Source organism: Acinetobacter oleivorans DR1 (assembly GCF_000196795.1).
Lineage (GTDB): Bacteria > Pseudomonadota > Gammaproteobacteria > Pseudomonadales > Moraxellaceae > Acinetobacter > Acinetobacter oleivorans.
The window spans coordinates 3,458,437-3,516,107 of sequence record NC_014259.1 but is presented as its reverse complement, the minus strand read 5'-3'; the positions used below and the strand labels follow the sequence as shown (position 1 = coordinate 3,516,107).

The window sequence follows — 57,671 nt, the reverse complement described above, 5'->3', positions numbered from 1 at the left end:
TCGCGGTGAAATGCTCCTTCGTATAGGGCATCACTCCTTAAGGATTTTTTTATGCCAATTATCACATTGCCAAATGGCGATCAAAAAAGTTTTGATCACGCTGTATCTGTTATGGAAGTTGCCCAAAGTATCGGGCCTGGTCTAGCAAAAAATACTGTTGCTGGCCGTGTAAATGATCGCTTAGTTGATGCATGTGACTTAATTACCGAAGATTCGACCTTACAAATTATCACTCCAAAAGATGAAGAAGGTCTTGAAATTATTCGCCATTCTTGTGCACACCTTGTAGGACATGCTGTTAAACAGCTATTCCCTGAAGCCAAGATGGTGATTGGTCCAGTCATTGAAGAAGGTTTTTACTACGACATCTGGATGCCTCGTCCGTTTACATTAGACGATATGGCAGCGATCGAAGAGCGCATGAAAAAGCTCATCGATCAAGATTACGATGTCGTTAAAAAAATGACACCACGTGATGAAGTAATTGCTGAATTTACTGCACGTGGCGAAGAATACAAATTACGCTTGATTGCAGACATGCCTGAAGAAACACAAATGGGCTTGTACTACCATCAAGATTATTTGGATATGTGCCGTGGTCCACACGTACCAAACACCAAATTCTTAAAATCATTCAAGCTGACAAAAATCTCTGGCGCTTACTGGCGCGGTGATGCGAAGAATGAACAGCTTCAACGTATTTATGGTACAGCATGGGCTGATAAGAAACAGCTTGCTGCCTATATTAAACGTATTGAAGAAGCTGAAAAGCGCGACCACCGTAAAATTGGTAAAGCCTTAGACTTGTTCCATATGCAAGAAGAAGCACCGGGTATGGTGTTCTGGCATCCAAATGGTTGGACAATTTATCAAGTTCTTGAACAATACATGCGTAAAGTTCAGCAAGACAATGGTTACCTTGAGATTAAAACTCCACAAATCGTAGACTTTACGCTTTGGGAAAAATCTGGTCATGCGGCAAACTACGCTGATAACATGTTTACGACTCATTCTGAAAGTCGTAATTATGCGGTTAAGCCAATGAACTGCCCATGTCACGTGCAAGTTTTCAACCAAGGTTTGAAGTCTTACCGTGATTTACCAATTCGTTTAGCCGAGTTCGGTTCTTGCCATCGTAACGAACCATCTGGTTCTTTACACGGTATTATGCGTGTACGCGGTTTTACACAAGATGATGCACATATCTTCTGTACTAAAGAACAAATTGGTCAAGAAGTGGCAGATTTTATCAAGCTCACTTTAGATGTTTATAAAGATTTTGGCTTTGAAGAAGTGCAAATGAAATTGTCTACACGTCCAGAAAAACGTGTGGGTGATGATGCACTTTGGGATATGGCTGAGAAATCTTTAGCAGATGCTTTAGATGCAGCGGGTCTTGAGTGGGAATTACAGCCAGGTGAAGGTGCGTTCTACGGTCCGAAAATTGAATTCTCATTGAAAGACTGTCTCGGACGTGTATGGCAATGTGGTACTATTCAGTGTGACTTCAACTTACCAGAGCGTTTAGATGCGTCTTACGTAACTGAAGACAATGATCGTGATCAGCCTGTTATGTTGCATCGTGCAATTCTTGGCAGTTTTGAACGTTTTATTGGTATACTAATTGAACACTACGCTGGTTTCATGCCACCTTGGTTGTCGCCGTTACAAGCATGTGTTATGAATATTACTGACTCTCAGGCTGAGGCTTGTGAGAAAGTCGTAGCAAAACTCAAAGAAAATGGTCTTCGTGCTATTTCTGACTTGAGAAACGAAAAAATCGGATTTAAGATTCGTGAGCGTACTTTAGAGCGTATTCCTTACCTGTTAGTTCTTGGTGATCGAGAAGTTGAAGAAGGTACAGTGAATGTACGTACCCGCTCAGGAAAAAATTTAGGTACTATGTCAGTAGATGCATTCATTGACTTAGTGAAGTCTGCCGTCGCCGAACGCGGCCGGTATATTGTGGAGTAAGAAAGATTAAACAGCCTGACCGTAACCAACAACAAGGTGCAAAAAGCAACCGTCCAGCAATTAACGATGAGATCCGTGCAAAAGAAGTACGCCTCGTCGGTGCTGAAGGTGAGCAAAAAGGAATTGTTTCATTAAGTGAAGCACTGCGTGCTGCTGAAGAGGTTGAACTTGATCTTGTTGAGATCGTTGCAAACGCCGAGCCGCCTGTTTGTAAAATTATGGATTACAACAAGCACTTGTTTGACCTTAAGCAGAAGCAAAAAGATGCGAAGAAAAAACAGCATCAAGTGCAAGTGAAGGAAATCAAACTGCGCCCTGCAACTGATGTTGGTGATTATCAAGTTAAGCTTCGTGCTATTTTGAAATTCCTTGAAGAAGGAAACAAAGTGAAGATCACTTTACGTTTCCGTGGTCGTGAAATGGCTCATCAACAACTTGGCTTAGCTCAATTGCAAAAAATTGAAGCAGACGTGGCTGAGTATGGGGTTGTGGAACAAGCACCAAAAATGGAAGGCCGTCAAATGGGTATGTTACTTGGACCGAAAAAGAAAAAGTAATACTCAAAAAAAGCACTGCAAAAGCAGTGCTTTTTTTTACTCTAATATTAATAAAAAATATCACTTAACTTTTCTTTATTCAGTTTTATTTAAGACAACTGCTATATTTTTTTTAAGAAATTCAATTCACGAATTTTATGTGTTTTTTAGTGTTGGAAATCTCATCGTTTCTCTTAAAACATGATATAACGCAAGACGCAGTCATGATAACGATGAATAGGAAAATAGAATGATTGATCTATATTATTGGGGCACTCCCAATGGACATAAAATCACAATTGCCTTAGAAGAAATGGGACTGGATTACACCCTTTACCCAATTAATATTTTAGAAAATGATCAATTTCAACCAGATTTCCTGAGAATTTCTCCAAATAACAAAATTCCTGCGATTGTTGATCAAAATGGACCTCGTGGTGAGCCGATATCTATATTTGAATCGGGTGCTATCTTGCAATATTTAGGACGAAAAACTGGATTATTTTATCCAGATGATGAACAAGAGCGAGTTGAGGTTGAGCAGTGGCTCATGTGGCAAATGGGCGGGTTAGGGCCTATGCTTGGGCAAAATCATCATTTTAATCGTTTCGCCCCAGAAAAAATTCCCTATGCCATAGATCGCTATGTAAATGAAACTAAACGTTTATATGGTGTACTTAATAAACAATTAATTGGTCAGAAGTTTGTTGCTGGTGAATATTCAATTGCTGATATGGCAATTTTACCTTGGATCTTGCGTTATGAATGGCAAGGTATTCAACTTGAAGACTATCCATATGTACAAGAATATATTGTGCGCTTAACAGCACGTCCAGCAGTTCAGAAAGCACTATCAATTAAAGTGGCTTAATTTCTTGCCTAGATTTAATAAATGCTTAAAGCAAAAAGTCATTTGGTGTAATTGATTATGCTGAGTTACTTTTTGCTTTTTATCAGTGCTTTTGGTGCTGCCACATTATTACCTCTACAGTCTGAAGCGGTATTGGTAACCTTATTGTTAAAGGAACAATATTCAGCTTTGCTTTTAATCAGTACTGCTACTTTGGGTAATGTATTGGGTTCTTGTGTCAATTGGTGGTTAGGCCTAAAGATAGAGCAGTTTAAACATCGAAAGTGGTTTCCAGTTTCTGAAAAGCGTTTAGAACAAGCCCAGCGCTTTTATCATAAGTATGGCTTTTACTCTTTACTTTTAAGTTGGGCGCCTATTATTGGTGATCCAATTACTTTAGTTGCTGGACTCTTCAAAGAAAATTTTTGGCGCTTCCTTGGTATTGTTATTATTGCTAAAGCAGGGCGCTATTTGTTTATTTACTGGGTGGTGATGGGTTTTATTTAAAATAAAAAGCATCCGAAGATGCTTTGATTTATAACTATTTAAATTAATCTTCTGAGCTTCTGGTGATATCAACTTTAAATAGATCGTTCGTTTTGATCCAACAGAAAGTCACAACAACCAGCGTCATGCAGCCTCCAAAAATTGTAGCGGTAATCGTGCCTAAATATTTAGCCGCTAAACCTGACTCAAATGCACCAAGCTCATTACTTGATGAAACGAACATCCCGTTTACAGCAGCAACGCGACCACGCATATTTTCTGGTGGGAAAATTTGCAAAATGGTTTGTCTTACAACCACAGAAATACTGTCACAAGCGCCTGTCATAGCCAGCGCAAAAAGAGATAACCACATATTGTTTGAGAAGGCGAATAGAATAGTAAATATTCCAAAACCTGCTACAGCAAGTAACATGTTACGCCATGCGTGCTGAGTTGGCGGAAAGCGAGTCAAAGCAATCATGGTAATAAGTGCGCCAATAGAGGGAGCAGCTCGCAAATATCCAAGCCCTTCCGGACCGACTTTTAATATATCTTCTGCGAAAATTGGTAATAACGCGATAACGCCGCCAAATAAAACAGAAGCTAAATCAAGAGAAATCGCCCAAAGAACAATTTTGGTTTTCCAGATAAAACGGAAACCGTCTCCTAAGCTTTCTAAAATATTGTCCGTTTCAATTTTAGGGAAATCACGTTTATGCAATAAGTTAATTAAAATAAAGCAAATACCAAGCAAAACAGCAACGCTAAATAGGCTGGTTTCTCTGCCTAAATAAGCAAGCATAAAACCACCCAGCATTGGTCCAATAATTACACCACTTTGCCAGCCAATGGTTGTCCAAGTCGCACCATTTGCATAAAGTTCGCGTGGAATTAAAAATGGTTTTAAAGATGTTGCAGAAGGATTGTAGAAACCGCGGATTGTTCCTAAGCCAAAAATAACAGCATAAATGCCCCAAGAAAGGAAGCTAACACTGATATGCCCTAAACCATGTAAGTGGAAAAGTAACCATAAAACTAGGGGAAGGGGAACTGAGAAAAATAAACAGATTTTCATAATAATCTGTTTATTAAACCTATCTGCAAAATAGCCTCCCCAAAGAGAAAGGGCAATAAAAGGAATGGCTTCAGCAAGTCCGATTAAACCTAAAGTCAGTGGGTCTTTGGTGATTTGATACAATGAATAGGCAACAATAATTTCTTGAATCAAAATTGCGAGCGTTAGGCAAAACTGATTGATCGTAACGATAGAGAAGTCTCGATACCGTAATGCAGCGAAAGCATCATTTTGTATATTCATATTCTTTTGAATTTAAGAGATTGCACTTATTATAGGCGATGATTTTGTGGATTTTCTCGTAATTTGATAATTGATTATAGAAAATATCGTTTATATAAAATAGACAATTTACTATCAAAAAATGAGCATTTTACTTTTGTTTTAAGTTGGGATGCTTTAGAATATCGGCTCCCTTACCTGCAGGTCGTTTTTGCAATGGTGCAAACGTTCCGAACAGGTGTTCAAAAGAGGTTGTTATGCCTAAGATGAAAACTCGCCGCGGTGCTGCTAAACGCTTCAAAGCGACTGCACACGGTTTCAAGCGCAAACAAGCATTTAAGCGCCACATTTTGACCAAAAAATCTGCTAAACGTATCCGTCAATTACGCGGCTGTGTAATGGTTCATGTTTCTGACGTGAACTCAGTTCGTCGTATGTGCCCATACATCTAAGGAGATTATAAATGGCTCGTGTAAAACGTGGTGTAGTGGCTCATCGTCGTCACAAAAAAATTCTTGCTCGCGCTAAAGGTTACTATGGTGCTCGTTCACGCGTTTACCGCGTAGCGTTCCAAGCGGTAATCAAAGCTGGTCAATACGCTTATCGTGACCGCCGTCAAAAGAAACGTCAATTCCGTGCTCTATGGATTGCGCGTATCAATGCTGGTGCTCGTCAAAACGGTTTGTCTTACAGCCGTATGATCGATGGCTTGAAAAAAGCTCAAGTGATCATCGACCGTCGCGTATTAGCTGACATCGCTATGCATGATGCAGTAGCATTTGCTGCTTTAGCTGAAAAAGCTAAAGGCGCATTAGCTGCATAAGCTTAGAGATTCAAAAAGAGGCCGCTTTTTAGCGGTCTTTTTTATTTTTAGTGGTTCTATTTTAAAAAAGAAAATAATCAGAGATAAATGATGAAAGACGAAAAATTTCTAAAGGACTTAATTCAAAAAGTACAGCAAGGCCACCAGTTTAAGTACTTATGTTTCTGGGGGCATACTCCTAAACAAGCTGATCTTGTTGATAAAAGCTGTTTTAGCCAGTGGTTTCCTGCGCAATTTAAAGTAGAAGGTGATGAATACTTTACTGCTGAGCACTATATGATGGCGAAAAAAGCAAAGTTATTTAATGATGAAGAAATTTTTGCACAGATTTTGCAGGTTAAACATCCGAATGAGGCGAAACAGCTAGGTCGTAAAGTACGTAGTTATGACGAACAGATATGGCAAGAAAATAGATTTGACATAGTGGTGCAGGCGAACTTTGCTAAATTCTCTCAACATCATAAATTGAAAGAATTCTTATTCGCCACAAAAGACCGTATTTTGGTTGAAGCATCTCCAGTCGATAAAATTTGGGGAATTGGTATGGCGCAAGACCATCCACATATTCAAGATCCATCTCAATGGCAAGGCTTAAATTTGTTGGGTTTTGTTTTAATGCATGTTCGAGAGCGGCTTTTAGCTGAATAAGTTTTTATGAAACAAATTGGTGCTTCACTTTAAAAGTAGTGACAGGAGGAGAACGAATTGCAATCACTAAATGAAAGAGAAATTCGTATAGCTACTTTTAAGGATGCATTATCTATTGCAGAAGTACATGTGCAGTGTTGGAAAGAAACCTATACAGGTATGCTTAAGCAGGAAATATTAGACAAGCTTAACGTGCTAGATAAGGAACAGTTATGGAAAGAAATCACTAAAAGCCCTGATCATAAGTTATTTATCTATACTGAAAATGGAATAGTGAAAGGCTTTCTCGATGGTTATTTAAATCCAGAAAATAATATTGCTGAAATTCTCGCTTTTTATCTTTTAAGAGAAGTTCAAAAACAAGGCATAGGCCGTGAGTTATTCCAAAAGTTCTATCAATGGGCTTTAAATCAAGGTTATGCTTTTATTCGTTTAGACGTTTTTAATAAAAATCCAAGCCGTTTTTTCTATGAAAAAATGGGAGCCAGAATAATTGGCGAAACCGAACTACCGGAGTTCGGCTTCGAAATAACAGAGTTACTTATCAATGGAAACTCTAATCTAAGTTAAAGCCCAAAATAATAAGCCAGAGCACAAATAATAATCGTTAGAATAATCAGCTTAATAACGCCTGAACCAGTGCCTTTATGTTGGTGAGATTTCAAATGTTGTGGATTTTCATTTGATTGCTCGAACGGAGAGGCTTTAACTACAGGTACAATCTGAGCTGTTTGGTAGTGATTTGCAGCCTTAACAATAAGTTTGGCAAACAAATCATCAGTTTTTTGCGTAAAATTTCTTAAATTAATGAGTTGTTCTTGGTCTAGCTCTTCTCCTAATGGATCATTTGCAAGGCGTTTCTTTTGTTCTAAATAATTAGCCAATGCTTGAGTACGAGATAAAAGTTGATGAGCATAATCTGCAGGATAATTCTCTGGAATTAAAGCAAGTCTTGGTTCTTGGCTCGTAATGTTTGTACCATCAAAATGAGCTTTTTGAAATTCTGGCTCCTCAAACCCTGCTGCATATTTACTACGAAATAATTCACTCTCCATAAAGTCAGCTATTTCTTGCCATGGTGGGTTTTTTAAATCAGCTTCAATTTTTTTTGATAATTTTTCATTGAGTTCAAAACGCCAGAAAGTTTCTAAACGAAGCTCACAGGTTTGTGAAGCAGGAGCTTCAAACTCATTATCATTGTTATACCATTCAGCAAGTTCATGGCCGAAAATCCATGCAAATTTCTTATCATTTTGATGGCTAACGATAAAATGAGTATAAGGTAAAAGCTCAACGTTGCTGTTTGGATTTTGCTCTTCATTTAGAAGGCTTGATAAATGTAAACTGAGCTGAGTGGTGCCTTGTTTTTTTAGCGCTTCTAGCCAAACTTGAAAGTGTTGAGCGAGTAAATGCTGAGAAGCTAAGTCACGAAACTGAAAACTATGGTGGTCAAAAATATGATGTTGTCGCCATTGGGTAAAGCTTAAATTCTGACGGAGGTATTCATTACCATACGTCACAAGCGTAAGTTGTTGTTTCCAAATTTGATTGAGCGCCATAATAGTTGATCTCATTGACGATGCTATTATCTTATACGTTTTATCTTTTTGTTGCCTAATACATTTTTCATGATGGATAAACTTCATCAATCTGATGAAAAACTGTTAGAATGCAGTGTTTTATTATATTTTTTTAATTTGTTGCTTTGAGAGTTAATATGTCACTGGAAGCCCTGACCACAGAAGCGCTTGCTGCCATTGCAGCAGCTCAAGACCTTGTTGCACTTGATCAGGTGCGTGTGCAATTTACAGGGAAAAAAAGCCAGCTTGCAGAACAATCGAAAGCATTAGGGAAAATGGACCCTGAAGAACGCAAAGTACAAGGTGCTGCGATTCATGCTGTTCGAGAAACAATTAATACTGCTTTAACAGAACGTCAAGCAGCATTACAACAGGCAGCACTTGAGCAAAAGCTAGCAAGCGAAACGATTGATATTACTTTGCCGGGCCGCGGTCAACGCGTTGGTACAGTTCACCCTGTTACTCAAGTACAAGAAAGAATTTGTCAGTTCTTCACTAAAGCTGGTTTTACAGTTGCGACTGGTCCAGAAGTTGAAGATGACTATCACAATTTTGAAGCATTAAATATTCCCGGTCACCATCCAGCGCGTGCTATGCACGATACTTTCTATTTTGATGCCACTCATTTACTGCGTACGCACACGTCTGGTGTGCAAATTCGTACCATGGAAACAAGTGAGCCACCAATTCGTATCGTATGTCCAGGCCGTGTTTATCGTTGTGACTCTGATCAGACGCATTCGCCAATGTTCCATCAGATCGAAGGTCTATACGTTGCTGAGAACACCAGCTTTGCTGAATTAAAAGGTTTACTCATTAACCTGCTGAATGAGTTCTTTGAAAAAGATTTAAAGGTACGTTTCCGTCCATCATATTTCCCGTTTACTGAGCCAAGTGCAGAAGTAGATATTATGGATGAACGTGGCCGCTGGTTAGAGGTTTTAGGCTGTGGCATGGTACATCCAAATGTATTAAGTGCTGCGGGTATTGATCCTGATAAATACAAAGGCTTTGCTTTTGGTTTAGGGGTAGAGCGCTTTGCTATGTTGCGTTATGGCATTAATGACTTGCGTATGTTCTATCAAAATGATGTGCGTTTCTTACGCCAATTTGCCTAACAGTTTTTCAGGATTAAAAAAGGTTTATAAAGATGAAGATTAGCGAAAATTGGCTACGTACATGGGTTAATCCGGCAATTGATAGTGATACATTGTCTGATCAGTTGACGATGCTTGGTCTTGAAGTTGATGAATTGGCACCTGTTGCTAAACCATTTACTGGTGTTGTAATTGGTGAAGTGCTCACTGTTGAGCAGCACCCTGATGCAGACCGTCTACGTGTTACAACAGTGAATATTGGTTCAGGTGAGCCTTTACAAATTGTATGTGGCGCACCGAACGTTCGTGCTGGAATGAAAGCACCTGTGGCAACCATTGGGGCTGTATTACCTGGCGATTTTAAAATCAAAAAAGGTAAACTTCGTGGAGTTGAGTCACAAGGCATGCTTTGTGGTGCTTCTGAGATTGATCTTGAAGATAAAATCGATGGTTTGCTCGAATTGCCAGCTGATGCTCCAGTAGGAGTAAATATCCGTGAATACCTCAAACTTGATGATAATGTCATTGATATCAGCATTACGCCAAACCGTGGTGACTGTTTTAGTATTCGTGGTATTGCTCGTGAAATTGCAGTTATTAATAAGCTACAAATGAATGAGCCTGTAATTAACTCGGTTGATGCCACCATTGCTGATGAGAAAAAAGTAGTTATTAGTACTGAAGGTGCTCCGCGTTATCTAGGGCGTGTAGTTAAAAACGTTAATGTAAAAGCTGCTACTCCTGATTGGATGGAAAAGGCTTTATCACGTTCAGGAATCCGTACTCATAGTATTTTGGTTGATGTGACCAACTATGTCTTAATGGAATTGGGTCAACCAATGCACGCATTCGATTTGTCTAAAATCGAAGGGACTGTACATGTCCGTCAAGCAACACAACAAGAAAAATTACAACTTCTGAATGATCAAGAAGTTGAGTTGCAAGAAGATATAATGGTGATTGCTGATGATCAAAAAGCTCTAGCAATTGCGGGAATTATGGGTGGTTTATCATCAAGTGTAACTGATGATACGACTGATATTTTCCTAGAAAGTGCTTTCTTCGCGCCACTCGCGATTGCTGGTCGTGCTCGTCGTTTTGGTTTACATACTGACTCTTCGCAGCGTTATGAACGTGGTGTAGATTTCGAATTACCTTTAATTGCGATGAATCGTGCTTCTCAGCTTATTCAAGAGTTAGCAGGCGGTGAGTTTGGTCCAATTACTGTAGCTGAAAAAATTGATCTACTTCCTAAGCGTGAAGCAATTGAACTGAAACAAACTCAGGTAGACCAATTGTTGGGATATCAAGTTGCGGGTGAGTTCATTGCAGATGCTTTAACTCGACTAGGATGTAAGGTAACAGTTAAGGCTGAGGGTGAATGGAGTGTAGTACCTCCATCACATCGCTATGATATGGCTATTTATCAAGATTTAATTGAAGAAGTAGCGCGTATTGATGGTTATGACAATATCCAGATCAGCTTACCAAGCATGGATGTTAAATTTGCTAAATATCAAGATCGTTTTGAACTCGCTGAGCTGCGTCAAACGATCGTGACTTTAGGTTATCAAGAAGCAATTAGCTTTAGCTTTGCTGATGCAAAACTTGAAAAGCAATTAAATCCAGAAGTTCAGCCACTGATGCTAGCAAATCCAATTTCAAGTGATTTGGCTGCAATGCGTAGTACTTTACTTTCTAGCTTAATTCCTTGTGTGCAATATAATCTCAACCGTCAGCAAAGTCGTGTTCGTTTCTTTGAATTTGGACTGCGTTTTGATTATCAAAATGCTAAGAGCATTGAAGATTTAAAACAGATGCCTACGTTGGCTCTGGTTGCAGTGGGTTCACAAGAACCAGAATCATGGCATGTTAAGCCTCAACCAATGGATTTCTTTGATTTCAAAGGTGAGGTGGAGGAAGTTTTAGCTGCTGGTCGTGTTAAGGCTGAATATGTACGTTCTGAGCGTGATTGGTTACACCCAGGGCAATCAGCTGAGATTTTAGTTGATGGTAAATCAATTGGTTACTTAGGTCGCTTGCATCCCTCTCTAGAAAATGAGCTTGATTTAAGCACGACGTGGGTTGCTGAACTTGATCAAACAGCTGTTTTGCAATCTTATGTATCTAATTTTACAGAATTATCACGTTTTCCTTCGGTTAGACGTGATATTGCGCTTTTAATCTCTGATAATATAAATGTTAGAGATATTCAGCAGTTAATCGAACAAACTGGTGGAGAGCTTTTAGACTCTACATGGTTATTCGATGTGTATACGGGTCAGGGTGTCGAAGATGGTAAGCGCTCATTAGCGTTTGCACTTTTGTGGCAACATCCTTCACGTACGCTTGAAGATGCTGAAATTAAATCTGGTATGGACAATATAATCCAAGTGTTAGAAAACACTTATCAAGCGACATTGAGGGCCTCATGACAGCATTAACTAAAGCAGACATGGCTGATCATTTAAGTGAGTTAACCAGCTTAAATCGCCGTGAAGCAAAACAAATGGTCGAGTTGTTCTTCGACGAAATTAGCCAAGCACTTATTGCAGGGGAGCAGGTTAAGCTTTCTGGTTTTGGTAATTTTGAGTTAAGAGATAAACGCGAACGTCCAGGACGTAATCCTAAAACAGGTGAAGAAATTCCAATTTCTGCACGTAGGGTTGTGACCTTCAGAGCAGGTCAAAAGTTTAGACAACGCGTTGGAAATGAGCAGATCGATTGATCTGCTTTTTTTTTACTTATATTTAGATGGCTTTATTCAACTACGATGTGATATCAATTTATCTAGATAGTTTAAGCGGAATGATTTTTGGAATATAAAATTTAGGCGTAAAAAAAGAGGACAGAATGTCCTCTTTTTATCTAATCTTTATAGATTAGTGTGCAGCAGAAGCAGCAGCAACGTCAGAAGCAGAAGCAGCAACGTCAGAAGCAGCAGCAGCAACGTCAGAAGCAGCAGCATCAACAGCTACAGCAGCTTCAGAAGCAGCAGCAGTAGCTTCAGAAGCAGCAGCTACAGCTTCAGAAGCAGCAGCAGGAGCTTCTTCTTTCTTAGAACAACCAACGAAAGCTAAAGTAGCAGCTACAGCAGCAGCAACAGCAAATTTTTTGAATAACATGGCATCACTCTCACAAAAAAGATTTGAGATTAAAAAAACCTAAGTTGGACTGTTTTGCTTTTATTATTCCTAAAACGTAGCTAGGTAACAACGCATGGAGCAGTCTAACTGGTCTGCCGCTATGCTATCACTGCAAATGCTGAAATACTACTGTCGTCTGTCAAAAAAACGTATGAAAAACAGAAAAACAGTCTGTTTTTTAACAGAAAAAAACAATCAATTGGCTCGAGTGTATTGGAAAAGGTGGAGGTAAGCTACTAAAAAACTTATTTTTTTTAATTCAAAAATAATTATTATCAAAAACTTATAAGTAAATTTACATAAAAAACTGCAAAATGTATTTTTGTGTAAAGCTTGTCAACCAAATAAAAAGCCACTCAAAAGAGTGGCTTTTTATTGAAGATTAATCGATTAAGTTGAAGCTTTACGCTTCATTTGATCGAAGAAATCATCATTTGTTTTGGTTTCTTTCATACGATCAAGTAAGAATTCCATTGCCGCTAATTCATCCATAGGATGTAGAAGCTTACGGAGGATCCATACTTTACGTAAGTTATCATCATCCATTAAACGCTCTTCACGACGAGTACCAGATTTCTTAATATTCATGGCAGGGAAGACGCGTTTTTCAGCAATACGGCGATCAAGTGTAATCTCTTGGTTACCTGTACCTTTGAATTCTTCATAAATTACGTCATCCATTTTACTGCCTGTTTCAATCAAAGCAGTTGAAATGATCGTAAGAGATCCGCCTTCTTCAATATTACGTGCAGCACCGAAGAAACGTTTAGGGCGCTCTAATGCATGAGCATCTACACCACCAGTTAATACTTTACCTGATGATGGGATAACGGTGTTGTAAGCACGTGCAAGACGGGTAATAGAGTCAAGAAGAATCACAACGTCTTTTTTATGTTCAACAAGACGTTTTGCTTTTTCAATTACCATTTCTGCAACTTGTACGTGGCGAGCAGGAGCTTCGTCGAATGTTGAAGCAATGACTTCACCGCGAACAGTACGTTCCATTTCAGTTACTTCTTCTGGACGCTCGTCAATTAATAGAACAATCAAGAATACTTCAGGATTGTTTCTAACAATCGATTGAGCAATATTTTGGAGTAACATTGTTTTACCCGCTTTTGGCGGTGCAACAATAATAGAACGTTGTCCTTTACCAATTGGCGCAACTAAGTCAACAACACGAGCAGTTAAATCTTCTGTCGTACCATTACCGAGTTCCATAACCAATTGTTCAGTTGGGAAAAGAGGTGTTAAGTTTTCAAATAAAATTTTATTTCGAGAATTTTCCGGCGTGTCATAGTTAATCTGGTTAACTTTGAGCAACGCAAAATAACGCTCACCTTCTTTTGGAGGGCGAATAGTACCTGTGATGGTATCACCTGTACGCAAGTTAAAGCGTCGGATTTGTGAAGGACTCACATAAATATCATCCGGACCTGCTAAATACGAACCTGCGGCAGAGCGCAAAAAACCAAAACCATCAGAGAGAATTTCAAGAACGCCATCACCAAAAATTTCTTCGCCATTCATTGCATGGCGTTTCAAAATGGCAAAGATAATATCTTGCTTTCGGTTACGAGCCATACCTTCCAGGCCCATAAATTCAGCAATTTTAATTAATTCACCAATTGGTTTTTTCTTGAGTTCAGTTAAATTCATAAGGGTCAGAATTAGGAAAGAGTAGAGTGTGGTTTAAAAAGAAGAAAAATCGCTCGCATACAAAAAAGATTATCGCAATTGTATTTACACAATAACAATTCAGAAGTCTGATTGATTGTTTCGAAGAAAAATGTGAAAAAACAATTTCTGTTGCCGAGTGGCGATCTTTATGTTTGTGTCTTGTAAGAAGCCGGACGAAGATGATTCCCTTCAGTGCCTCTTGAGCATGCAATATAAGCCAGCTTAGTTAATTTGTCAATTTATAGCCGAAAAAAATACGCTATAAAAAAGTATAGCGTATTTTTATTCTTAGCATTTTGACTTAAACATTTTCATCAATAAAGCTAACAAGTTTAGAGCGAGGTACGGCACCAATTTGTTGAGCTACAACTTCACCATTTTTGAAAAGTAATAAAGCAGGAATATTACGGATATTGTATTTCACCGCAATATCTTCGCAAGAAGTTACATCAACTTTAACAATTTTTACTTTACCAGCATATTCACTTGATAGGTCTTCAAGAACAGGTGCAATTGCTTTACAAGGTGCACACCAACCTGCCCAGAAGTCAACAAGTACAGGTGTTTCAGCGTCTAGAACATCTGCTTGGAAGTTATCATCAGTTGTATTTACAATAGTCGCAGACATGGTACGGCTCCAATTTTTAGAAAAAGTGCTATTACTACAGGAGAAATTATCTCTATCAGTATTACATAGCTACTTAGTTCAATGTAAGGGTTTGATGCTATTATTCAAGGCTTAACTAAATTTGTCTAATGGATGCTCACGATATTCATCATCGGCTTGTACAATCGTTTAACAATTAGAAAAATATCGATGGCTATTAATTGTTGATGAAAATGGCTTTTCAATTGCATTCTTGTGAATTACTCTAGGCGTGAATTGTTATGGGTTTAATTCAATAATGTCTGACTTTCTGATTGATGAAGAATTACTTGCCGCCATAGATATGGGGTCGAACAGCTTTCACCTTGCAATTGCACGGGTAGATCATGGCGAAGTTAAAAAAGTTGCTTCGATGTCAGAAAAAGTGCAGCTTGCAGCTGGTTTAGATGAAAATAAAAATTTAACAGAAGCTGCGCAGCAACGTGGTTTAGCATGTCTAGCCCGTTTTGTTGGAAGATTGAGCTCTGTTCAACCTAATCGTTTACGAATCGTGGCTACGAATGCCTTGCGTCAGGCAAAAAATGGTCATGAATTTATTCAAAAAGCTGCAGAAATTTTACCTAAACCTATTGAAATTATTGCAGGACGAGAAGAAGCTCGTCTGATCTATTTGGGTGTATCGCATACCATGGCCAATGGTGGACGTCGCTTAGTTGTTGATATTGGTGGTGGTTCTACCGAATTCATTATCGGTGAAGAGTTTGAACCTATTTACACCGAGTCATTACAAATGGGTTGTGTGGCTTATACAACGGCCTATTTCTCTGATGGGGAAATCACACAAAAAGCATTTGATAAGGCCGTAGTTGCTGCTCGTAAAGAACTTTCTGCTATTGCAACGACTTATAAAATGGAAGGATGGGATACGGTCGTTGGTTCGAGTGGAACGATTAAGGCCTGTCGCCAAATTATGGTCAATATGGGCTTAAGTGATGAACAAGAAAATGTCACTCGAGAAGGACTATATAAACTTAAGGATAAATTACTTAAGTTTAAAAATGTTTCTGAAATTGATTTTGAAGGCTTAAGAGAAGATCGACGAGCAGTTTTGCCAGCCGGATTGGCAATTTTGTACGCAGTTTTTGAAGTTTTAGAAATTGATCGTTTGGCATATTCTGATGGTGCATTACGCGAAGGTGTGATGTATGACCTGTTAGGTCGATTTAAACATGAAGATATCCGTGATCGTAGTGTACAGGCCTTAATGGGGCGTTATAACGCCGATCCGAAGCAAGCAGAACGAGTTGTAAACACAGCACAACAATTATTTGATGGTGTCGCGAAATCTCTTAATTTAACGAGTGAAGACAGTGACTTACTGCGTCGATCTGCTTATTTGCATGAAATTGGTTTAGCAATTAGTCATGGTGGTTATCATCGCCATGGTGCTTATTTATTACAGCACTCAGATATTCCAGGTTTCTCGCAAATTGATCAAAATCATCTTTCACATTTAGTTGCTCACCATCGTCGTAAATTGCGAAATGATGTAAAAAATGAAATTTTGAAGGCTGGTGGTCATAAATTACTTTACTTAAGTTTATTACTTCGCCTAGCAGTTTTACTCAACCATAGTCGAAGTGATCAGATGCTTCCTGCCATTGAACTGACCATCATAAATGATCAACAATGGCAGCTTAGTGTTTCTGGTGATGCCAAACAATGGCCATTGTTAGTTGCCGACTTGCACGATGAGCAAGAGCAGTTTAAGCATTGGGACATTGAATTGAATATTCAGTCGGAAAAATTTATCGATTAAAGGGATAATATTCGACCTATGAAAAAATCTACTCAGTCCAAAGCTTGGACAACGGTTCAAATTGCACGTCATCCTGAACGTCCGCAGTTTCTAGATTATGTCGGTGAAATCTTTACAGAGTTTGACGCCTTGCATGGTGATCGTTTGTTTGGTGACGATGGTGCGATGGTAGGTGGTCTTGCTCGTTTTGACGGTCAACCTGTGATGGTCATTGGACAACACCGTGGTCGTAGTACCCGTGAAAAATTAAAGCATAACTTCGGTATGGCTAACCCTGAAGGTTACCGTAAATCTCAACGCCTATTAGATATGGCTGAGCGTTTTAATCTTCCGGTCTTCACGTTTATTGATACGATGGGTGCTTACCCAGGTGTTGGTGCTGAAGAGCGTGGACAAGCCGAAGCAATTGCAACGAGTCTTGCTCAACTTTCAAGCTTGAAAGTTCCTGTTGTTGCAACAGTACTGGGTGAAGGTGGTTCTGGTGGTGCTTTAGGTATTGGTGTTGCTGACAGAGTCATTATGTTATCGCACAGTATTTATTCTGTGATTTCACCAGAAGGCTGCGCATCTATTTTATGGAAAACTGCTGAAAAAGCGGCTCAAGCGAGCGAAGCTTTAGGTTTGACAGCAGACAAATTACAATCTCTAGGTATTGTTGAATATGTAGTAGATGAAGGCGAGGGGGCACATTTAGACCCTGAGCAAGTCATGCAAAACCTAAAAGTAGTTCTGAAGCAAGCTTTGGATGAATTGCTACCACTGGAAGCAAATGAACGATGCGAAGCACGTTATCAACGTTTAATGAAGTTTGGCAGCGCAAATTTAGGCATAATGTCTTAAAGCAGGCTCAACTATTTTCAGAAAATAGTTCTTTTCTTATTGGATGTAGTGGCGGCATGGATTCTATGCTGCTGCTATATTTGATGTCTCAAATTTTCCCTCAAAAGATCCGAGCAATCTATATCGATCATCAGCTGCAATCACAAAGTGCAGAGTGGGGGAAACTAGTCGCTGAACAGGCTACTCGTTTAGATATTCCTTTTATTATTCAAAAAGTTCAGGTTACCGACGGTAATTTGGAAGCTCAAGCACGTCAGGCGCGTTATCAAGCTTATCGACAGCATTTGCAACCGAATGAAACCTTAGTACTTGCTCATCATCAGCAAGATCAGGCTGAAACAGTCATACTCCGTTTATTATCGGGTGCAGGTGTTGATGGATTAGCTGCAATGCAGTCTGTGGATTACCGTGTAGACATGACGATTTGGCGTCCTTTTTTAGACTTATCTCGTGAGCAAATTGCTGATTGGACTACTCAACTTGAAATTGAGTATGTAAATGACCCGACAAATTACGATATTCATTATGATCGGGCATGGTCGCGTGAGGAACTTTGGCCATTTTTACAAAACAGATTTCCTAAAATGCAGCAAGCACTGAGCCGAACAAGCTACTTGATGCAAGATGCTTCTGAAATTTTAGAAGAAGTTTTGAAAGCTGATTTAAAACATTGTGGTACTGCTGAGTGTTTAGACTTAACTAAACTTTTAGATTTATCTGTTGCTCGTCAACGTCAATTACTTTCGGTTTGGATGAAAGGTGATGGGCAATATCGACCTGCATTTGAAATGGTTGAGCGTTTAAAAAATGAAGTGATTGATTCAAAGTCCGATGCACAAGCAGCATTACACTGGAATCAGTTTTACTATGTCCGTTATCAACACCATCTTTATAGATTGAGTAAGCAAGTTTTTCTTGCTGAAAAATTAAACCCAGTCGAAGCTGAGTCAGAGCATCATTTCCAAATGGGGGAAATAGTGCATTACGCTTCAGGAAATTTTCAGATCACACAAAAAAATATCGGTTTGAGTCCATCTTTATTAAATAAAAAATTGACGATAATTCGACGTCAAGGTGGAGAAAAAGTCCATTTATATGGTCGTGTTGGGCAATGGCCATTAAAAAAAGCAATTCAAGAAGCACATATTTTGCCTTGGCTTCGTCATACAATTCAAATATTAGTCATAGATAATGTTATGCTTGGGGTTTTTACACCGAAAGGATTTTGGTTGGCTCAGTCTCCGTATTGTGAGCAAGGAGGATGGCAACCGGATTTAATTTCTCATTCTTGTAATCTGGTAAATGGCGAATATGGTTATGGCAAGTGCAGTAAATTGTAATATCTGTTTTATTGGTGGCGGTAATATGGCCCAAGCGTTAATTGGCGGGCTCATTTCAAGAGGTTTACCACCGACACGTATTACTGTTTCAGATCCTGTTGAGCAGATCCGTCAATTATTACAAGAGAAAGAAGTCCACGTAACACAAGATAACGTGGCTGCAATTCAAAATGCTGATGTTGTCGTACTAGCGGTAAAGCCGCAAGTTTTGGCGACTGTTTTACGTCCGTTGAAAGGTCTTTTATCAGATAAATTGGTCATTTCAATTATTGCTGGTGCTGAAATTCAAACGATATCAAACTTAATTGATAGCAATCGAATTGTTCGCGTTATGCCGAATACACCAGCTCTGGTTCAAACTGGCGCGCACGGTATCTATGCAAATGATGTAGTAGGTACTTCGGATCGTGAATTAACAAGTCAGATTTTAGCGGCCACAGGCTTAACAATTTGGGTAAACTCCGAAGCTCAAATTGATGCGGTAACAGCAGTTTCTGGTTCAGGCCCTGCATATTTTTTCTATCTGATGGAAAGTATGATCCGTGCGGGTAAAAATTTAGGACTGGATGAAAAAGTTGCAACTGCGTTAACTCTTCAAACGGCGTTAGGTGCAGCTCAAATGGCAATTACCAGCTCAAACACTCCATCTGAACTTCGTAAGAATGTGACATCGCCAAATGGTACAACACAAGCTGCACTTGAAGTTTTTGACCGTGCACAAATCTCCCAAAATATTCAATCTGCATTGGCTGCTGCACAGAAGCGTAGCCAAGAATTGGCTCAAGAATTGAGTGACAGTGCGAAATAGCTTAAATAGGATAAGACAACTATGGGTGCAAATTCTGCGCTAATTTTTGGAATTTTAATTAATGTCGCGATTTTATTGGTCTTTTTCCGTTTTTTAATGCAATTGGCGGCAGTAAGTCCTTATAATCCTGTGGTTTTATCGACCGTAAAGGCGACTAAAATTGTTGATATTTTTGGCCGAATTTTTCCGACGGTCGCAAAAGGCCGGTTTAATTTAGCTGCGTTAGCTCTTTTAATTATTTTATATTTACTGAAAATTTTCGGTGTGATGTATCTGTCTGGTTCTATGCCAAATAGTCCGATTCATTTAGTGATTCTGACATTTGTGACTATGATTCAGGACTTGATTCGTTTCTGCCGTTATTTAATTTTCGCGACAATCATTTTGAGCTGGGTGGTTATGTTCACTCAATCTCGTTCACCTTATATTGAAGTGATTCAAGATTTAGCTGAACCATTACTCGCACCATTCCGTCGTTTATTGCCTAATATGGGAATGATTGACTTATCGCCAATTTTGGCATTTTTGGCACTCTATATTGCCGAAATTTTAATGAATGAAGTTGCTAAAGTTCTCTTAACTGGTCTTTAAGCTAACTCAATAAAAAGGGCTGTATTTCACAGCCCTTTTTTATTTCTATTAATTAATGGGCGTCATCCCAGTTTTTTCCTTGTCCTACTTCAACCACTAAAGGCACAGAAATTTCTACAACAGATTCCATGACTTTTGCGATTTGTTTGGAAAGTTCTTCAGCAATGTTTTGATCGGCTTCAAAAACTAATTCATCGTGTACTTGAAGTAGTAATTTGGCTTGATCTTTTGGCAAGATTTTATCGACTTCAATCATAGCAATTTTAATAATATCAGCTGCACTACCTTGTAAAGGTGCATTGATTGCAGCACGTTCGGCAGCCTTACGCACCATCACATTTCGTGCATCAATATCTGGTGTATATAGACGACGGCCTAAAATAGTTTCAACAAAACCTTGCTCTGATGCAACTTGACGCGTGCGTTGCATATATTCATAGATGCCAGGATAGCGTTGGAAATATTGTTTAATATAATTTTGTGATTCTTGACGTGTGAAACCTAACTGGCGAATCAAGCCAAACTCAGACATACCATACAGTAGACCAAAGTTTACTGCCTTAGCTTGGCGACGTTGATCATTGGTCACATCTTCAATTGCAATGCCCAATACTTCTGCAGCGGTACGGCGGTGAACGTCTTGTCCGTGCTGGAATGCATGTACTAAAGCATCATCCTGAGAAAAATGAGCCATTAAACGTAGTTCAATTTGCGAGTAATCGGCTGCTAGTAAAACTCGGCCTTCGGGTGCAATGAATGCTTTACGAATCTGACGGCCAATTTGTCTACGAATTGGAATATTTTGTAAGTTAGGATCAGAAGAGGAGAGGCGACCTGTCGCTGTGAGTGCTTGATGATAGCTCGTATGCACACGGTGCGTGTCGTTATGAGATTGCTCTACTAGACGGTCCGTATAGGTACTTTTTAGCTTTGCCAAACCACGATGCTCTAGAATAATTTCCGCTAAAGGATGTTCAATTTTTTCTAAAACACTTTCACTGGTGCTGTATTGTCCAGTTGCAGTTTTTTTACCGCCTTTGATTCCTAATTTATCAAATAGGATTTCGCCTACTTGCTTAGGTGAAGCGATATTAAAAGTTTCATCTGCAATTTCCATAGCCTGATTTTCAAGGCCTTCCATGGTTTTTGCAAACTCAACGCTTAATTTATCTAAGAAAGCATGATCTAAACGAATACCATCTTCTTCCATGCCTGACAAAATTCGGGCAACCGGCATTTCGATGTTATATAAAATATTTTCTAACTCAGGAAATGGCTTAAGTTTGTTTGAAAGTACTTCATACAAACGATAGGTCACATGAGCATCTTCTGCTGCATAGTGAGCAGCAACTTCAATCTCAATTTGATTAAAAGTTTTCTGCTTTGCACCCTTACCAGCAATTTGTTCAAAGGTGGTCGTTAAGTGGCTTAAGTAGACACGAGCTACATCATCCATGCCATGACGAGTCGCTGCTGCATTTAGTACATACGATGCCAGCATGCTATCGAAATACCAGCCTTTTAACTCAATTCCATGATTAGCAAAGATATGGGCATCATATTTAAGATGATGACCGATTTTTTTAACCGCTTCATTTTCTAATACAGGCTTAATTTGAGCCAGAATTTGTTCACGGTCCAGTTGCTGCGGTGCATTTTCATAATTATGTGCTAAAGGAACATAATAAGCGTCTTGAGCATCAAAGGCGATTGAAAAACCAACCATCTCGGCAATACGATAATCAAGACTTGTGGTTTCTGTATCAATGGCAAAATGATCAGCATTTTGCATGCGTTGCAAGAGTTGATCCCACGCTTCTTGAGTTAAAACGGTATGATAATTTGCAGTTCCAAGTTGGTCATCTTGACTAGTTAAGCTTGCTTGATCTTCGGTTTCTATAGCGTCAGCCGGTTTAACTTCATCTTGAACGACTACTTGTGAAACTTGTTGTTTATAAGTAGAGCTGTTTGGATTATTCGGATGATCAAGTGACTGTAACTGATTTCTAAACTCAAGCTCAGTATATAAGTTACGTAAAGCATCAACATTTGGATCGGTAAGCTTTAATTCATGCCAGTCGAGTTCTAAAGGAAGATCACAGACAATGCTAGCTAACTGGTGATCAAGCTTAATATTGTCTAAATTATCTTTAATATTTTGGCTAATCTTGCCTTTAAGTTGATCAGCATTGGCAATGATATTCTCTAAAGTGCCATATTCAGTCAGTAACTTAGCTGCTGTTTTTGCACCTACGCCAGGCACACCCATGATACCATCAGACGCATCGCCCATAAGGGTTAAGTAGTCGATAATCTGATTTGGCCAAACGCCAAATTTTTCAAATACACCGTCGGTGTCCATTACGCGATCTTTAAAGCTATCTTCAAGTTTGACATGATCATTGACGAGCTGAGCCATGTCTTTATCTCCAGTTGAGATAAGTACATGATGGCCTTCAAGCACGGCACGTTTAGCAAGTGTTCCGATAATGTCATCTGCTTCTGCACCCGGAAGACTATATAAAGGAATGCCTTGAGCTTTAATTAATGCATGTAAATATGGAATCTGTTGAGATAACTCTTCAGGCATGGTTGGGCGATCACCTTTATAAATAGGTGAAAGCTTATGGCGGAAAGTTGGCTCAGGCGTATCAAAAATTACGGCCATATGCGTCGGTTGCATACGACGCATAAGTTTTTGAATCGCAGAAATTGCTCCACGTATTGCATTGGTATGTAACCCTGTAGAGGTCGTCAATGGTGGTAATGCATGATATGCACGAAATAAAAAATAGGACCCATCAACCAAGACAAATGGTGGCATTGAACAATTCCTTAATTTGAATTACGGGTATTTTACGTGAAAACGGCTATGAATGCAGGATTATGATTTTTGCAGTATTTTGTATGTATAAATATACGCTTGTATTGGCTTGAAGTAAGATGACATGTAATGAAGGTGTCATATTGCTAAGCCCATGTATAAAAAAGACAAACAGGGAATGATCATCGTTTTGATCGCTTTGACTTTGTTTTTAGCCATTTCAATTGGTTTTAAATTTCAGAGTGCTGTTGCTGCTTTATCTATTGCACTCGTGGTAGTACTGGTTCAGTTATTATCAAATCTGCATCAGCGTCTGACTCATTTAGAACAACAGTTTTCTCAGCAGAAAAAACCACTTTATTCTATTCATACGCAAACAATAGTGATTTATGCAGCCGCCTTGGTTGCATTAGTTGCTTATATGAATCACTGGATGTGGATTGCTGGTGGGGCATTACTGGTTTTATTGTTATGTTTAGTCCAAACGATTAGTGCGTTTCATACTCGACTGTTATACCTCGAGTCAGTGAAACCAACTGTTCATGTAAATGAAACTCTACAAACAGAAATTATAACTCCAGCGGTAGTGCAAGTTGATTCCAATAGTACAGACACATTAATTCCCGTTGAAACGGCAATTTTAAATCACACAGAACAACCAACTCAGGTACAGAGTACATGGTGGCAACCAGCAGTCGACTGGATGGTCCATGGCAATCCAATTTTAAGAGTTGCTGTCGCTGTGTTGATGGTTGGGGTAGTGCTGTTATTGCGTTTCGCAAGTGAGCACTGGCAACTTAGTTTAGGTGTAAAACTTGGTTTTATTGCAATTGCCGGAGGCGTATTAACGGCATTTGGATATAGCTTGCAAAAGAAAAATCAGCTTTTTGCTGTAGCATTGCAGGGGGTAGGGCTAGCTGTTGTATTCCTAACACTCGTGTTCTCGCATCATTTTGGAGTAATTGCTAATCTCACTACAGCGAGTATTCTGTTTACGATCTTATTAGCTATTACGGTATTCCTGAGTTTAAAACAACAAGCTATTTATTTGGCAATTTTAGCACTCGGCATGGCCTATGCAGCCCCTTTAGTTATTCCACAATATCGTCCAGATGTAGTCTTCCTATTTAGCTACTATTTGGTAATTAACTTAGCAGTTGCTGCGGTTAATTTTATTCAGCCTTGGAAAATCTTAAATCAGATTGCTTTCTTTGCCACAATGTTTATTGGTGGTAGTGCGATAGGTTTTTATGCAGAACCAGCAAAATTTGACACATTAGACTGGATTTTATGGCTACATATAGCTCTGTTTATTTGGCTTAGCGTCCGTTATAGCCAAAATATATCTCGAGTTTCAGCACGTGAACAACAAGAAGGCATTCGTTTACCTCCGCTCTTAGATGTTGGTCTTATTTTTAGTGTGCCTGTACTAGGCTTTACGCTACATGCCTATTTAGTCCATGAGTCTACTCAAGCGTTGACGATTGGTGCTGCTGTTTTGGCTGGTACCTATGCGGTATTAACTTTTTGGATCAAAAAGACCCATCCTCAACTTTCAGTTCTTGCTAAAAGCTTTTTCATCCTTGCCGTTGCATTTTTTGCCTTAATCTTTCCACTCGCGAAAGGGGCACATTGGACTGCGATTGGTTGGGTTGCTCAAGGTACGGCCCTCATTGTATGGGGAGTAACTGAGCGCTACCGTTTGAGCCGATATATTGGTGTAATTTTAGTTTTACTCAGTTCGGTTGCATTGTTTTATCAATTTTGGGCGAATGCAGAGTTCCCGACGCTAAGCACAAGCATTTATGCAATTGCCCAATTCATTTCGGCCTATTATTTATTGCAATACAACAGTAAAGAGCAACAGTATTTTAGCGCCAGCATGTTTAGCGGCATTTTCTTATGCTTAGGTATGTATGCGGGCGCTATCGCTGGTATAGAAATTTTGGCATGGCAACATCATGGCTTAAGCCCATATTTGATGATTGCGATACTATTATTATCAATATTTAGTGTAGTGGTTCACTACAAACTAAGGGTTCAATGGCAGAGTTTACAGTTAGGTTTAATTGGCCTGTTATTATTGTTAATTCTAGGTGAAGCCTTTACTAGTCAAGTATTCAGCATATTTAAATGGCCGAGTATATTACAGCAGGGTACTTTCCTCATCGCAGCAACGCTTCTTAGTGCTTTATTCATTATGGCTCAACCTCAATCAGGTCAGTTTGGATCTTTGAAGGTCTGGTCTGGTTTGAGCTGGTTGGCATTAGCAACGGTTGGTTTGGCAATATTTCCACAAATGCCACTTGTTGCTCTGGCTTTCGTTCCTGTGATTTATTCCCTTTGGGTGTATAAGGCTCATAAAACTACCTTGTTACATCAAATTCCAGTGTGGTGTTTAAGTCTACTTTGGTTGCTAGTAGTGAGTGTAGACCGGCATTCTGCTGAGTACCTTTACTTTGTTCCTTTGATTAACTTAACTGACTTACTTTCAATTTCAGTATTTGCTGGTCTACTCTTTATTATTTATCAGCATACTTTTGATCAAGATAAATCACTGGAGTGGACTTTTAAAATTACAACAATTCTAGTGGGGTTGTTGGTATTCAGTAGTGTGGTGGTCAGAGGCTTGCACTATTACTGGGCAACACCACTCTGGAGTGCTGCAATTTGGACAAATGGAATCGTACAGTTAAGTCTGACATTGCTTTGGGTAATCTTGGCATTTATTTTAACTACATTCTCTAGCCGAAAAATGATTCGTCAATTATGGTTTGTAGGTGCTGCGCTTTTAGGGATTGTGGTATTAAAACTGATTTTGCTTGATCTATCGCAAAGTGCGACTTTAACTCGAGTCATTTCATTTATTGGCGCGGGCGGGGTAATGTTGATTATTGCTTATCTTGCGCCATTACCACCATCATCCGCTGTACAGAAAAATGAAGAGCCTAAGCTTTAGGCTCTCGATTTAATTCTTTTTGATTACTGTATTGATCGATATCATCTTCAGCAAAAATACTAGATGGTCGATCAATCAAACCCATTTTAGGAACAGGAATTTCAATTCGGTTATCTAAAAATCCATTTCGAATTCGTTCTTGCATCTCATCTCGAACTTTTAAAGAGTTCTCTTGTCGACACCACATTGTAAATAAAAGCTCAATTGATGATTCTCTAAATGCGGTCACTGTAACAGCAGGCTTTGGGTCATCTAATACAAGAGGATAATGAGCTGCTACATTCAGTAGAACCTCGCGAACTTTAATGATGTCTTCATGGAAGTTGATTGCGAGCGTAATTGGAATACGACGTATTGGGTATTTAGATAAGTTGTGCACGGGAGCACGAATGAGTTGTTCGTTTGGCAAACGAATATAGACATTGTCTAATGTAAGTAGCTTAACTGAAAGCAAATCAATCGAGATCACTTCACCTTCAATTGTATTTCCACGAATGAGCGTAATCTGGATCGTATCACCGACTTCAAATGAACCTTCACCAATCAAAAATAAACCACTGATTAAGTTACTGGCTGATGTTTGCGATGCGAAACCAAGCGCTACGGTTAAAATCCCTGCCGCGCCAAGAAATACACTGAGTTTAAAACCAGCTTCTTTTAAACTCGTCATAATGAAGAGTAAGAAAATAAAATAAAAAATACCGCGGCGCCACACCAGACGTTGATGAGCATTAAAACGTGAGCCAATGGTTCTAATAAATGTATTTGAAATAATACGGGCAAGAACAAAACCAATAAAACACAGCACAACACCGACTAAAATTTCACTAATACGTTCGGTATTGATATTGGTAAATATGCTTGTGAGGCTATCAGCGATATCCTTAGGAATACTTGTATCAGCCATATAAACCTCTTAAAAGAATGAATCAAACATATTGAATAATGCTCCACCAGGTGAACGTGGTGGGTGAACATAGGTCACTTCACCAGCAAGCGGGGGCGTACGGTTTTCAATACGAATTCGTGCGGGACGATCAGAACCTTCATAATAAACTTTAATTTGAGAAGTCCATAAACGACCGGTACTTTCACTATAAAAAAGAGGTAGAGCTGTAACGGGCACGTTCATGCGGTCAAAACGCAATTGATGATTACTGGTATTGTGAAAATCAATCGGTGTAACCGCACGAAAAGCTCGAGGCGTTAACAGGTTCAAGTCGGTACGCCCATCTACAGAAGTGGCATAACAAATTTCACCTTGCTGGGCATTTGGACCAAACCACGTATCTTTAGGTTGAATCACAGGAATCTCAAACAAAGGCTCATGCTGACTTTCAACTAAACCTGCAATCCATAGTGGTGTACTAATATAAAGAGTTCCGCGTTGACCTGCTGGAATGTAGATAGGATCAACGGGTTTAATGACCACAGAACGGTCTGCCAGACGGGGCATAAGTAAAAATTCTGGATTAGTTTTCCGAAACATGTAGCGTTCTACTTGAACAGTATGCGGAAAGGCAAAATTCGGATCGGCAATTGGATGCCAATCTTGCTCATTATCGTCTTGAAGAGATGGGCGATAATATTCGATACGCCATTCTTTTATACCGCGCGTTAGACGAAAAAGCATTGAACCAAATTGCCATGCTTTAGACTGATTAATTTCAAAGCGCTGTTCTCCCCACCATTTTAAGGAATTCTGGGGGCGAGGCTGATATTCATTATTTTCAAACAAGACGTAAAATTCCTCTACCGAGTTGTTAAACAGACTTCACGCTGTAATCTGCTTAGAGTACACTCAAAATCACCTTACTCATCATTATAAATTGTGATGCAAATATTGAAACAAATACAAGTTCCATATAGTTTTGCCAAGCGTCATGGTGTTTTATTTCGTTATGACGGTGATCAAGTATTTATTATTAGACGTCAAAATACTGAAAAAATTGCATTGCAGGAAGCAAGACGAATTCTAGGTAAGCCAGCTCACTTCCAATTATGTACTGAACAAGAATTTAATACGCTCTTAAGTACAAGCTATGCTGGCGATACAGGGGAATCACAACAAGTTGCAGCAGGTTTAGAAGATCATCCTGATTTATTAAGTTTGGCTGATCAGGTTCCTGAGACAGAAGATTTGATGGATCAGGAAGATGATGCTCCAATTGTTCGTCTGATTAATGCACTACTTTCAGAGGCAATTCGAGTAGGGGCTTCTGATATTCACATTGAAGCTTTCGAAAAGAAATTATCTGTGCGATTACGTGTAGATGGTCAATTACGTGAAGTTGTACAGCCGCGCCGTGAGTTGGCACCGTTGCTAGTTTCACGTATTAAAGTCATGGCAAAACTCGATATTGCAGAAAAGCGAGTGCCACAAGATGGGCGTATTTCTTTACGCCTTGCAGGCCGAGAAGTAGATGTTCGTGTTTCGACTTTACCATCTTCACATGGTGAAAGGGTCGTAATGCGTTTGCTCGACAAACAAGCTGGTCGACTTAATATGATCCACTTGGGATTAATGGCAAATGACTATGAGCGTTTAACTCAGTTAGTACATCGTCCTCATGGCATTATTTTGGTCACAGGGCCTACAGGTTCGGGGAAAACAACGACTTTGTATGCAGCTTTATCTGATCTAAATGATAATACGCGCAACATCTTAACTGCCGAAGATCCAATTGAATATCAACTTGAAGGCATTGGTCAAACACAAGTTAATACCAAAGTGGATATGACGTTTGCTCGTGCTTTAAAAGCAATATTGCGTCAAGATCCAGATGTGGTGATGGTAGGTGAGATTCGTGACTTGGAAACGGCTGAAATTGCAGTTCAAGCATCGTTAACTGGACATTTGGTTTTATCGACACTACATACCAATACAGCTATTGGTGCGGTTACTCGACTTAAAGATATGGGAATCGAGCCTTTCTTATTATCAAGCTCTTTAATTGGGGTGATTGCTCAACGTTTGGTTCGTACTTTATGTCCACATTGTATGACATGGCGCGAAGCTGATACTTTTGAAAAACAGGTTTTTCAACATATTCATAATGAACCATTGTTGCAGTTACCTGAAGCCAAAGGGTGTGACCATTGTTCACATTTAGGCTTTAATGGACGTACAGCTATTTATGAAATCGTACCTGTTGATGAACCTATGCGCCGTCTCATTCATGGTAATGCGGCTGAATATGAATTAGAAAATCATGCTCGTGAGTATTCAGGTTCAATTCGTGATGATGGTCTGCGTAAAGTACTCGCAGGTAAAACGACACTTGAAGAAGTGCTTCGAGTAACCAATGAAGCAAGCGAAGTCTAATTTGTAACATGCAACAAAAAATGCCCGATATGATTCGGGCATTTTTTTATATCGAAACTTATTCAGTCACAATATTAAAAGTTACATCAATATTGTTGCGAGTTGCATTTGAATATGGGCAAACAATATGAGCTGCTGCAACTAATTTTTCAGCTTCTTCACGATCCATACCCACTAAGTAAACATTTAAAGTTACTTCGATGCTAAAACCTGTAGGAATTGGACCAATACCTACTTCACCTTCTACGTAAGCATCTTTACTAATATTAAATTTATCGCGGTTTGCAACAAATTTTAAAGCGCCTAAAAAGCATGCTGAATAGCCAGCTGCAAATAATTGCTCAGGGTTTGTTACGGCACCACCAGCGCCACCCATTTCTTTAGGTACACCAAGTTGTACATCTAATACACCGTCAGATGAAGTTGCACGGCCATCACGACCACCGGTTGCTTTAGCTTTTGCACGATAAACAACTTTTTCTAATGACATCGTTTTTATTCCTAAAATAAATTGAATACAAATATATCGTACACGACTTAATTATTTTGACAAGTATATTTTTTGAAAAAATTGCTATTTATTTAACTAGGTTTGTACGGAGTTTGGTAAGTTGATCTTTCAAGCCTAATAGTGTTGTCATGTCACATGAACTTGCTTCTAGTACGCCTGCTGGAATATCCAATGCTTGATCTTTTAATTTTTTTCCTTCATCGCTAAGTGTAATAATCACTTGTCTCTCGTCTTGAGTTGAGCGGGTACGATGAAGTAAACGTAGGGCTTCTAACTTTTTCAAGATAGGAGTGAGAGTGGATGATTCTAAAAAAAGTTTGGTGCCAATTTCTGAAACAGTCACTTCATCCTGTTCCCATAAAACTAACATCACTAAATATTGGGGATAGGTAAGTCCCAAAGGCGCGAGAAGTTTTCTGTAGAGTTGATTAAGCGCTAAATTTGTTGAATAAATGAGGAAGCACAATTGATTCTCAAGCTTTAAGTTTTGACAGTCTTGGTCCATATATTCCTCAAAGAAACTCTGTATTGCTTTTGTAGTATATCGCGTTCTATTCAGTTTCTTAAATGTTCATCAGAATAGGTTATGAATAAAGTAAATTAAGAGACATAAAAAATGGAATAATTAATCCAATTATTCCATAACATAAAAATATTTTAGATAAAATTGTCTACCACAGATCTGCAATTTTTTTCATTAAACGCGCACGATATTTAGCGGTAGGATTATTTGCATTGCGTTGTTGCTCTTGTTCATAAAAATCTTGCCATGCAGTAATCATTTCAAGCGTTGTTCCTTGTTTTTTAATCATAGAAACATCTGCTGGCTGAATATTTTCTAAACGTTGTCTTGCGCCTTCTGCACCCGTTCCCCATCCAATGATTCTCTGGCCAAATGCAGGCAAAGGAATATCTTTAGGAGTAGAGGGGAGAATATCTGATTTGAGCTGTGCCGTTGGTGAAACGAAATGATTCGTTGTCCCAAACTCAGCATAACAATGAATATTTGCCCCCAAGCAAAAAAAGCTAAATAAGTATTTCCACATGAATAATTAAACTTTTAATAGTGAATTAATTTACGGTGTGTCATTAGAGGCATTGAAGAGCGGACGAGATCTTGCGCTGTTAGATCAAAGGGCACAGTAATTAAACCATTTCCTTCATATCCAATCATACTTAAAATTTGGCCACGACTATCAGTTGCCCCAGAGTGTCCCCAGGTCTGTCGTTTTTCACCATGCCAGCCCTGTTGTGCTGCACCTAAAACATAACATTGGCTATCCATTGCCCGAGCTTGTAACAAAAGCTGCCAGTGCATTTGTCCAGTTGTATAGGTAAATGCAGCAGGGGCAGTAAGAATATGAGCGCCTTGTTGTCTTAGCGTTAGAGCAAGCTCTGGAAAACGCAAGTCATAACATACCATTAAGCCAATATTGCCAAAAGGGGTAGATGTGACTACTACGTCTGTTCCTGGTTCAAAGAAACGAGACTCCTGATAACCACCGACAGCATCACCCACTTGTACATCAAATAAATGGATCTTGTCATAACGCGCTTCTGTACGCTCAGGGCTAATGCAGAGGCTAACAGTTCGGACGCGACCATCTTGAATAGTGGATCCATCTGGACGGAATGGGCAAGGTAAGGTGCCAGCCACAATCCAGATTTGATATTGATGTGCGAGTTTCTCAAGCCTTTGTTGAATAGATTCAAATTGCTCAGCAGTTTCACGTTGTTTTCCAGCAGCAAAACATACAAAGTTTTCGGGGAAAACAATCAAACTGGCATTTTGCGCCTTGCTCTGTTGAATCAAAGACTCAATGACTTGAAAATTATTTTCAATATCATCTTGAGAGTTCATTTGAGCAACAGAAACGAGGGTCATATTCTAATCCGGCTTAGTGTTGAAAATCAGGCATTTTGTTTGTCCGATACCTGTTCAAGAGTATCTTGTTCTTTCTGTAACTGCTTAACAAGTGGCTCAAACATATTCTGATTGTTTGCATTGAGTTTCATCAATGTCTTATGTGCATCCAGAACAGTTCTTAGCATTGCATTATGAGTGATTTGTTCATCTGTTAACGTTAATGTGCAAACGTTAGGATCACCACAATAATTCAAAATGACAAAAACTTGCCCTAGCCCCATACTGTTGGCTAAGGTTGTGATATCTGGATTGGTAGATAGCATCACAGCTTGAATATGATGAGTCTGTTTAAGCTTTAAACCCAGCTTAGCTAGGATGCCTAATACAGTACTATCAATAAATGTTGTTTGGGTTAAATCAACGATTGCACCTACAACATTCTCTTGCTGTTCAATTCTGTTTAAAAGTTTGTCTAGACTTATACAAGAATGGGCTCGCACTTCACCAATAAGTTTGAAAATATGCGTTCCATTTAAACTTGCATATTCAACATGACCTGTTGACATATAAATGCCATTTTCAGAGAAGGATAGAAAAATTATCACATAGTGCCATCCCAGACTCAAGAGTCCTTAAGTCGTATATTATGTAATTAATTGATTCGTAAATTAATTCATTCGACAAAGACTGAAGATGGCAATATCATCGGCCACATGATCGGGTGCTTGAAATGATTGATTTTGCAAATGATGGACCAATTGTTGGAACTGATCGTTTAAACCACCATCAAAAGGTTCGAGGGCTCCGTCCGAGCAAACAATGAAGCGAGCATGGCGATTTAATGTACAAATATGCTCTTCAACTTCAAGTTCATCAGTTAAACCTAGTGGGAAACTGCTCGTTGTTAGAATCTTCGGTGCCTGATTAGGCTCAAAAATAATAGGAGGAGGGTAGTGCCCAGCACTTGACCAGCGAAGAGTATGTGTTTCAAGGTTTAAAATACCCACCACAATCGTAATGTGCTTTTCGATATTCTCTTGAACTAACATCCCATTTAATTTTTTTATTAATTGTCTTGGGGTCTTAGAGCGACCATGAAATGCTGCCATCCATGATGTTAATAAACTACTGGTTACACCATGGCCTGAAACATCAGCAAGATAGAATAAAACTTCTTTGTCATTTAATTTCCAATAGTCGTACCAATCACCGGAAAGATAAGCTGAAGGCTGAAAAAAAGTTTCGACTTCATAATTTAATAAATCAATTGGATTCGGCAATAAACGTTTTTGCAGTTCAGCAGCCGAAGGTAAATCACGACTATCTTGGTTACGCTTATATTGAGCATCAATTCTTGATAGAGCTTTATTTAAATCGCTAGGTAACTGATTCCACACCCAACCTGCAAGAGCACCTGCTTCCCATGCATGCGCTAAAGCAGCACCTTCGTGTTCAAAAGCAATTACAACCGTCGGCAAATTCCATTTATAAGTCAGGAAATCTTGTACATCTGCAATTGCAATGATGGTTGGATCATATAAATCTAAATCATCTATGTTAATGACTTGTAAGCCTGGCAGTTTATCCAAAGCTTGCTCTAAATAAGGAATAGAGCGTGTCGGTTTAATAAAATACATAGAAGATATGGTAGTCCTTTTATATGATCACTTTATTCATCATAGAGTATGTATGATCAAAATCAAGGTATTGCCGAACTCTTAATCCAAGCAATACCTTAATTTCATGTTAAGGGTTTTGATTCTCATCTGGTGTATCTTCTGAGTCATCATCAATGAAAGACACATCGGCAGAATCGCCCTTTTTCTCTGCAATTTGGAATGCTTTACGCTGGAGGTATAAGTCTCGAATCATAGCGTATTGATCACCTTGTAAGGTTTGATCTAAGTCAAGATATTGGGCGCGTGTATCCACAGCTTGTAATAGATTACTCGACCAATAAAGACCTTCTTGATCATCCATAACGTATTTTTGTGGACGAGCTTGAGCATCTACTGCTAAACCAAAACCATCACGTAAGGTGCTTGGACCAAAAAAAGGCAACATAAGGAATGGGCCAGAGGGAACGCCATAGTAGCCAAGAGTTACACCAAAATTCTCTTCTTCCGTTGGTAAACCTAAGCGACTTGCAGGATCAGCCAAACCAAGAGTGGTTAAGGTGTTAATTGTAAATCGGCCTAAAGTTTTTGCTGCACGGCCAGGGCGGCCTTGAATAAGCTGATTGACAGCATTCCATGGTTCACCAAGATTTTTACGGAATTGGCGATAAGAACCACGCACATCTTCTGGGGTTTTTTCTCTATATTGAACAGCAACTGGACGTAAAAAATTGCGATCCAACATATCATTAAAAGAATAAATTGGACGGTTCAATGATTGCAAAGGATCTTTGACAAGATCAGGTTGAGCTGCATTTGCATTAATTTTTAAATCTTTAACTTTAATATTTTTTAAATCTTTAATAATTTGTGAGCGGGGATGGTTTGGCCCTGTTTCTTCTAATGAACTCGCATTAGCAGATTCACTTACCGTGTTTTCTTGAGCATATATAGAGGTACAAACACCTACAGATAACACGCTTAGTAAAATTAAATTAGAATAATTCATATAATTCCTTAACCGCCAGCCAGGCTAATACTTAATGTGCAGTTGGGTGGAGATATGTTTTAATACAAAATTGATAACCTATTATCAATGTAAAATTGATCAAATAATATAGATAAAATGCTAAAATGATTAAAAAACGAACATGCGATAATATTAAATTAAAAAAGGGGTTGTCAAAGGTTATTAATGGTCTATAATGCACATCCATCGGCGGTGATGCAGATAAGAACTTGTTGAAAAACAGTTACTTGGAATTAAGTTGGTTACTTTAAGTGATGAATTTAATGAGAAGTTGGTTTTGAGATTAAGTTTTAAAAATATCGAAATTACCTGTTGACTTTTAAGAGATTAAGAGTAATATAGCCGACCTAGCTTGCTGGTGACGAACCAGGAAGAAGATCATTAAGAGAATTGAAGAACAACTTGTGTGGATTTTTACTGATTGATTAATCGAAATATTATCATTGATTGATTGGTTTAAATTACTCGAAGTTTATTTGAGCGAAATTTAAGTCAGAAAATTGATGAGCCAGAATTGGCACCTTGTCTTTAATAAGGTGCAAAATGATTTTTAACTGAAGAGTTTGATCATGGCTCAGATTGAACGCTGGCGGCAGGCTTAACACATGCAAGTCGAGCGGAGAGAGGTAGCTTGCTACTGATCTTAGCGGCGGACGGGTGAGTAATGCTTAGGAATCTGCCTATTAGTGGGGGACAACATTTCGAAAGGAATGCTAATACCGCATACGTCCTACGGGAGAAAGCAGGGGATCTTCGGACCTTGCGCTAATAGATGAGCCTAAGTCGGATTAGCTAGTTGGTGGGGTAAAGGCCTACCAAGGCGACGATCTGTAGCGGGTCTGAGAGGATGATCCGCCACACTGGGACTGAGACACGGCCCAGACTCCTACGGGAGGCAGCAGTGGGGAATATTGGACAATGGGCGGAAGCCTGATCCAGCCATGCCGCGTGTGTGAAGAAGGCCTTATGGTTGTAAAGCACTTTAAGCGAGGAGGAGGCTACTTTAGTTAATACCTAGAGATAGTGGACGTTACTCGCAGAATAAGCACCGGCTAACTCTGTGCCAGCAGCCGCGGTAATACAGAGGGTGCAAGCGTTAATCGGATTTACTGGGCGTAAAGCGCGCGTAGGCGGCTAATTAAGTCAAATGTGAAATCCCCGAGCTTAACTTGGGAATTGCATTCGATACTGGTTAGCTAGAGTGTGGGAGAGGATGGTAGAATTCCAGGTGTAGCGGTGAAATGCGTAGAGATCTGGAGGAATACCGATGGCGAAGGCAGCCATCTGGCCTAACACTGACGCTGAGGTGCGAAAGCATGGGGAGCAAACAGGATTAGATACCCTGGTAGTCCATGCCGTAAACGATGTCTACTAGCCGTTGGGGCCTTTGAGGCTTTAGTGGCGCAGCTAACGCGATAAGTAGACCGCCTGGGGAGTACGGTCGCAAGACTAAAACTCAAATGAATTGACGGGGGCCCGCACAAGCGGTGGAGCATGTGGTTTAATTCGATGCAACGCGAAGAACCTTACCTGGCCTTGACATAGTAAGAACTTTCCAGAGATGGATTGGTGCCTTCGGGAACTTACATACAGGTGCTGCATGGCTGTCGTCAGCTCGTGTCGTGAGATGTTGGGTTAAGTCCCGCAACGAGCGCAACCCTTTTCCTTATTTGCCAGCGAGTAATGTCGGGAACTTTAAGGATACTGCCAGTGACAAACTGGAGGAAGGCGGGGACGACGTCAAGTCATCATGGCCCTTACGGCCAGGGCTACACACGTGCTACAATGGTCGGTACAAAGGGTTGCTACCTAGCGATAGGATGCTAATCTCAAAAAGCCGATCGTAGTCCGGATTGGAGTCTGCAACTCGACTCCATGAAGTCGGAATCGCTAGTAATCGCGGATCAGAATGCCGCGGTGAATACGTTCCCGGGCCTTGTACACACCGCCCGTCACACCATGGGAGTTTGTTGCACCAGAAGTAGCTAGCCTAACTGCAAAGAGGGCGGTTACCACGGTGTGGCCGATGACTGGGGTGAAGTCGTAACAAGGTAGCCGTAGGGGAACCTGCGGCTGGATCACCTCCTTAACGAAAGATTGACGATTGGTAAGAATCCACAACAAGTTGTTCTTCATAGATGTATCTGAGGGTCTGTAGCTCAGTTGGTTAGAGCACACGCTTGATAAGCGTGGGGTCACAAGTTCAAGTCTTGTCAGACCCACCATGACTTTGACTGGTTGAAGTTATAGATAAAAGATACATGACTGATGATGTAAGCTGGGGACTTAGCTTAGTTGGTAGAGCGCCTGCTTTGCACGCAGGAGGTCAGGAGTTCGACTCTCCTAGTCTCCACCAGAACTTAAGAGAAGTTCGGATTACAGAAATTAGTAAATAGAGATTTAGATCTTAGTTTATTAACTTCTGTGATTTAAGTATCACGGTATTAAGCATGACCTGACGAAGGCGTGTTTATTCATTAACAGATTGGCAAAATTGAGTCTGAAATAAATTGTTCACTCAAGAGTTTAGATTAAGCAATTAATCTAGATGAATTGAGAACTAGCAAATTAACTGAATCAAGCGTTTTGGTATATGAATTTAGATTGAAGCTGTACAGTGTTTAAATACACAGGCAACAGATAGTAGCGATGAAGAATCGCACGGACAACACTCACTTGTAAGTGTTGACGACTGTTTGGGGTTGTATAGTCAAGTAATTAAGTGCATGTGGTGGATGCCTTGGCAGTCAGAGGCGATGAAAGACGTAATAGCCTGCGATAAGCTCCGGGGAGGCGGCAAATATCCTTTGATCCGGAGATTTCTGAATGGGGGAACCCACCTACTTTAAGGTAGGTATTGCAACATGAATACATAGTGTTGCAAGGCGAACGAGGGGAAGTGAAACATCTCAGTACCCTTAGGAAAAGAAATCAATTGAGATTCCCTTAGTAGCGGCGAGCGAACGGGGATCAGCCCATTAAGTTATGTGTGTTTTAGTGGAACGCTCTGGGAAGTGCGAACGTAGAGGGTGATATTCCCGTACACGAAAGGGCACACATAATGATGACGAGTAGGGCGAGGCACGTGAAACCTTGTCTGAATATGGGGGGACCATCCTCCAAGGCTAAATACTCCTGACTGACCGATAGTGAACCAGTACCGTGAGGGAAAGGCGAAAAGAACCCCTGTGAGGGGAGTGAAATAGATCCTGAAACCGCATGCATACAAGCAGTGGGAGCCGACTTGTTCGGTGACTGCGTACCTTTTGTATAATGGGTCAGCGACTTATATTCAGTAGCGAGGTTAACCGTATAGGGGAGCCGTAGAGAAATCGAGTCTTAATAGGGCGTTTAGTTGCTGGGTATAGACCCGAAACCAGGCGATCTATCCATGAGCAGGTTGAAGGTTGGGTAACACTAACTGGAGGACCGAACCCACTGTCGTTGAAAAGCCAGGGGATGACTTGTGGATAGGGGTGAAAGGCTAATCAAGCCTGGTGATAGCTGGTTCTCCCCGAAAGCTATTTAGGTAGCGCCTCGGACGAATACCATAGGGGGTAGAGCACTGTTTCGGCTAGGGGGTCATCCCGACTTACCAAACCGATGCAAACTCCGAATACCTATGAGTACTATCCGGGAGACAGACTGCGGGTGCTAACGTCCGTAGTCAAGAGGAAAACAATCCAGACCGCCAGCTAAGGCCCCAAAATCATAGTTAAGTGGGAAACGATGTGGGAAGGCATAGACAGCTAGGAGGTTGGCTTAGAAGCAGCCACCCTTTAAAGAAAGCGTAATAGCTCACTAGTCGAGTCGGCCTGCGCGGAAGATGTAACGGGGCTAAAACTATGTGCCGAAGCTGCGGATTTGACTTTTAGTCAAGTGGTAGGGGAGCGTTCTGTAAGCCGATGAAGGTGTATTGAGAAGTATGCTGGAGGTATCAGAAGTGCGAATGCTGACGTGAGTAACGACAAAACGGGTGAAAAACCCGTTCGCCGAAAGACCAAGGGTTCCAGTCCAACGTTAATCGGGGCTGGGTGAGTCGACCCCTAAGGCGAGGCCGAAAGGCGTAGTCGATGGGAAATTGGTTAATATTCCAATACTTCTGTGTAATGCGATGAGAGGACGGAGAAGGTTAAGTCAGCCTGGCGTTGGTTGTCCAGGTGGAAGGAAGTAGGCATGCATCTTAGGCAAATCCGGGGTGCTCTATGCTGAGATCTGATAGCAAGCTGTACTTGTACAGCGAAGTGGCTGATACCATGCTTCCAGGAAAAGTCTCTAAGCTTCAGTTACACAGGAATCGTACCCGAAACCGACACAGGTGGTCAGGTCGAGTAGACCAAGGCGCTTGAGAGAACTCTGCTGAAGGAACTAGGCAAAATGGTACCGTAACTTCGGGAGAAGGTACGCTGCTGACGGTGATGACCCTTGCGGTCTGAGCTATTGGCAGCCACAGAAACCAGGCCGCTGCAACTGTTTATTAAAAACATAGCACTCTGCAAACACGAAAGTGGACGTATAGGGTGTGATGCCTGCCCGGTGCTGGAAGGTTAATTGATGGGGTTAGCGTAAGCGAAGCTCTTGATCGAAGCCCCAGTAAACGGCGGCCGTAACTATAACGGTCCTAAGGTAGCGAAATTCCTTGTCGGGTAAGTTCCGACCTGCACGAATGGCATAATGATGGCGGCGCTGTCTCCAGCAGAGGCTCAGTGAAATCGAAATCGCTGTGAAGATGCAGTGTACCCGCGGCTAGACGGAAAGACCCCGTGAACCTTTACTGCAGCTTGACATTGAACTTTGACCTTACTTGTGTAGGATAGGTGGGAGGCTTTGAAGTTGGAACGCTAGTTCCAATGGAGCCGTCCTTGAAATACCACCCTGGTAATGTTGAGGTTCTAACTCTGCCCCGTAATCCGGGGCGAGGACCATGTCTGGTGGGTAGTTTGACTGGGGCGGTCTCCTCCTAAAGAGTAACGGAGGAGTACGAAGGTGCGCTCAGCGTGGTCGGAAATCACGCGTAGAGTATAAAGGCAAAAGCGCGCTTAACTGCGAGACCCACAAGTCGAGCAGGTACGAAAGTAGGTCTTAGTGATCCGGTGGTTCTGTATGGAAGGGCCATCGCTCAACGGATAAAAGGTACTCTGGGGATAACAGGCTGATACCGCCCAAGAGTTCATATCGACGGCGGTGTTTGGCACCTCGATGTCGGCTCATCTCATCCTGGGGCTGAAGCAGGTCCCAAGGGTATGGCTGTTCGCCATTTAAAGAGGTACGCGAGCTGGGTTTAGAACGTCGTGAGACAGTTCGGTCCCTATCTACCGTGGGCGCTGGAAATTTGAGAGGATCTGCTCCTAGTACGAGAGGACCAGAGTGGACGAACCTCTGGTGTACCGGTTGTGACGCCAGTCGCATCGCCGGGTAGCTATGTTCGGAAGGGATAACCGCTGAAAGCATCTAAGCGGGAAGCCTACCTCAAGATAAGATTTCCCTAGGACTTTATGTCCTCTAAAGAGCCGTTCGAGACTAGGACGTTGATAGGTTGGATGTGGAAGCATAGTGATATGTGAAGCTGACCAATACTAATTGCTCGTGAGGCTTGACTATACAACACCCAAGCAGTTGTATATAAAGCATCAATCGATTCATTAATATGCAAAGCAACTTGATTTAGTTATACGCTTAGCTAAAATGAACAAATAAAGTAAGATTCAATCAGCCCATCTGTAAAGATTTGGAAAACGCATCGGCACATTAAGACCAATGCAAGTATCCATACCAGTTGTGCTGGCGACCATAGCAAGAGTGAACCACCTGATCCCTTCCCGAACTCAGAAGTGAAACCTCTTAGCGCTGATGGTAGTGTGGGGTTTCCCATGTGAGAGTAAGTCATCGCCAGCTCATTATTCTAAACACCCCCAACTTAACAGTTGGGGGTGTTTCTTTATGGGAAATTAAATTGATTGTTTAATTTAGATGCAGTAAGACCATAAAAAAGGACTCTATATGAGTCCTTTTTTATATATGAAGGAAACTTCGAGCCCGTTCTAAGTTAGAAATGGGCTTCTAAACCGACATTTTAATTAGCTATGCAGCAAAATTTTTCATTAAAGATCTACTTTTTCTTCTGGAAATTTCACACCAATATATATGATAAATAGAAACTATATGTTATAAATAATAAGTAGGCATGATTTTTGCTTGTTTAATGGAATCTAAAATATGAAATTATCTGTTGGGTTGAAAGTTGCGAATTCTTTATCGTTAACACCTCAATTGCAGCAGGCGATTCGTTTGTTACAGCTTTCTAGCTTAGAACTTGAACAAGAAATCCAAATTCAACTAGATAGTAATCCTTTACTTGAAAAAATAGAAGAAGAATCAATAACAGAAAGCCTATCTGTATTAGAAAGCAAAGACTCAGATGATTTAACAACTGAATTAAATGCAAACCATTTGCCTGATGATTTACCAGTCGATACTGATTGGGATGATATTTATACTCATCAATCAACAGCGTTGGCTACTCCAGAATTTGAAGAGCGAGAGGATAATCGTCAAGTTCAATTATCTCTAAAGGAACATATTTTAGAACAAGTTAATCTTTTGCACTTTTCTAAAATAGATCAATTAATTGCTTACTGTATTGTTGATGCATTAGATGATAAAGGTTTCTTGGATGCTGAAATAGAAGAAATAATTTTAGCTGCCCAACAATTATTAAATGAGATGGATATCGAAGAAGACATTGAAGAAGATGAGGTTCTAGTCGTCTTAAAGCATATTCAACGGCTTGATCCACTAGGGATCGGTTCACGTAATTTAGCGGAATGTTTAAAAATACAACTCGAATTTCTACCAAAAGATGTTGAATATTTAAACGAAGCAAAAAGCTTATTGCAATATTATGAGCTTTTGATAGCAAATGATTTAAATAAATTACTCAAACAAACGGGTTTAACAAAAGACCAATTAAAGTTTGCAATCAATCTTTTAAAAACATTGAAACCATATCCAGGTATGGATTTTGATAAACAAGAGTCAGATTATCAAATCCCAGATGTAGTAGTTTCTAAAAAAGATTTACATTGGCAGGTTCAACTAAACCCAGATGTATTACCTAAATTAAGAATTAACTCTTTTTACTCCAGTATGATTCGTAGAGCAGACCAGAGTGAAGATAATTTATATTTGCGTAATCAAATGCTTGAGGCAAAAAACTTTATTAAAAGCATTGATGAAAGACATAAAACACTATTAAAAGTAGCATCGTGTATTGTGGAGCATCAGAAAGCTTTTTTGGAAATCGGTGCAGAAGCAATGAAACCATTAGTTCTTCGAGATGTTGCTGAAGAAGTAGAATTGCATGAATCTACAGTTTCTCGTGTAACCACAAATAAATATATGCTTACTCCACGTGGCCTTTTTGAATTGAAATATTTTTTCTCTAGCCATGTAGGTACAACTGCTGGTGGAGAGGCTTCTTCCACTGCAATTCGTGCAATGATTAAGAAACTTGTAGCAAGTGAAAACCCGCGTAAACCTTTGTCAGATAATGTAATTGCCACATTGTTGAAAGATGAAGGGATTGAAGTAGCCAGAAGGACTGTCGCAAAATATCGTGAATCGTTACATATTCCTTCATCGTCTGAAAGAAAAGTCTTGATCTGAATTTTGAAGTATGGCTATTCTAGAGATTCATTATGACGAAATAATGAAATTTTAATTTCACCAAGAGGAGCCGCTAAAATGGTTTAATTGTCCTAATTTTTTTTGATAGCATTAAATCGTTTTAGTTCTTCTTTAAATAACCTAAAAAAGGTGAGGGATAGAATTATGCAAATAACGATTCGTGGACATCATTTAGCAATTACACCAGCTATAGAAGAAAATATTAAATCAAAGTTTAATCAATTGACGAAACACCTAGACCAGGTGAATAGTATGCAGATTAAATTAACAAAAGATCATCAAATTGATAAGCGCTCTCATAAGGGCAGTTCAAATCATGTTGCAGAGGCTATAGTAAGATTGCCGGGGATTGAGTTGTTTGCTCAGGCAACCGCTGATGATATGTATACTTCAATTAAAAAATTGACAGAAAAATTAAAAAGACAATTATTAAGATATCGAAAAATGCAATGTACTTATTCGCAAGTTACTGTTTCTGTTTAATAAGTTTTGTTAATTTAAGAGAGGCTTGAAAGATAGCCTCTTTTTTATTGATAAAATATAAACACGTACTGAATTCTTGGAAAAAGTTATAGTAAAATACTCCGTTTTACCCCTTAGGTTGTGTCAGAGGTCTTTGCAATGAATAGTGAACAGCTCACTCAAATTTTAAAAGAAGCTTTCCCTGTAGCGGAAGTAGCGGTGAGCGGACAGGCCGGAAAATTTGACCTCCGTATTGTGGATGATCAATTTGAAGGTAAGCGTACAGTGGCTCGTCAACAATTAGTTTATGCACCATTAAATACTTATATTGCAAGTGGGGAAGTTCACGCGGTAACAATTCGTGCAATGACCAAAGATGAATGGCGTAAAGCAAGCCTTTTCGGAGCTTAAATATTAATGGATAAATTTTTAATTACGGGTGGTGTTAAGCTCGAGGGCGAAGTGCGCATTTCTGGTGCTAAAAATGCTGCTTTGCCATTACTTGCTGCAACTATTCTTGCAGATTCTCCAATTACAATAACCAATGTCCCAAATCTTAAAGATGTTAATACTTTGGTAAAGCTAATTGGTGGATTAGGGGTAACAATTGGCTATGAAAATGACACAGTAAAAGCAGATACCTCTACTTTAGACAATCAGTTTGCACCTTATGAGCTAGTAAAAACAATGCGTGCCTCAATTTTGGTTTTAGGACCATTATTAGCACGTTATGGTAATGCTAAAGTTTCTTTACCTGGTGGTTGTGCGATTGGTTCAAGACCTGTGGATCAACATTTAAAAGCTTTAGAAGCTTTGGGTGCGCATATTGAAGTTGAAAATGGTTATGTCCATGCTTCAGTTGATGGTCGCTTAAAAGGTGGTGAAGTTGTTTTTGATATGGTTACTGTTGGTGGTACCGAAAACATCTTGATGGCAGCGGCATTAGCAGATGGCGTTACGACTATTCGTAATGCAGCTCGTGAACCTGAAATTACTGACCTTGCTCAAATGTTAATTAAAATGGGCGCTAAGATCGAAGGCCTTGATACAGATACTCTTGTTGTAACTGGTGTAGAAAGTCTACATGGCTGTGAATATGCTGTTGTTGCTGATCGTATTGAAACAGGTTCATATTTAGCAGCTGCTGCAATTACGGGTGGTCGTGTCAAAACTACACATACTGACCCTGCATTACTTGAGTCTGTTTTGGATAAGTTTGAAGAAATGGGTGCTGAAGTCACTCGTGGTGATGACTGGATAGAACTTGATATGATGGGTAAACGCCCTAAAGCTGTAAGTTTTAGAACTTTGCCACATCCAGAATTTCCAACTGATATGCAAGCACAGCTGATGGCAGTAAATGTGATTGGTCGTGGATTCGCAACAATCTCTGAAACGATCTTTGAAAATCGTTTTATGCATGTTCCTGAATTGTCACGAATGGGCGCTAATATTCAAGTTGAAGGTCACGATGCTGTCGTAACAGGAGTTGAAACCTTACAGGCAGCACCTGTTATGGCAACAGATTTACGTGCTTCATTCTCTTTAGTTCTAGCTGCTTTAGTTGCAGAGGGAGATACATTAATTGATCGTATCTACCATATTGACCGTGGTTATGAACATGTCGAAGAGAAGCTTCAAGGTTTAGGTGCCAAAATTAAGCGAGTAAGTTAATGAATGATGTAAGAAACGATGATCCTAATTTTGATGTGATGGGTAATTTTGATCATGGTTTGACCTTGGCATTGAGTAAAGGGCGTATTTTAAAAGAGACGTTACCTTTATTGGCTACAGCGGGTATTAATTTACTCGAAGATCCGGAAAAGTCTCGTAAACTAATTTTCCCAACTACGCATAAACAAGTACGTATTTTAATTTTACGTGCGTCTGATGTACCAACCTATGTAGAAAATGGTGCAGCAGATATCGGTGTGGCCGGTAAAGATGTGTTGATGGAGCATGGTGCTCAGCATGTATATGAGTTGCTTGATCTGCAGATTGCTAAATGTAAGTTAATGACTGCTGGTAAAGTAGGTATGGAGCATCCAAAGGGTCGTCTAAAAATTGCCACGAAATATGTCAATCTTACACGCCAGTATTATGCAAGCTTAGGTGAACAGGTTGATGTTATTAAGCTCTATGGTTCTATGGAGTTAGCACCTTTGGTTGGTTTGGGTGATTACATTGTGGATGTGGTCGATACTGGTAATACTTTAAGAGCAAATGGTCTTGAGCCATTAGAAGAGATTTGCAAAGTTTCTTCTCGATTAATTGTAAATAAAGCCAGTTTTAAACGTAAACAAACTTTGTTAAATCCAATCATTTCACAGCTTGAGCAAGCTGTTCAATCGCGTTAAAAGCAATTTCCCATCATGCTTTTGCGATAGTTAAGCTAGATGATACCCACAAGCGCATAGAAAAAGGGTAAACTTACTTTTTCTTTTTCGCCTTGTGGGTAAATTGATGCGACGTTTATCGACTCAAGATCAAAACTTCAAACAGGTTTTTGCTGAGCTATTGGCATTTGAAACCGTGAATGATCTTAATTTAGTGCAAACAGTAGATCAAATTATTGCTGATGTTCGTCAGCATGGTGATGATCATGTTTTAAAGCTTACTCAACAGTTCGATCGACATCCTGCGCATCAATTTTCAGATTTAGAATTATCTCAAGAACAACTTAAAACTGCTTTTGATAATTTAAGCCCAGAAATTCGTGATGCTCTAGAGTTAGCAGCAAAGCGTATTCGTACTTTTCATGAAGCTCAGAAACAAGATAGCTGGACTTATATAGATGACTTGGGAAATACATTAGGGCAAAAAGTTACGCCTTTAGACCGTGTTGGTATTTATGTGCCAGGTGGTTTAGCCTCTTATCCATCTTCGGTTCTAATGAATGCTGTACCTGCTCATGTTGCGGGTGTACCTGAAATTATTATGGTTGTTCCAGCACCGAATGGTGAGTTAAATCCATTGGTTCTTGCCGCAGCTTATCTTGCGGGAGTTAGCCGAGTATTTACCATTGGTGGGGCGCAAGCTGTAGCAGCTTTGGCTTATGGTACTCAGACAATTCCACCTGTAGATAAAATTACAGGTCCAGGGAATCGTTTTGTAGCCGCTGCTAAACGTGCTGTATTTGGTCAAGTCGGCATTGATATGATTGCTGGGCCTTCTGAAATTTTGGTATATGCAGAAGGTGAGAATAATGCTGATTGGTTGGCTATGGATGTTTTATCACAAGCTGAACATGACACAGTGGCTCAAGCTATTTTTATAACTCCAGATGAAGCTTTGCTCAATGCAGTAGAGTTGGCAATTGAAAAGCATTTAAATGAATTGCCAAAGGCAGATATTGCACGAACTTCGATTGAAAACCGTGGTGCTTTGGTATTAGTCAAAGACCGTACAGAAGCAATTGAGTTGATTAATCAGGTTGCACCAGAGCATTTAGAGCTGTGCTTAGATGATGCCGAAGCGATGAGTGAAGAGATTCGTCATGCTGGAGCAATTTTCATGGGACGTTATACACCTGAAGCAATCGGTGACTATTGTGCGGGTCCAAACCATGTATTGCCGACATCTGGAACTGCTCGTTTTTCTTCTCCGTTAGGCGTTTATGATTTCCAAAAACGTTCGAGCTTGATTATGTGTTCGAAAGATGGAGTTAAAATGTTAGCCAAAACAGCCGACATATTAGCTGTCCAAGAGAACTTAGATGCCCATGCACGCTCAGCTCGCTATCGTTACCAATAAGCTTATAAACCTTGTAGTTTTTTAATTATTACTCAGGGCTGATTTTCAGCCCTTTTTTGAGATAAGACCATGACTTTATCTACAGCACAAATGCGCTTTTGGAGTCCAGAAGTTCGTGAATTAGAGCCTTATGTTCCTGGTGAACAGCCTAAAATTCAGAATTTATTGAAACTTAATACGAATGAAAATCCATATCCGCCATCACCAAAAGTAGTTGAAGCAGTTCAAGCTGTTTTAACTCAGCAAGCTGATGCATTGCGTTTATATCCAGACCCAGATGCTACAGCTTTAAAGCAAGCAATTGCTAAGCAACAGAATATTGAGATTTCTCAAGTTTTTGTGGGTAACGGCTCAGACGAAGTACTTGCTCATATTTTTAAAGCATTTTTCCTTCAAGATGAACCGATTCTTTATCCGGATATTACTTATAGTTTTTATCCAGTTTATAGTCAGTTCTTTGGAACAAAAACTAAAGAAATTCCACTTAATGAGAATTTCGAGATAGAAGCTAAGGACTATATACAACCAAATGGTGGGATTGTTATTACAAACCCTAATGCACCAACCAGTATTGCAATGGGTTTGCCAGATATCGAGCAAATCTTAAAAGCAAATCCAGATCGGGTAGTGGTGATCGATGAGGCTTATGTTGATTTTGGGGCAGAATCCGCAGTTGGTCTTGTAAATCGCTATGAGAATTTGGTTGTTTGTCAAACAACTTCGAAGTCTCGTTCATTAGCTGGTTTGCGCGTTGGTTTTGCAATCGCTCAGCCACATTTAATTGCAGCGCTTGAAGCTGTCAAAAATAGTTTTAACTCATATCCTATTGACCGTTTTGCAATTGCAGCCGCGGTAGCTTCTTTTGAAGATCAGGCTTATTTTGAAGAACAACTTCAGAGAGTTATTTCTAGTCGTGAAAAGCTAGTAGATGACTTAACTGCTTTGGGCTTTAAAGTTTTACCTTCTAAAGCGAACTTTATTTTTGCTTCACACTCAGTCCATGATGCAGGCAAACTTGCACAGCAATTACGTGAACAAGGTATTATTGTGCGTTATTTCAATAAGCCTCGTATTAATCAATTTTTGCGTATTACAGTGGGTACTGATGAGCAGAATATGCGTTTAGTGCAAACGTTAAAACAAGATATTCTTTAAGTTTTAGTCTGCTGTGCTGTTCATCAAGTTCAGCATGGCAGAAATTTTATCGAGGCTTTCTTGATATTCTGCTTCTGCATTTGAGGCAATGGTAATGCCACCACCGGCCCACAAAGAGAGCTGATTTTGATATTGTTGAAAACTACGGATAAGAATATTCCAGCGACCCGTTCCATCAAAATTGAAGTAACCTAATGTCCCGCAATAAGCACCTCTTGCTTCTTCTTCTAATTCTTCAATAATTTGCATTGCCCTAATTTTTGGGGCTCCTGTAATCGATCCCCCCGGTAAAGCAGAGAGCAACATTTGCATTGGATTAATATCATCTTTAAGCGTGGCAACAATCTCGCTGACCATATGATGAACTTGATTAAAACTTTCAATCTCGAATAATTGTGTTGTTTTTACGGACCCTGTATTGGCATAAATGCTCAAATCATTACGTAATAAATCAACAATCATGACATTCTCGGCCTGATCTTTTTGCGAGTTTTTTAAAGTTTGTTTTGAAATAAAATCTTTTTCGATATCTTCATATCGAGGCATGGTTCCCTTAATAGGTCGAGTCTTAATTTGTTTATTTTGATTGAATTCAATAAAGAGTTCAGGAGAACAACTTAATAACTCAAATTGATCTAATCTTAAATAACCTGCATATGGGGCATTAGTAAGGTTCCATAAATCTTCAGCTTTATTTAATAAGGAACCTTTGAAATCAGCTTTAAATTCTTGGGTTAAATTAATTTGATAACAATCTCCAGCTTTAATGTATTCTTGTATTTTGTTAAAAGCTTCAAAATATTGTTCTTTAGACCATCTTGGTTGAATAGCAGTTTTTAATTCAAATATATTTTTAGATTTATTTGAATTAGGAATCTCTAACTTCTTTTCAATATATTTAAATAGGTCTAATGCATTTTCTTCATCACTAAAAAAATACCAAACATTATCTATATATTTTAAAAAAGAACGATATTGACCTAAGAACAAAGATGGCTGCATATGAGTCTGAGTATTAATAAATTGATGTGCAGCAAAATCATAACTAATAAAACCGATATAGCCGCCATTAAAACTTGTTATTGATTTAGTATTTTTAATTTCTTTTAGTTGAACAAATTCTAATAATTGATTCGATTTTAATATTTCTTTATATTCATTAAATTTTTGACGTTGAAATGCTATATTCTCTTCATTCTGAATAAGAATGTATTGTTGCGGGAGAAAACCAATAATAGGATTATTATTGTCATTTAAATAAATGAGCCCAGTTAATCCTTGTAAATTTTTTAAAATCTCGGCAGTACTTTTACCATGTAATGAGATTTTTTTCTTTAACTGAGACATTTTAAATAACAGAATAGTTAATGAGGGAAATATTAGTTTACTACAACTTGCGGATCATCAGGGAGAAGACTTAGAAGAGAGGTACTTTTCGTTGATAAAATAGTCGAATTTTAGAGTGGGATTGGCGTTGGGATTAGTCGTTAAAAGCGAAATAAATTGAGCGTACCGTTTGTCGGGTAGTTGGCAAAAAATGCACAACACTAGTTGAACAAAAAGTAACGTAGATGTAATTTAGTAATTGCTAAGCAAAACTACTCAAGGATTGGAAGTTTCGGTTGCTATATAAAGAAAAATGCAACTTGAGACAATGAGAGTGGTTAAAGTCAAAAAATAAATGCTCTTGGGAGAGTGCTCAATGAAAATGTTCACTAAACTTGCTTTAGTTTCTTCTTTAGCTATCAGTGCAAATGCAATGGCAATGCAGTCAATGGACGATGCTGCACTAAGCGCTGCTACAGGTCAAGATGGTATTAACATCGGTATCGCTTTAGGTTCTGGCGGTATTTCTATCGATAAATTATATATTCATGATAACGATGGTTTAAACCCTACTACAGGAATTACAGGTGCTGCAGCAACTGCAGGTGCGATTGCAGTAAGTGGAGTAACTGTTAAACAAGTTGATACAACCACAAACCTGTTAGATCTTAAAATTGATAGCGTTGGTGCTTCAGGTGCAAATGGCGCATTTTTAAACGTTGCTGCAAATGTAGGTGCGGTTGATGTACATGTCGGTTCTGTTGGTGTAGGTACTTCTGGTACATTAAATACAACTACTGCTGTACGTGGTATTACTGAAACTGCTCCAACTGAAATTATTTCTGGTTTAGATTTATCATTAGGCGCAATTTCAGCGAATGTACAATTAGGTTCTACTCCGCAAGGCGCAATGATTAAAGTGAATTCAGCTTTAAAAGGTGGTTTAACTTTATCTAACTTCGGTATTAATGACGCTGCAGGTGGCGGTAAAATTGTCCTAGACAAAGTAATGGTTCGTGGTGCTGGTAATACAACTGGTGACTTAGATGTAGATGCTAATATTTCAGTTGTACCAACTGGCTTGAAAATTCAAAATAATAGTACTCAAGGTATGAATGTTTATGTACAAGGCGTACATTTAGGTTCTAGTACTGCTTCTTCAATCGGTGATGTTGAAATCCAAGGTTTAAAAGTGGGTACTTCTACAATTACAATTTCTGGTCACTAATTTAAAATTAAAAAAAGCGCGTTTTTATACGCGCTTTTTTTATTGAATAAAAAAATGAAATGATTTTATATAGTTGTTTAATATAAATTATTATATGAATAATTTATATATTAGAAAAACCAATGTTCAAAAATGAGATTTAATTAACAGTTTAATTAGAGTAGAACTATACATTCATCAAAAAGATTAAAAAAAAGCTGTTTTTTACAAAAAAAAAGGTATCTTCAAAACACAGGGATGTAGAGCTATTGCTCTAAGAATAAAATGAATAAGGCCAGTTAGGCCACCATTTAGACCAAGTGCTTATGTTAGAGATTGTTTTAGGCTCAGCATTGATGTATTACTTTGCGACAGAAGCCTTCGAAATAGAAAAAAAGCCACCGGGAACTGTTTATTACACAGAGACTGCCGATTCACGTAATTTATCTTTTCGCCGTAATCATATTGAACCAGTTCAGATTAAACCAGCTGTAGAAGATCAGTTTCGAGGTATTGTTCGACAAGCATACGATTATAGTTGCGGTTCAGCTGCTCTTACTACGCTTTTAAATGGTTATGTGGGAACTAGTTTGACTGAACAGCAGACAATGAGCGGCTTACTACAGTATGGTGAATACCAACGTATTATTGAGCGTCGAAGTTTCTCATTACTTGATATGAAGCGCTTTGTAACTGCTATTGGTTTAGATAGCGGAGGTTATCGTGGAGAATTTTCGGATTTAGTCAATCTTGGACAGCCTGCGATTGTTCCAATTTCCTATGCTGGTTTTAAGCATTTTGTCGTATATAAAGCTTATAAAGATGGACGAGTATATGTTGCTGATCCTGCATTAGGGAATATCAGCTTTGATGAAAATCGTTTTAAAGAAGTTTGGGATAACAATACATTATTTGTTGTTTCTGTTCCTGAATCTCAGCGTAAAGATTTATTGGCCTTAAAAGACTCAGATATGCGTCATGTAGAAGATGCAACTGTTAACCGTTATGCCTTTGTGGATGTGCAATATCCAACATTCAATTATGACCGTTTAGCAAATAAAGCATCAACCATGCGTCGGGTACTTGATAAAGACCCAAATTCTGCAACCTATAATCAGCCAATTGAAACGTATATGCGTCTTTACTATAAGCGTAAATAATCAAATATGAATTGAGTAAAATAAATACATTAGGTGGGAAGAAACATGAATAATCTATGGATGAAGATGAGTGTATTGGCATTAAGTATGAGTGCTATTACGGGCACACTTTATGCAAATGATCAAGTCGCACAAACTGAAGCTGAAGCACAAAACACCGCAGTTATTTCTGATTCGAGTACAGGATCTGTAGTAACACCAGCAATAGATTCAGTTCAAGATACAAGTACAGCTCCAGCCGCAGATATTGTAACTACTGAACCTGCGTCTGTTGCATCTTCAAATACGGGAGCTAATCAAGCCGCTACTGCTTTACAGAAAAAAGAAGGCGATGCGACCCAAGAGACAAATTTACAAGAAGTATTTACATCAAATGAACGTCAATATTCATTGATTAAAAGAGGCATATTTTCAGCTTATTACGATCTTGACTATACTTATTATCGCGATACTCGAATTGATTTAGCTTTAGCTGATGATTCATCTCAACTCAACCGTTTACGTGTTGAAGAAGATGCGAACCATACTTTAACGAATAGTTTTACTGTTCAATATGGTGTATTGGACAACTTAACTTTATCAGCAACAGTTCCTTTCGTTGCAAAATCTGAAATTATTCGTGATACAACTACTGCTGGTTTAGGTGATATTTCTTTAGGAGCTCGCTGGGAGCCTTTCCCGTTAAAGCAAGGTCGTTTGCCATTAGTGTTATTTGGTAATCTTTCCACAAAAACTGGAGACAGTCCTTACGAAATCGGTTTGGATGAGCTTTCAACAGGTAAAGGTTATTACTCTGCTGGAATTGGAGCAAGTACCCGTAAATATATTGATCCTGTGGTTTTATTTGCTTCAGCCTCTGCTAATTATGGTTTTAAAGAAACAGGGTTAAATCAGGCACGTGGTGGTGGAGCTAATGGTCCTCGTTATCTAGAGAGTTTTGACCCTGGTATTAGCGGTGGTTTCTCTTTTGGTTTTGCTTACTCATTTAACTATGACGTGTCATTAACCATGTCATATCAACAAAGCTTTAACATGGATGCTGAGTTCCAGTTTAAGAATGGTGAATCATATAAGTCGCCAGACCAAAGTAGTGCAATGTTGTCTTTTGCTTTAGGTGTACGTGTTTCACCTGAAACAATTGTTAATGGTACAGTGGGTATTGGTTTAACCGAAGATGCACCAGATGTTTCGCTTGGTCTATCTTTCCCGCTAGATTTTATAGGTTTTGGCAAAAAAACCAAATAAGGAGATATGCAGGTGAAATATCCTAAATTATGTCCTTTAACGGCGGCAATTGTTATCTCCGGTTTTTCTAGCTTTGCCAATGCTCAATTAGGACAAAACCTAGCTGTTGATATTCGTTCACTATCGATGGGGAATGCTGTAACTGCAGATCCTCCCGGCATTAGTGCAGTTCACTTTAACCCTGCAGCTTTAGCAAAAATTGATGGCTTACAAACAGATGTGCAAGGAATTTTAGCGAACTTTGATATTCAACGTGAGTTCTCAGCCCCTCCTGGTTATAACGTTTTTGGCTACTCAGATGACCCTCTTGTTTGTAATGATGGTCCAGAAGTTACAGCTAATATTTGTACTGATTTTAAAGGCCCTGTACGTGGTGATGTTGAGTACGCCAGTTTATATATACCGATTCTCAAAAAAATGGTTGATCTGGGTGCTGGTTACCCACTCGTTGCACCTACAGCAGGGATCGCCTATAAACCTCCAGGTTCAAAGCTGACCTATGCTACTGCAATTTATGCACCTTTAATTGCAGGTTTTGGCGCTGAAAATGGTAATGCGGGAAACTTTATGGGCCAGCAAGTGGCTGTTGAGCGAATTACTTATTTGTCTCCATCTTTTGGTTATCAAGTAAATGACCATTTGTCGATCGGTGCCTCTGTGGGGATGTCTTATAACGCTCTTGCCATGAAAACCGATTTGCGATTTCCCAACGATATGATTGGAGTGTTGCGGATGGTTGATGACGTGGTATGTGGACCTTTCAAAGACAATAACGATATGATTACTAATCTATTGTTATTTGGCTTATGTAATACTCAAGAAGGAATGAACCCTTTTAAGAAAATGGGATCACTTCAAGTTTCTATGGAGCAGTCTTTAAGCCCAAGCTATAACTTAGGATTAATGTGGGAACCGACGGACGATTTTGGCTTTGGTATGGTTTATCAAAGTGCAGCTAAGATGCGTATGAAAGGGAAATACCTGATTAATAATGCTAAGGCTCCTCAAGAATTAATTAAAGGCTTAAACTCCTCAGCTACAGGTCAGGTTTTGGGTCAAATTCTCGGTTTACCGGTAAATGTACCGAGTTCTGAGTCTGGATTAGCGGCGATGGATCTGGAATATCCAGCCCATTTCCAAGCAGGGATTAAATATAAGATATTCCCTGATTTGCAAGTTAACTTTGATGTGGGCTGGACTGACTATTCTGCATGGGATAAGTTCAAATTTGAATTTGATAGACAGATTACTTTACTCAAAGTTGCCAAACTTTTATCAAATGATGTGACAGATGCTTCATTAGGTTTACCTTTAAAGTTTACCTCACCATGGAGTTGGGGTATTGGTTTAGAGTATTCCGCAACAGATCGTTTGAAGTTACGTGCTGGTTATGAGCCTCGCGCTAGTGCTATTCCGAATGATAAACGTAATACCATGATTCCAATTAATAATGCGCAATTATTCGGTTTGGGTGTTGGATATCGATTTGATGCTGACACAGATTTGGATCTTTCAGTTGGTTTCTTACGTAGCCGCGATAATATTCCAGCAGGGACTAGTACCTTATCTAATAAAACAGGAGTTGATAATATCCTGTTAAACCCTTATGCCGGTTTGGATGTTAAAACCAATACCAAAGTTACAGTACTCGGGTTAAATTATAGAACAAAATGGTAAAATTAAATTGCGAATGGATGTTTCGACCTGAATTTGCTATTGTGATTTTTTTTATTGCAATAGCAAGTAACTCTGCTATTTACGCGGATGGTTTTTATACGATTATTGGTCCTGATGGTCGACCAATGATTGTTCCGAGTAAAAGGGTGGAACGAACTGTTATACCGCCTAAGGTATTAACAAATCCAGAGATAAAGGCGACTCCTCTAGAACATCAAGTGTTGCCGGAAATATCTTTAAAATCAAAAGAATTGCCTAAAGTAAATACAAAGTCGTCTAATACTGCACCAACTGCACCAACTGCACCAACTGCACCAACTGCACCAACTGCACCAACTGCACCAACTGCACCAACTGCACCAACTGTCTCGATAAAGAAACAATCTACAGTTTCAAAACAGATAAAAATAAGCAAAGAAGAATCAAAAGTTATTGATCAAAAGTCTAAGTTAGCAACTACTAAAGAAAAAACAGTGATAAAGGATTCTGCTTCCCAACGAAAGATTGAAGAAAAAGCAGAACTGAATTCAGCTCCACCTTTGTCTAAGGATATCGTTACTTCATCAGCACAAGTAGCTCCAAAAAAGGATGAGACGAAGTACACTACTATTGATGGTGTTGAATACGTCAATAATGAATATTTAGAGAACCAAGAGTTTAATCTAGAAGGAAAAAAACGTTTTTATATTATGCCTGACGGTTTAGGTCGTACGGAATCTATTGAGCGTAAAAAAGGTGTTGGTCAGTCTATCCTTGATAACGTATTGCATCGATCTCAAGAAGATCAAGTCTCTTCTGTGGTATTAGCTCCTACTTATGTGAGACTTTCGCACAAAGAGTTAGCAAGCACTTTTGAAAATGATTTATGTTTTATTAATGGCTATAACAAATCAATTAAAAAGCTAAGCCAGAATAAAGAAGTTGGGTTATGGCCGAGAAAACCTCTTAAAGAAAAGTTTGAATACGAAGTCGTAAAAGTAGACTCCTCTATTAAGAATATACAAGTAGCTTCCTATGCTACAACCAATGACAAGCCTGTATATTATTGGCCCCTCGCTGTTTTCTTGGATGAAAAGGGTTGTGTTATAGAAGGTGCTAGTGGGTTTAAAAGTAAGTCGTATCCTGCGACGATTTTACAACATGCATCGATTTTAGGCATTTTACAGGTACCAGAACGTACACACTATATTATGTTAACGCCTTTATCTTCGGCTGTGGATATGCCGGATCAAGAGCTATCTAATCATGGACAAATTAAAATTTCGGTATTACGTTAAAAATAAATAGGAATGATGATGAGTAAAAATTTTTTATTACCTTTTGCATTGTCCACATTGGCAATTGTATTAAATGGTTGCGGTGGTGGTGGCTCAACAATTAATGAAGATCCTACACAAGGTGGAGGTGAGATTCCGACCACTAATTTGGATTGTAAAGCAACAGATGAGTCATGTCTGAATTTTGAATTAAATTATCCAATAGCCGGATTGAATTTCGACTGTAGTTTATCTCCGAATCAGCGTTATATTACTAAATTGGTTGGTAACTCGGTTGGCGGTGCTTGTAGTATCAGTGGTAGTAAATCAGATGAAACAATTACGCTTTATCTGCAAGGTAGCAATACTCATAAGATTGCGTTAGGTACTATAAAACTTGATACATTAGGAAAATACGGGACAACACATTTAACAGTTTTGGATATGGCTACAGCATTAACTGGTCAGCCTCCTGCTTCAATGAGTAATGCTGATCCAACTATTAAAGTGGCTATGGCTTTAGTTAAGTTATTCCAAAGTATTGGCGTTGAACGTGGCGATAATGTGGTAGGTGATTTACAACCAACCCAATTTACTCAAGATAAGAAAAATCTGTTGGCTAATCTGACACAAGATATAACTGCGACAGAATGGAAGAATGGGCAATATGCAACTCTTCTAAAACCTTGGTTAGATGTAAGCAAAGTGTCTGATGCACAAGCTTATGCACTCGTAGTTCAAGTCACAAACTTGGCAAATGCTGCATTATTTCAAGCAAATGAAGCGACTTATGCGGGTATTGTAGATTCTACTAGTTCACCGTTACCATTAGGTTTTTATGGCTGTAATCAGGCATTAGCAGATTGCTTTAATAAATCTACCACTAATTTACGTCATATGATGGCTAACATGTTCATGTTGACTGACCGTGAAGGTTATGCAATGGGTTACGGCCTGCAATGGCGTGGTGATGCTACTTTATATAAAGATGATAAAGGAAACGTGACTGGTGTTGCTCCCCCAGTTTTATTGTGGACCAAAGCAAAACCAATGCAAATGCTAATTGCTCCCCAACAAAATGGTTGGCTTAACCCAATTTCAAAAGATATTCAATCGACTCAACCATTACGTTTAAGCGTTGATAGCAATGCAAATAATGATTTGCAAATCTATCAAGGTAAGTTTATGAACGATTATGCTGTTGCTGGAAGTGAAGGTTTTTATAAACAGCTAACACGCTCGACAACAGGAAATATTCAGCATTATGGTTTATGGCGTCAAACAGTAGGCACTGAAAACTATAAGGGTTCACTTGATATTATTAAAGCCAATCCTATTAGTTATCTTGGAAAAGAAATTTTTAAAACAGCAGCTAACGTGAGTTCTGGTCAACGCTATGTCTTCCCATTATATGCGACTTTGACATTTCGATTTGATACTACTGGGATAGCTCCTATCGATTTAGGCATTGTCGTTGATGAAAAAGGAAATATTCGTACGGATATTAAACCAAATGCAACTGCAACCGATATGTCTGGTCAATGTGCAACAGTAACAGAAAACAGCTTAATTGATAGTAATGGTGTGCAACAATATCGACTTGGTACTACTGGTGGAACAGAGTCATCTGATAATGACAGTTCTATTACTGTTCGTATGATTTTATCGAATCCTCAGCTAGGTAACCTTAATGGGATTTTGATGGGACTTAACTCTGTAGTGAGAGCGGATACTAATCCAGATGATAATGTAAATGATGCAATTTCGGTAAATGGAGCGAAGATTAATCTCTATAACTTATTAGCAGGTCAAAACAGCAGTAATAGTATTAATTTAAGTGATTATGAAAACAAGACTGCGCGTTGGATTAATCTTTATGCTTTCTATCAAGCTGTTTATAATAATATTAAGGATATTAGCCCAGCACCAACAGATGTTGAGAAAGCCTTGGCTCAACGCCTATCTGGCACGGTGTCTATTAAACTAGCTAATCAGTCTATACCAGCTTGTAATGCGCTTAAAACTAAACCTTAAAAATAAGAGACAAAAAAAGACCGCTTAGCGGTCTTTTTTATTTATTTAATTGATTAACCCGTATTGTCTAAACGAGTACCCAAAGTTTCAAGATGAGTTGGGAACACTTGTTTTTTACGATCTTCAAAATAGTGTCTTAATGTATGTTCTACACTAGGGAAAGCAAGTTCACCCCATGGAATTTCGTGTTCTTCAAACAAGCGACTCTCGATACTTTCTTCACCTGCACCAAAAATCCCATCTTTCAGCTGTGCTTTGAAAAGTACATAAATTTGACCAATACGCGGAATATTGTACATACAGTACAGTTGCTCTATTTCTATCGCGGCTTCTGCTTCTTCACGTGTTTCGCGTGCTGCACCTTGCTCCATGGTTTCGAACAATTCCATATAGCCAGCAGGCAAAGTCCATAAACCATAACGAGGTTCAATCGCACGACGGCAGAGGAGTACTTTA

At 39.3% G+C, this 57,671-nt stretch carries 48 protein-coding genes, 2 tRNA genes, 3 rRNA genes and 1 pseudogene (1 of these 54 running past the window's edge); 37 read left to right on the top strand and 17 right to left on the bottom strand.

Features of this window, described 5'->3' with window-relative positions; translation table 11 throughout:
• Nucleotides 1-51: 51 nt before the first annotated feature.
• The 4 genes from thrS (at nucleotide 52) to AOLE_RS16515 (ending at nucleotide 3,867) form a co-directional block, all read left to right on the top strand.
• The gene (thrS, locus tag AOLE_RS16530; RefSeq protein WP_004794546.1) at nucleotides 52-1,974 is read left to right on the top strand and encodes a threonine--tRNA ligase; all 1,923 of its coding nucleotides are present in this window, start codon (nucleotides 52-54) and stop codon (nucleotides 1,972-1,974) included.
• 5 nt (nucleotides 1,975-1,979) lie between these two features.
• On the top strand, nucleotides 1,980-2,531 hold the full coding sequence (infC, locus tag AOLE_RS16525) for a translation initiation factor IF-3 (protein WP_081399203.1): 552 nt from the start codon (nucleotides 1,980-1,982) through the stop codon (nucleotides 2,529-2,531).
• A 229-nt stretch (nucleotides 2,532-2,760) separates the two neighbouring features.
• On the top strand, nucleotides 2,761-3,381 hold the full coding sequence (locus tag AOLE_RS16520) for a glutathione S-transferase N-terminal domain-containing protein (protein WP_005302422.1): 621 nt from the start codon (nucleotides 2,761-2,763) through the stop codon (nucleotides 3,379-3,381).
• Nucleotides 3,382-3,438: 57 nt separating this feature from the next.
• Nucleotides 3,439-3,867, top strand: a complete 429-nt coding sequence (locus AOLE_RS16515; protein ID WP_013198925.1) for a YqaA family protein — start codon at nucleotides 3,439-3,441, stop codon at nucleotides 3,865-3,867.
• 43 nt (nucleotides 3,868-3,910) lie between these two features.
• Here the strand turns inward: AOLE_RS16515 and nreB are convergent, their stop codons facing one another.
• Entirely contained in the window at nucleotides 3,911-5,164 is a 1,254-nt protein-coding gene (nreB, locus tag AOLE_RS16510; protein WP_013198924.1) for a nickel resistance MFS transporter NreB, read from the bottom strand.
• 236 nt (nucleotides 5,165-5,400) lie between these two features.
• Here nreB and rpmI point away from each other — a divergent pair, with 236 nt between their 5' ends.
• The 4 genes and pseudogenes from rpmI to AOLE_RS16490 all read left to right on the top strand — a co-directional run bounded on the left by rpmI (nucleotide 5,401) and on the right by AOLE_RS16490 (nucleotide 7,174).
• Entirely contained in the window at nucleotides 5,401-5,595 is a 195-nt protein-coding gene (gene rpmI, locus AOLE_RS16505; protein ID WP_003655048.1) for a 50S ribosomal protein L35, read from the top strand.
• Nucleotides 5,596-5,606: 11 nt separating this feature from the next.
• Nucleotides 5,607-5,966, top strand: coding sequence for a 50S ribosomal protein L20 (gene rplT, locus AOLE_RS16500; RefSeq protein ID WP_000124858.1), 360 nt, complete (start codon nucleotides 5,607-5,609; stop codon nucleotides 5,964-5,966).
• Between the two features lie 90 nt (nucleotides 5,967-6,056).
• Entirely contained in the window at nucleotides 6,057-6,614 is a 558-nt protein-coding gene (locus AOLE_RS16495; protein WP_023274320.1) for an NADAR family protein, read from the top strand.
• A 57-nt stretch (nucleotides 6,615-6,671) separates the two neighbouring features.
• A pseudogene (locus AOLE_RS16490) lies at nucleotides 6,672-7,174 on the top strand (N-acetyltransferase family protein).
• 6 nt (nucleotides 7,175-7,180) lie between these two features.
• On the opposite strand, the gene AOLE_RS16485 reads toward AOLE_RS16490, so the two are convergent.
• Nucleotides 7,181-8,173, bottom strand: coding sequence for a hypothetical protein (locus AOLE_RS16485; protein WP_013198921.1), 993 nt, complete (start codon nucleotides 8,171-8,173; stop codon nucleotides 7,181-7,183).
• A gap of 158 nt (nucleotides 8,174-8,331) precedes the next feature.
• Here AOLE_RS16485 and pheS point away from each other — a divergent pair, with 158 nt between their 5' ends.
• Genes pheS through AOLE_RS16470 form a run of 3 tightly spaced genes read left to right on the top strand, consistent with a single transcriptional unit; the run spans nucleotide 8,332 to nucleotide 12,019 of the window.
• Nucleotides 8,332-9,312 carry a phenylalanine--tRNA ligase subunit alpha gene (gene pheS / locus AOLE_RS16480; RefSeq protein ID WP_004794529.1) on the top strand — a complete coding sequence of 327 codons (981 nt, stop codon included), beginning with the start codon at nucleotides 8,332-8,334 and terminating at the stop codon, nucleotides 9,310-9,312.
• Between the two features lie 32 nt (nucleotides 9,313-9,344).
• Complete coding sequence (pheT, locus tag AOLE_RS16475) at nucleotides 9,345-11,726, top strand: phenylalanine--tRNA ligase subunit beta (RefSeq protein ID WP_013198920.1); 2,382 nt, start codon at nucleotides 9,345-9,347, stop codon at nucleotides 11,724-11,726.
• Nucleotides 11,723-12,019 carry an integration host factor subunit alpha gene (locus tag AOLE_RS16470; RefSeq protein WP_000126166.1) on the top strand — a complete coding sequence of 99 codons (297 nt, stop codon included), beginning with the start codon at nucleotides 11,723-11,725 and terminating at the stop codon, nucleotides 12,017-12,019. Before pheT ends, AOLE_RS16470 begins: the two co-directional genes overlap by 4 nt.
• A gap of 154 nt (nucleotides 12,020-12,173) precedes the next feature.
• Here AOLE_RS16470 and AOLE_RS16465 read toward each other — a convergent pair whose 3' ends face one another.
• Nucleotides 12,174-12,416: a hypothetical protein gene (locus AOLE_RS16465; RefSeq protein ID WP_005302445.1), complete on the bottom strand. Its 243-nt coding sequence runs from the start codon at nucleotides 12,414-12,416 to the stop codon at nucleotides 12,174-12,176.
• 94 nt (nucleotides 12,417-12,510) lie between these two features.
• On the opposite strand from AOLE_RS16465, the gene AOLE_RS20100 reads away from it, so the two are divergent.
• Nucleotides 12,511-12,669 (top strand): hypothetical protein, encoded by a 159-nt coding sequence (locus AOLE_RS20100; protein WP_081399202.1) that lies wholly within the window; start codon nucleotides 12,511-12,513, stop codon nucleotides 12,667-12,669.
• A gap of 158 nt (nucleotides 12,670-12,827) precedes the next feature.
• On the opposite strand, the gene rho is transcribed toward AOLE_RS20100, so the two are convergent.
• Together rho and trxA are read right to left on the bottom strand one after the other, a co-directional pair.
• Complete coding sequence (gene rho, locus AOLE_RS16460; protein ID WP_004794523.1) at nucleotides 12,828-14,096, bottom strand: transcription termination factor Rho; 1,269 nt, start codon at nucleotides 14,094-14,096, stop codon at nucleotides 12,828-12,830.
• A 322-nt stretch (nucleotides 14,097-14,418) separates the two neighbouring features.
• Entirely contained in the window at nucleotides 14,419-14,745 is a 327-nt protein-coding gene (trxA, locus tag AOLE_RS16455) for a thioredoxin (RefSeq protein ID WP_003655060.1), read from the bottom strand.
• Between the two features lie 277 nt (nucleotides 14,746-15,022).
• Between trxA and ppx the strand changes: the two genes are divergently transcribed.
• From ppx to AOLE_RS16430, 5 genes are read left to right on the top strand one after another with little or no spacing between them, the layout of a single operon-like run.
• Nucleotides 15,023-16,543, top strand: coding sequence for an exopolyphosphatase (gene ppx, locus AOLE_RS16450; RefSeq protein ID WP_013198919.1), 1,521 nt, complete (start codon nucleotides 15,023-15,025; stop codon nucleotides 16,541-16,543).
• A gap of 18 nt (nucleotides 16,544-16,561) precedes the next feature.
• Complete coding sequence (locus tag AOLE_RS16445) at nucleotides 16,562-17,383, top strand: acetyl-CoA carboxylase carboxyltransferase subunit alpha (protein ID WP_013198918.1); 822 nt, start codon at nucleotides 16,562-16,564, stop codon at nucleotides 17,381-17,383.
• A complete protein-coding gene (gene tilS / locus AOLE_RS16440; protein WP_081399201.1) occupies nucleotides 17,320-18,723 on the top strand; it encodes a tRNA lysidine(34) synthetase TilS in 1,404 nt (467 codons plus the stop codon). The genes AOLE_RS16445 and tilS overlap by 64 nt, the downstream gene beginning before the upstream one ends.
• Entirely contained in the window at nucleotides 18,695-19,531 is an 837-nt protein-coding gene (gene proC, locus AOLE_RS16435; protein ID WP_081399200.1) for a pyrroline-5-carboxylate reductase, read from the top strand. The genes tilS and proC overlap by 29 nt, the downstream gene beginning before the upstream one ends.
• A 21-nt stretch (nucleotides 19,532-19,552) precedes the next feature.
• Nucleotides 19,553-20,122, top strand: coding sequence for a YggT family protein (locus AOLE_RS16430; RefSeq protein ID WP_004794512.1), 570 nt, complete (start codon nucleotides 19,553-19,555; stop codon nucleotides 20,120-20,122).
• A 52-nt stretch (nucleotides 20,123-20,174) separates the two neighbouring features.
• Here the strand turns inward: AOLE_RS16430 and polA are convergent, their stop codons facing one another.
• Nucleotides 20,175-22,946, bottom strand: coding sequence for a DNA polymerase I (gene polA / locus AOLE_RS16425; RefSeq protein WP_013198916.1), 2,772 nt, complete (start codon nucleotides 22,944-22,946; stop codon nucleotides 20,175-20,177).
• A gap of 154 nt (nucleotides 22,947-23,100) precedes the next feature.
• On the opposite strand from polA, the gene AOLE_RS16420 reads away from it, so the two are divergent.
• The gene (locus AOLE_RS16420) at nucleotides 23,101-25,905 is read left to right on the top strand and encodes a DUF2339 domain-containing protein (RefSeq protein WP_013198915.1); all 2,805 of its coding nucleotides are present in this window, start codon (nucleotides 23,101-23,103) and stop codon (nucleotides 25,903-25,905) included.
• On the opposite strand, the gene AOLE_RS16415 is transcribed toward AOLE_RS16420, so the two are convergent.
• The gene (locus AOLE_RS16415; protein ID WP_013198914.1) at nucleotides 25,895-26,812 is read right to left on the bottom strand and encodes a mechanosensitive ion channel family protein; all 918 of its coding nucleotides are present in this window, start codon (nucleotides 26,810-26,812) and stop codon (nucleotides 25,895-25,897) included. The two genes, AOLE_RS16420 and AOLE_RS16415, sit on opposite strands and share 11 nt — an antisense overlap.
• A 9-nt stretch (nucleotides 26,813-26,821) precedes the next feature.
• On the bottom strand, nucleotides 26,822-27,643 hold the full coding sequence (locus AOLE_RS16410) for a hypothetical protein (RefSeq protein WP_004794502.1): 822 nt from the start codon (nucleotides 27,641-27,643) through the stop codon (nucleotides 26,822-26,824).
• A gap of 96 nt (nucleotides 27,644-27,739) precedes the next feature.
• Between AOLE_RS16410 and gspE the strand changes: the two genes are divergently transcribed.
• Entirely contained in the window at nucleotides 27,740-29,230 is a 1,491-nt protein-coding gene (gene gspE, locus AOLE_RS16405; protein ID WP_013198913.1) for a type II secretion system ATPase GspE, read from the top strand.
• Nucleotides 29,231-29,288: 58 nt separating this feature from the next.
• Here the strand turns inward: gspE and AOLE_RS16400 are convergent, their stop codons facing one another.
• The 7 genes from AOLE_RS16400 to AOLE_RS16370 form a co-directional block, all read right to left on the bottom strand.
• Complete coding sequence (locus tag AOLE_RS16400; protein ID WP_002117290.1) at nucleotides 29,289-29,720, bottom strand: organic hydroperoxide resistance protein; 432 nt, start codon at nucleotides 29,718-29,720, stop codon at nucleotides 29,289-29,291.
• A gap of 88 nt (nucleotides 29,721-29,808) precedes the next feature.
• Nucleotides 29,809-30,246, bottom strand: a complete 438-nt coding sequence (locus AOLE_RS16395; protein WP_013198912.1) for a MarR family winged helix-turn-helix transcriptional regulator — start codon at nucleotides 30,244-30,246, stop codon at nucleotides 29,809-29,811.
• Between the two features lie 166 nt (nucleotides 30,247-30,412).
• Nucleotides 30,413-30,787, bottom strand: a complete 375-nt coding sequence (locus AOLE_RS16390; RefSeq protein WP_004794496.1) for a DUF4951 domain-containing protein — start codon at nucleotides 30,785-30,787, stop codon at nucleotides 30,413-30,415.
• A gap of 14 nt (nucleotides 30,788-30,801) precedes the next feature.
• Entirely contained in the window at nucleotides 30,802-31,626 is an 825-nt protein-coding gene (locus AOLE_RS16385) for a carbon-nitrogen hydrolase family protein (RefSeq protein ID WP_013198911.1), read from the bottom strand.
• A 26-nt stretch (nucleotides 31,627-31,652) separates the two neighbouring features.
• Complete coding sequence (gigB, locus tag AOLE_RS16380) at nucleotides 31,653-32,174, bottom strand: anti-anti-sigma factor GigB (RefSeq protein ID WP_002117273.1); 522 nt, start codon at nucleotides 32,172-32,174, stop codon at nucleotides 31,653-31,655.
• A gap of 102 nt (nucleotides 32,175-32,276) precedes the next feature.
• Nucleotides 32,277-33,245 (bottom strand): RsbU family protein phosphatase GigA, encoded by a 969-nt coding sequence (gene gigA, locus AOLE_RS16375; protein WP_013198910.1) that lies wholly within the window; start codon nucleotides 33,243-33,245, stop codon nucleotides 32,277-32,279.
• Nucleotides 33,246-33,354: 109 nt separating this feature from the next.
• On the bottom strand, nucleotides 33,355-34,233 hold the full coding sequence (locus AOLE_RS16370) for an MlaA family lipoprotein (protein ID WP_004794490.1): 879 nt from the start codon (nucleotides 34,231-34,233) through the stop codon (nucleotides 33,355-33,357).
• Between the two features lie 572 nt (nucleotides 34,234-34,805).
• Here AOLE_RS16370 and AOLE_RS16365 point away from each other — a divergent pair.
• The 12 genes from AOLE_RS16365 (at nucleotide 34,806) to hisC (ending at nucleotide 47,310) form a co-directional block, all read left to right on the top strand.
• Nucleotides 34,806-36,343 (top strand): 16S ribosomal RNA (locus AOLE_RS16365).
• A 59-nt stretch (nucleotides 36,344-36,402) separates the two neighbouring features.
• Nucleotides 36,403-36,479, top strand: a tRNA-Ile gene (locus AOLE_RS16360).
• 55 nt (nucleotides 36,480-36,534) lie between these two features.
• A tRNA-Ala gene (locus AOLE_RS16355) sits at nucleotides 36,535-36,610 on the top strand.
• Between the two features lie 352 nt (nucleotides 36,611-36,962).
• A 23S ribosomal RNA gene (locus AOLE_RS16350) occupies nucleotides 36,963-39,855 on the top strand.
• A 179-nt stretch (nucleotides 39,856-40,034) separates the two neighbouring features.
• A 5S ribosomal RNA gene (gene rrf, locus AOLE_RS16345) occupies nucleotides 40,035-40,149 on the top strand.
• The 16S, 23S and 5S rRNA genes sit together here with 2 tRNA genes alongside, the layout of an rRNA operon.
• 321 nt (nucleotides 40,150-40,470) lie before the next feature.
• The gene (locus tag AOLE_RS16340; protein WP_005302834.1) at nucleotides 40,471-41,919 is read left to right on the top strand and encodes an RNA polymerase factor sigma-54; all 1,449 of its coding nucleotides are present in this window, start codon (nucleotides 40,471-40,473) and stop codon (nucleotides 41,917-41,919) included.
• Nucleotides 41,920-42,084: 165 nt separating this feature from the next.
• A complete protein-coding gene (gene hpf, locus AOLE_RS16335; RefSeq protein WP_004641296.1) occupies nucleotides 42,085-42,423 on the top strand; it encodes a ribosome hibernation-promoting factor, HPF/YfiA family in 339 nt (112 codons plus the stop codon).
• Nucleotides 42,424-42,561: 138 nt separating this feature from the next.
• Nucleotides 42,562-42,813, top strand: coding sequence for a BolA family iron metabolism protein IbaG (gene ibaG / locus AOLE_RS16330; protein ID WP_004794487.1), 252 nt, complete (start codon nucleotides 42,562-42,564; stop codon nucleotides 42,811-42,813).
• Between the two features lie 6 nt (nucleotides 42,814-42,819).
• Complete coding sequence (gene murA, locus AOLE_RS16325) at nucleotides 42,820-44,076, top strand: UDP-N-acetylglucosamine 1-carboxyvinyltransferase (protein WP_013198909.1); 1,257 nt, start codon at nucleotides 42,820-42,822, stop codon at nucleotides 44,074-44,076.
• Nucleotides 44,076-44,759, top strand: a complete 684-nt coding sequence (gene hisG, locus AOLE_RS16320) for an ATP phosphoribosyltransferase (RefSeq protein WP_003655841.1) — start codon at nucleotides 44,076-44,078, stop codon at nucleotides 44,757-44,759. The genes murA and hisG overlap by 1 nt, the downstream gene beginning before the upstream one ends.
• Nucleotides 44,760-44,865: 106 nt before the next feature.
• Nucleotides 44,866-46,155 carry a histidinol dehydrogenase gene (hisD, locus tag AOLE_RS16315; protein ID WP_013198908.1) on the top strand — a complete coding sequence of 430 codons (1,290 nt, stop codon included), beginning with the start codon at nucleotides 44,866-44,868 and terminating at the stop codon, nucleotides 46,153-46,155.
• Between the two features lie 69 nt (nucleotides 46,156-46,224).
• A complete protein-coding gene (gene hisC, locus AOLE_RS16310) occupies nucleotides 46,225-47,310 on the top strand; it encodes a histidinol-phosphate transaminase (protein ID WP_013198907.1) in 1,086 nt (361 codons plus the stop codon).
• A gap of 3 nt (nucleotides 47,311-47,313) precedes the next feature.
• Here the strand turns inward: hisC and AOLE_RS16305 are convergent, their stop codons facing one another.
• The gene (locus AOLE_RS16305) at nucleotides 47,314-48,657 is read right to left on the bottom strand and encodes an anthranilate synthase component I family protein (protein WP_013198906.1); all 1,344 of its coding nucleotides are present in this window, start codon (nucleotides 48,655-48,657) and stop codon (nucleotides 47,314-47,316) included.
• Nucleotides 48,658-49,012: 355 nt separating this feature from the next.
• On the opposite strand from AOLE_RS16305, the gene filA reads away from it, so the two are divergent.
• From filA to filF, 6 genes are all read left to right on the top strand, one after another.
• The gene (gene filA / locus AOLE_RS16300) at nucleotides 49,013-49,864 is read left to right on the top strand and encodes a putative pilus system protein FilA (RefSeq protein WP_013198905.1); all 852 of its coding nucleotides are present in this window, start codon (nucleotides 49,013-49,015) and stop codon (nucleotides 49,862-49,864) included.
• 305 nt (nucleotides 49,865-50,169) lie between these two features.
• A complete protein-coding gene (filB, locus tag AOLE_RS16295) occupies nucleotides 50,170-51,003 on the top strand; it encodes a putative pilus system C39 family peptidase FilB (RefSeq protein WP_013198904.1) in 834 nt (277 codons plus the stop codon).
• A 45-nt stretch (nucleotides 51,004-51,048) separates the two neighbouring features.
• Entirely contained in the window at nucleotides 51,049-52,248 is a 1,200-nt protein-coding gene (gene filC, locus AOLE_RS16290; protein ID WP_023274318.1) for a putative pilus system protein FilC, read from the top strand.
• 12 nt (nucleotides 52,249-52,260) lie between these two features.
• Entirely contained in the window at nucleotides 52,261-53,925 is a 1,665-nt protein-coding gene (gene filD, locus AOLE_RS16285) for a putative pilus system OmpP1/FadL family transporter FilD (RefSeq protein WP_023274317.1), read from the top strand.
• Nucleotides 53,926-53,942: 17 nt separating this feature from the next.
• Nucleotides 53,943-55,202: a putative pilus assembly protein FilE gene (filE, locus tag AOLE_RS16280; RefSeq protein WP_023274316.1), complete on the top strand. Its 1,260-nt coding sequence runs from the start codon at nucleotides 53,943-53,945 to the stop codon at nucleotides 55,200-55,202.
• Between the two features lie 12 nt (nucleotides 55,203-55,214).
• Nucleotides 55,215-57,215: a putative pilus system protein FilF gene (gene filF, locus AOLE_RS16275; RefSeq protein WP_081399199.1), complete on the top strand. Its 2,001-nt coding sequence runs from the start codon at nucleotides 55,215-55,217 to the stop codon at nucleotides 57,213-57,215.
• A 53-nt stretch (nucleotides 57,216-57,268) separates the two neighbouring features.
• Here the strand turns inward: filF and AOLE_RS16270 are convergent, their stop codons facing one another.
• Nucleotides 57,269-57,671, bottom strand: partial view of an NUDIX hydrolase gene (locus AOLE_RS16270; RefSeq protein WP_013198899.1) — the 3' portion only. The gene runs 146 nt beyond the window's last position; only the last 403 of its 549 coding nucleotides appear in the window; its start codon lies off the right edge, out of view; it ends in the stop codon at nucleotides 57,269-57,271.

What these genes read in the sequence shown, in the direction of transcription:
- thrS (WP_004794546.1), top strand. Translation starts at nt 52, where the DNA reads ATGCCAATTATCACATTGCCAAATGGCGATCAAAAAAGTTTTGATCAC.
- AOLE_RS16520 (WP_005302422.1), top strand. Translation starts at nt 2,761, where the DNA reads ATGATTGATCTATATTATTGGGGCACTCCCAATGGACATAAAATCACA.
- AOLE_RS16515 (WP_013198925.1), top strand. Translation starts at nt 3,439, where the DNA reads ATGCTGAGTTACTTTTTGCTTTTTATCAGTGCTTTTGGTGCTGCCACA.
- nreB (WP_013198924.1), bottom strand. Translation starts at nt 5,164, where the DNA reads ATGAATATACAAAATGATGCTTTCGCTGCATTACGGTATCGAGACTTC.
- rpmI (WP_003655048.1), top strand. Translation starts at nt 5,401, where the DNA reads ATGCCTAAGATGAAAACTCGCCGCGGTGCTGCTAAACGCTTCAAAGCG.
- rplT (WP_000124858.1), top strand. Translation starts at nt 5,607, where the DNA reads ATGGCTCGTGTAAAACGTGGTGTAGTGGCTCATCGTCGTCACAAAAAA.
- AOLE_RS16495 (WP_023274320.1), top strand. Translation starts at nt 6,057, where the DNA reads ATGAAAGACGAAAAATTTCTAAAGGACTTAATTCAAAAAGTACAGCAA.
- AOLE_RS16485 (WP_013198921.1), bottom strand. Translation starts at nt 8,173, where the DNA reads ATGGCGCTCAATCAAATTTGGAAACAACAACTTACGCTTGTGACGTAT.
- pheS (WP_004794529.1), top strand. Translation starts at nt 8,332, where the DNA reads ATGTCACTGGAAGCCCTGACCACAGAAGCGCTTGCTGCCATTGCAGCA.
- pheT (WP_013198920.1), top strand. Translation starts at nt 9,345, where the DNA reads ATGAAGATTAGCGAAAATTGGCTACGTACATGGGTTAATCCGGCAATT.
- AOLE_RS16470 (WP_000126166.1), top strand. Translation starts at nt 11,723, where the DNA reads ATGACAGCATTAACTAAAGCAGACATGGCTGATCATTTAAGTGAGTTA.
- AOLE_RS16465 (WP_005302445.1), bottom strand. Translation starts at nt 12,416, where the DNA reads ATGTTATTCAAAAAATTTGCTGTTGCTGCTGCTGTAGCTGCTACTTTA.
- AOLE_RS20100 (WP_081399202.1), top strand. Translation starts at nt 12,511, where the DNA reads ATGGAGCAGTCTAACTGGTCTGCCGCTATGCTATCACTGCAAATGCTG.
- rho (WP_004794523.1), bottom strand. Translation starts at nt 14,096, where the DNA reads ATGAATTTAACTGAACTCAAGAAAAAACCAATTGGTGAATTAATTAAA.
- trxA (WP_003655060.1), bottom strand. Translation starts at nt 14,745, where the DNA reads ATGTCTGCGACTATTGTAAATACAACTGATGATAACTTCCAAGCAGAT.
- ppx (WP_013198919.1), top strand. Translation starts at nt 15,023, where the DNA reads ATGTCTGACTTTCTGATTGATGAAGAATTACTTGCCGCCATAGATATG.
- AOLE_RS16445 (WP_013198918.1), top strand. Translation starts at nt 16,562, where the DNA reads ATGAAAAAATCTACTCAGTCCAAAGCTTGGACAACGGTTCAAATTGCA.
- tilS (WP_081399201.1), top strand. Translation starts at nt 17,320, where the DNA reads ATGCGAAGCACGTTATCAACGTTTAATGAAGTTTGGCAGCGCAAATTT.
- proC (WP_081399200.1), top strand. Translation starts at nt 18,695, where the DNA reads ATGGTTATGGCAAGTGCAGTAAATTGTAATATCTGTTTTATTGGTGGC.
- AOLE_RS16430 (WP_004794512.1), top strand. Translation starts at nt 19,553, where the DNA reads ATGGGTGCAAATTCTGCGCTAATTTTTGGAATTTTAATTAATGTCGCG.
- polA (WP_013198916.1), bottom strand. Translation starts at nt 22,946, where the DNA reads ATGCCACCATTTGTCTTGGTTGATGGGTCCTATTTTTTATTTCGTGCA.
- AOLE_RS16420 (WP_013198915.1), top strand. Translation starts at nt 23,101, where the DNA reads ATGTATAAAAAAGACAAACAGGGAATGATCATCGTTTTGATCGCTTTG.
- AOLE_RS16415 (WP_013198914.1), bottom strand. Translation starts at nt 26,812, where the DNA reads ATGGCTGATACAAGTATTCCTAAGGATATCGCTGATAGCCTCACAAGC.
- gspE (WP_013198913.1), top strand. Translation starts at nt 27,740, where the DNA reads ATGCAAATATTGAAACAAATACAAGTTCCATATAGTTTTGCCAAGCGT.
- AOLE_RS16400 (WP_002117290.1), bottom strand. Translation starts at nt 29,720, where the DNA reads ATGTCATTAGAAAAAGTTGTTTATCGTGCAAAAGCTAAAGCAACCGGT.
- AOLE_RS16395 (WP_013198912.1), bottom strand. Translation starts at nt 30,246, where the DNA reads ATGGACCAAGACTGTCAAAACTTAAAGCTTGAGAATCAATTGTGCTTC.
- AOLE_RS16390 (WP_004794496.1), bottom strand. Translation starts at nt 30,787, where the DNA reads ATGTGGAAATACTTATTTAGCTTTTTTTGCTTGGGGGCAAATATTCAT.
- AOLE_RS16385 (WP_013198911.1), bottom strand. Translation starts at nt 31,626, where the DNA reads ATGACCCTCGTTTCTGTTGCTCAAATGAACTCTCAAGATGATATTGAA.
- gigB (WP_002117273.1), bottom strand. Translation starts at nt 32,174, where the DNA reads ATGTCAACAGGTCATGTTGAATATGCAAGTTTAAATGGAACGCATATT.
- gigA (WP_013198910.1), bottom strand. Translation starts at nt 33,245, where the DNA reads ATGTATTTTATTAAACCGACACGCTCTATTCCTTATTTAGAGCAAGCT.
- AOLE_RS16370 (WP_004794490.1), bottom strand. Translation starts at nt 34,233, where the DNA reads ATGAATTATTCTAATTTAATTTTACTAAGCGTGTTATCTGTAGGTGTT.
- AOLE_RS16340 (WP_005302834.1), top strand. Translation starts at nt 40,471, where the DNA reads ATGAAATTATCTGTTGGGTTGAAAGTTGCGAATTCTTTATCGTTAACA.
- hpf (WP_004641296.1), top strand. Translation starts at nt 42,085, where the DNA reads ATGCAAATAACGATTCGTGGACATCATTTAGCAATTACACCAGCTATA.
- ibaG (WP_004794487.1), top strand. Translation starts at nt 42,562, where the DNA reads ATGAATAGTGAACAGCTCACTCAAATTTTAAAAGAAGCTTTCCCTGTA.
- murA (WP_013198909.1), top strand. Translation starts at nt 42,820, where the DNA reads ATGGATAAATTTTTAATTACGGGTGGTGTTAAGCTCGAGGGCGAAGTG.
- hisG (WP_003655841.1), top strand. Translation starts at nt 44,076, where the DNA reads ATGAATGATGTAAGAAACGATGATCCTAATTTTGATGTGATGGGTAAT.
- hisD (WP_013198908.1), top strand. Translation starts at nt 44,866, where the DNA reads ATGCGACGTTTATCGACTCAAGATCAAAACTTCAAACAGGTTTTTGCT.
- hisC (WP_013198907.1), top strand. Translation starts at nt 46,225, where the DNA reads ATGACTTTATCTACAGCACAAATGCGCTTTTGGAGTCCAGAAGTTCGT.
- AOLE_RS16305 (WP_013198906.1), bottom strand. Translation starts at nt 48,657, where the DNA reads ATGTCTCAGTTAAAGAAAAAAATCTCATTACATGGTAAAAGTACTGCC.
- filA (WP_013198905.1), top strand. Translation starts at nt 49,013, where the DNA reads ATGAAAATGTTCACTAAACTTGCTTTAGTTTCTTCTTTAGCTATCAGT.
- filB (WP_013198904.1), top strand. Translation starts at nt 50,170, where the DNA reads ATGTTAGAGATTGTTTTAGGCTCAGCATTGATGTATTACTTTGCGACA.
- filC (WP_023274318.1), top strand. Translation starts at nt 51,049, where the DNA reads ATGAATAATCTATGGATGAAGATGAGTGTATTGGCATTAAGTATGAGT.
- filE (WP_023274316.1), top strand. Translation starts at nt 53,943, where the DNA reads ATGTTTCGACCTGAATTTGCTATTGTGATTTTTTTTATTGCAATAGCA.
- filF (WP_081399199.1), top strand. Translation starts at nt 55,215, where the DNA reads ATGATGATGAGTAAAAATTTTTTATTACCTTTTGCATTGTCCACATTG.